The sequence below is a fragment of the Streptosporangium sp. NPDC049078 genome (genome assembly GCF_040648855.1).
GTDB lineage: Bacteria > Actinomycetota > Actinomycetes > Streptosporangiales > Streptosporangiaceae > Streptosporangium.
This window is the reverse complement of the sequence record NZ_JBEZEL010000017.1, coordinates 57,672-112,958: the sequence shown is the minus strand read 5'-3', so window position 1 is coordinate 112,958 and position 55,287 is coordinate 57,672. Positions and strand designations below refer to the sequence as shown.

56 protein-coding genes and 1 pseudogene (1 of these 57 cut by a window edge) are annotated in these 55,287 nt (G+C 71.2%); 32 read left to right on the top strand and 25 right to left on the bottom strand.

Features of this window, described 5'->3' with window-relative positions; genetic code table 11:
• A protein-coding gene (locus tag AB0B90_RS28095; protein ID WP_350947223.1) for a methyltransferase domain-containing protein crosses the window boundary here: on the top strand, positions 1-540 show its 3' portion. Its footprint begins 258 nt before the window's first position; only the last 540 of its 798 coding nucleotides appear in the window; the start codon falls outside the window, past its left edge; it ends in the stop codon at positions 538-540.
• Between the two features lie 117 nt (positions 541-657).
• Here AB0B90_RS28095 and AB0B90_RS28090 read toward each other — a convergent pair whose 3' ends face one another.
• From AB0B90_RS28090 to AB0B90_RS28080, 3 genes are all read right to left on the bottom strand, one after another.
• On the bottom strand, positions 658-1,380 hold the full coding sequence (locus AB0B90_RS28090) for an alpha/beta hydrolase (RefSeq protein ID WP_362925671.1): 723 nt from the start codon (positions 1,378-1,380) through the stop codon (positions 658-660).
• Between the two features lie 51 nt (positions 1,381-1,431).
• On the bottom strand, positions 1,432-2,532 hold the full coding sequence (locus tag AB0B90_RS28085) for an RNA polymerase subunit sigma-70 (protein ID WP_350947225.1): 1,101 nt from the start codon (positions 2,530-2,532) through the stop codon (positions 1,432-1,434).
• 142 nt (positions 2,533-2,674) lie between these two features.
• The gene (locus AB0B90_RS28080) at positions 2,675-3,985 is read right to left on the bottom strand and encodes an aspartate aminotransferase family protein (protein WP_362901351.1); all 1,311 of its coding nucleotides are present in this window, start codon (positions 3,983-3,985) and stop codon (positions 2,675-2,677) included.
• Between the two features lie 89 nt (positions 3,986-4,074).
• On the opposite strand from AB0B90_RS28080, the gene AB0B90_RS28075 reads away from it, so the two are divergent.
• The 3 genes from AB0B90_RS28075 to AB0B90_RS28065 all read left to right on the top strand — a co-directional run bounded on the left by AB0B90_RS28075 (position 4,075) and on the right by AB0B90_RS28065 (position 7,386).
• Positions 4,075-4,266, top strand: a complete 192-nt coding sequence (locus AB0B90_RS28075; protein WP_362925669.1) for a hypothetical protein — start codon at positions 4,075-4,077, stop codon at positions 4,264-4,266.
• 22 nt (positions 4,267-4,288) lie between these two features.
• The gene (locus AB0B90_RS28070) at positions 4,289-5,272 is read left to right on the top strand and encodes an acetylxylan esterase (protein ID WP_362925667.1); all 984 of its coding nucleotides are present in this window, start codon (positions 4,289-4,291) and stop codon (positions 5,270-5,272) included.
• 281 nt (positions 5,273-5,553) lie between these two features.
• Positions 5,554-7,386: a hypothetical protein gene (locus AB0B90_RS28065; protein ID WP_362925665.1), complete on the top strand. Its 1,833-nt coding sequence runs from the start codon at positions 5,554-5,556 to the stop codon at positions 7,384-7,386.
• Positions 7,387-7,549: 163 nt separating this feature from the next.
• On the opposite strand, the gene AB0B90_RS28060 is transcribed toward AB0B90_RS28065, so the two are convergent.
• Complete coding sequence (locus tag AB0B90_RS28060) at positions 7,550-8,377, bottom strand: class I SAM-dependent methyltransferase (RefSeq protein WP_362925663.1); 828 nt, start codon at positions 8,375-8,377, stop codon at positions 7,550-7,552.
• Positions 8,378-8,449: 72 nt separating this feature from the next.
• Here AB0B90_RS28060 and AB0B90_RS28055 point away from each other — a divergent pair, with 72 nt between their 5' ends.
• A complete protein-coding gene (locus tag AB0B90_RS28055) occupies positions 8,450-9,052 on the top strand; it encodes a TetR family transcriptional regulator (RefSeq protein WP_362925661.1) in 603 nt (200 codons plus the stop codon).
• A 154-nt stretch (positions 9,053-9,206) separates the two neighbouring features.
• On the opposite strand, the gene AB0B90_RS28050 is transcribed toward AB0B90_RS28055, so the two are convergent.
• Together AB0B90_RS28050 and AB0B90_RS28045 are read right to left on the bottom strand one after the other, a co-directional pair.
• A complete protein-coding gene (locus tag AB0B90_RS28050; RefSeq protein WP_362925659.1) occupies positions 9,207-10,136 on the bottom strand; it encodes an SRPBCC family protein in 930 nt (309 codons plus the stop codon).
• Between the two features lie 36 nt (positions 10,137-10,172).
• Positions 10,173-10,487 (bottom strand): metalloregulator ArsR/SmtB family transcription factor, encoded by a 315-nt coding sequence (locus AB0B90_RS28045; protein WP_350947233.1) that lies wholly within the window; start codon positions 10,485-10,487, stop codon positions 10,173-10,175.
• A 234-nt stretch (positions 10,488-10,721) separates the two neighbouring features.
• Between AB0B90_RS28045 and AB0B90_RS28040 the strand changes: the two genes are divergently transcribed.
• Positions 10,722-11,324 (top strand): histidine phosphatase family protein, encoded by a 603-nt coding sequence (locus tag AB0B90_RS28040; protein ID WP_350947234.1) that lies wholly within the window; start codon positions 10,722-10,724, stop codon positions 11,322-11,324.
• Between the two features lie 105 nt (positions 11,325-11,429).
• Here the strand turns inward: AB0B90_RS28040 and AB0B90_RS28035 are convergent, their stop codons facing one another.
• Together AB0B90_RS28035 and AB0B90_RS28030 are read right to left on the bottom strand one after the other, a co-directional pair.
• Positions 11,430-12,497, bottom strand: coding sequence for a type II CAAX endopeptidase family protein (locus AB0B90_RS28035; RefSeq protein ID WP_350947235.1), 1,068 nt, complete (start codon positions 12,495-12,497; stop codon positions 11,430-11,432).
• 233 nt (positions 12,498-12,730) lie between these two features.
• The gene (locus AB0B90_RS28030; RefSeq protein WP_362925655.1) at positions 12,731-13,618 is read right to left on the bottom strand and encodes an SMP-30/gluconolactonase/LRE family protein; all 888 of its coding nucleotides are present in this window, start codon (positions 13,616-13,618) and stop codon (positions 12,731-12,733) included.
• A gap of 34 nt (positions 13,619-13,652) precedes the next feature.
• Here AB0B90_RS28030 and AB0B90_RS28025 point away from each other — a divergent pair, with 34 nt between their 5' ends.
• Positions 13,653-14,102: an Lrp/AsnC family transcriptional regulator gene (locus tag AB0B90_RS28025; protein WP_362925653.1), complete on the top strand. Its 450-nt coding sequence runs from the start codon at positions 13,653-13,655 to the stop codon at positions 14,100-14,102.
• A gap of 22 nt (positions 14,103-14,124) precedes the next feature.
• On the opposite strand, the gene AB0B90_RS28020 is transcribed toward AB0B90_RS28025, so the two are convergent.
• Entirely contained in the window at positions 14,125-15,192 is a 1,068-nt protein-coding gene (locus tag AB0B90_RS28020; protein WP_350947238.1) for a Glu/Leu/Phe/Val dehydrogenase dimerization domain-containing protein, read from the bottom strand.
• A 109-nt stretch (positions 15,193-15,301) separates the two neighbouring features.
• On the opposite strand from AB0B90_RS28020, the gene AB0B90_RS28015 reads away from it, so the two are divergent.
• Positions 15,302-15,781: an Lrp/AsnC family transcriptional regulator gene (locus AB0B90_RS28015; RefSeq protein WP_350947239.1), complete on the top strand. Its 480-nt coding sequence runs from the start codon at positions 15,302-15,304 to the stop codon at positions 15,779-15,781.
• Positions 15,782-15,801: 20 nt separating this feature from the next.
• Here the strand turns inward: AB0B90_RS28015 and AB0B90_RS28010 are convergent, their stop codons facing one another.
• A complete protein-coding gene (locus AB0B90_RS28010; protein WP_350947240.1) occupies positions 15,802-16,458 on the bottom strand; it encodes a response regulator transcription factor in 657 nt (218 codons plus the stop codon).
• Positions 16,455-17,615 (bottom strand): histidine kinase, encoded by a 1,161-nt coding sequence (locus AB0B90_RS28005; protein WP_350947241.1) that lies wholly within the window; start codon positions 17,613-17,615, stop codon positions 16,455-16,457. The genes AB0B90_RS28010 and AB0B90_RS28005 overlap by 4 nt, the downstream gene beginning before the upstream one ends.
• A 132-nt stretch (positions 17,616-17,747) precedes the next feature.
• Here AB0B90_RS28005 and AB0B90_RS28000 point away from each other — a divergent pair, with 132 nt between their 5' ends.
• Positions 17,748-18,236, top strand: coding sequence for a hypothetical protein (locus tag AB0B90_RS28000; RefSeq protein ID WP_362515588.1), 489 nt, complete (start codon positions 17,748-17,750; stop codon positions 18,234-18,236).
• A 302-nt stretch (positions 18,237-18,538) separates the two neighbouring features.
• Positions 18,539-19,363, top strand: coding sequence for an NAD(P)H-binding protein (locus AB0B90_RS27995; protein ID WP_362925772.1), 825 nt, complete (start codon positions 18,539-18,541; stop codon positions 19,361-19,363).
• A gap of 40 nt (positions 19,364-19,403) precedes the next feature.
• Here the strand turns inward: AB0B90_RS27995 and AB0B90_RS27990 are convergent.
• Positions 19,404-20,375, bottom strand: a pseudogene (locus AB0B90_RS27990) (RNA polymerase sigma factor); the annotation flags it as partial.
• A gap of 381 nt (positions 20,376-20,756) precedes the next feature.
• The gene (locus AB0B90_RS27985) at positions 20,757-21,266 is read right to left on the bottom strand and encodes a hypothetical protein (RefSeq protein ID WP_350947243.1); all 510 of its coding nucleotides are present in this window, start codon (positions 21,264-21,266) and stop codon (positions 20,757-20,759) included.
• A gap of 424 nt (positions 21,267-21,690) precedes the next feature.
• On the opposite strand from AB0B90_RS27985, the gene AB0B90_RS27980 reads away from it, so the two are divergent.
• The gene (locus AB0B90_RS27980) at positions 21,691-23,529 is read left to right on the top strand and encodes a discoidin domain-containing protein (protein WP_362925649.1); all 1,839 of its coding nucleotides are present in this window, start codon (positions 21,691-21,693) and stop codon (positions 23,527-23,529) included.
• A 200-nt stretch (positions 23,530-23,729) separates the two neighbouring features.
• Here the strand turns inward: AB0B90_RS27980 and AB0B90_RS27975 are convergent, their stop codons facing one another.
• Positions 23,730-24,590, bottom strand: a complete 861-nt coding sequence (locus tag AB0B90_RS27975) for an aldo/keto reductase (protein WP_362925647.1) — start codon at positions 24,588-24,590, stop codon at positions 23,730-23,732.
• Between the two features lie 286 nt (positions 24,591-24,876).
• Between AB0B90_RS27975 and rox the strand changes: the two genes are divergently transcribed.
• A complete protein-coding gene (gene rox / locus AB0B90_RS27970; RefSeq protein WP_362925645.1) occupies positions 24,877-26,424 on the top strand; it encodes a rifampin monooxygenase in 1,548 nt (515 codons plus the stop codon).
• A gap of 78 nt (positions 26,425-26,502) precedes the next feature.
• On the opposite strand, the gene AB0B90_RS27965 is transcribed toward rox, so the two are convergent.
• Complete coding sequence (locus AB0B90_RS27965; protein ID WP_362925643.1) at positions 26,503-27,573, bottom strand: zinc-binding alcohol dehydrogenase family protein; 1,071 nt, start codon at positions 27,571-27,573, stop codon at positions 26,503-26,505.
• A gap of 38 nt (positions 27,574-27,611) precedes the next feature.
• A complete protein-coding gene (locus AB0B90_RS27960; protein WP_350947248.1) occupies positions 27,612-28,109 on the bottom strand; it encodes a pyridoxamine 5'-phosphate oxidase family protein in 498 nt (165 codons plus the stop codon).
• 310 nt (positions 28,110-28,419) lie between these two features.
• Between AB0B90_RS27960 and AB0B90_RS27955 the strand changes: the two genes are divergently transcribed.
• Genes AB0B90_RS27955 through AB0B90_RS27915 form a run of 9 tightly spaced genes read left to right on the top strand, consistent with a single transcriptional unit; the run spans position 28,420 to position 36,924 of the window.
• A complete protein-coding gene (locus tag AB0B90_RS27955; protein WP_362901395.1) occupies positions 28,420-28,701 on the top strand; it encodes an MSMEG_0570 family nitrogen starvation response protein in 282 nt (93 codons plus the stop codon).
• Positions 28,698-30,044 carry an MSMEG_0569 family flavin-dependent oxidoreductase gene (locus tag AB0B90_RS27950; protein WP_362925641.1) on the top strand — a complete coding sequence of 449 codons (1,347 nt, stop codon included), beginning with the start codon at positions 28,698-28,700 and terminating at the stop codon, positions 30,042-30,044. Before AB0B90_RS27955 ends, AB0B90_RS27950 begins: the two co-directional genes overlap by 4 nt.
• 1 nt (position 30,045) lies before the next feature.
• Complete coding sequence (locus tag AB0B90_RS27945; RefSeq protein WP_362925639.1) at positions 30,046-30,861, top strand: amidohydrolase family protein; 816 nt, start codon at positions 30,046-30,048, stop codon at positions 30,859-30,861.
• Between the two features lie 13 nt (positions 30,862-30,874).
• Positions 30,875-31,387, top strand: coding sequence for an MSMEG_0572/Sll0783 family nitrogen starvation response protein (locus AB0B90_RS27940; RefSeq protein ID WP_350947252.1), 513 nt, complete (start codon positions 30,875-30,877; stop codon positions 31,385-31,387).
• 9 nt (positions 31,388-31,396) lie between these two features.
• A complete protein-coding gene (locus tag AB0B90_RS27935) occupies positions 31,397-32,449 on the top strand; it encodes an MSMEG_0568 family radical SAM protein (protein WP_350947253.1) in 1,053 nt (350 codons plus the stop codon).
• Positions 32,450-32,456: 7 nt separating this feature from the next.
• Entirely contained in the window at positions 32,457-33,986 is a 1,530-nt protein-coding gene (locus tag AB0B90_RS27930; protein WP_362925637.1) for an MSMEG_0567/sll0787 family protein, read from the top strand.
• A complete protein-coding gene (locus AB0B90_RS27925; protein ID WP_350947255.1) occupies positions 33,983-34,825 on the top strand; it encodes a carbon-nitrogen hydrolase family protein in 843 nt (280 codons plus the stop codon). Before AB0B90_RS27930 ends, AB0B90_RS27925 begins: the two co-directional genes overlap by 4 nt.
• Before the next feature lie 3 nt (positions 34,826-34,828).
• A complete protein-coding gene (locus tag AB0B90_RS27920) occupies positions 34,829-35,656 on the top strand; it encodes a carbon-nitrogen hydrolase family protein (protein ID WP_350947256.1) in 828 nt (275 codons plus the stop codon).
• Positions 35,653-36,924, top strand: a complete 1,272-nt coding sequence (locus AB0B90_RS27915; protein WP_362925635.1) for an MSMEG_0565 family glycosyltransferase — start codon at positions 35,653-35,655, stop codon at positions 36,922-36,924. Before AB0B90_RS27920 ends, AB0B90_RS27915 begins: the two co-directional genes overlap by 4 nt.
• A 78-nt stretch (positions 36,925-37,002) precedes the next feature.
• Here AB0B90_RS27915 and AB0B90_RS27910 read toward each other — a convergent pair whose 3' ends face one another.
• The 5 genes from AB0B90_RS27910 to AB0B90_RS27890 all read right to left on the bottom strand — a co-directional run bounded on the left by AB0B90_RS27910 (position 37,003) and on the right by AB0B90_RS27890 (position 40,815).
• Positions 37,003-37,581, bottom strand: coding sequence for an HAD-IA family hydrolase (locus AB0B90_RS27910; RefSeq protein ID WP_350947258.1), 579 nt, complete (start codon positions 37,579-37,581; stop codon positions 37,003-37,005).
• Positions 37,582-37,831: 250 nt separating this feature from the next.
• Positions 37,832-38,425: a hypothetical protein gene (locus AB0B90_RS27905; RefSeq protein ID WP_362925633.1), complete on the bottom strand. Its 594-nt coding sequence runs from the start codon at positions 38,423-38,425 to the stop codon at positions 37,832-37,834.
• Between the two features lie 22 nt (positions 38,426-38,447).
• Positions 38,448-38,675: a hypothetical protein gene (locus tag AB0B90_RS27900; protein WP_350947260.1), complete on the bottom strand. Its 228-nt coding sequence runs from the start codon at positions 38,673-38,675 to the stop codon at positions 38,448-38,450.
• 74 nt (positions 38,676-38,749) lie between these two features.
• Positions 38,750-39,349, bottom strand: coding sequence for a hypothetical protein (locus tag AB0B90_RS27895; RefSeq protein WP_350947261.1), 600 nt, complete (start codon positions 39,347-39,349; stop codon positions 38,750-38,752).
• 260 nt (positions 39,350-39,609) lie between these two features.
• The gene (locus AB0B90_RS27890) at positions 39,610-40,815 is read right to left on the bottom strand and encodes a cation diffusion facilitator family transporter (RefSeq protein WP_362925631.1); all 1,206 of its coding nucleotides are present in this window, start codon (positions 40,813-40,815) and stop codon (positions 39,610-39,612) included.
• 48 nt (positions 40,816-40,863) lie between these two features.
• On the opposite strand from AB0B90_RS27890, the gene AB0B90_RS27885 reads away from it, so the two are divergent.
• The 3 genes from AB0B90_RS27885 (at position 40,864) to AB0B90_RS27875 (ending at position 42,890) form a co-directional block, all read left to right on the top strand.
• Positions 40,864-41,220: a metalloregulator ArsR/SmtB family transcription factor gene (locus AB0B90_RS27885; protein ID WP_350947263.1), complete on the top strand. Its 357-nt coding sequence runs from the start codon at positions 40,864-40,866 to the stop codon at positions 41,218-41,220.
• 115 nt (positions 41,221-41,335) lie between these two features.
• Positions 41,336-42,079, top strand: coding sequence for a helix-turn-helix domain-containing protein (locus tag AB0B90_RS27880; protein ID WP_350947264.1), 744 nt, complete (start codon positions 41,336-41,338; stop codon positions 42,077-42,079).
• A gap of 49 nt (positions 42,080-42,128) precedes the next feature.
• Complete coding sequence (locus AB0B90_RS27875) at positions 42,129-42,890, top strand: SRPBCC domain-containing protein (protein ID WP_350947265.1); 762 nt, start codon at positions 42,129-42,131, stop codon at positions 42,888-42,890.
• Between the two features lie 40 nt (positions 42,891-42,930).
• On the opposite strand, the gene AB0B90_RS27870 is transcribed toward AB0B90_RS27875, so the two are convergent.
• Positions 42,931-43,506 carry a dihydrofolate reductase family protein gene (locus AB0B90_RS27870; RefSeq protein ID WP_362925770.1) on the bottom strand — a complete coding sequence of 192 codons (576 nt, stop codon included), beginning with the start codon at positions 43,504-43,506 and terminating at the stop codon, positions 42,931-42,933.
• Between the two features lie 66 nt (positions 43,507-43,572).
• Complete coding sequence (locus AB0B90_RS27865; RefSeq protein WP_362925628.1) at positions 43,573-44,994, bottom strand: MFS transporter; 1,422 nt, start codon at positions 44,992-44,994, stop codon at positions 43,573-43,575.
• Positions 44,995-45,040: 46 nt separating this feature from the next.
• Here AB0B90_RS27865 and AB0B90_RS27860 point away from each other — a divergent pair, with 46 nt between their 5' ends.
• On the top strand, positions 45,041-46,495 hold the full coding sequence (locus AB0B90_RS27860) for a PLP-dependent aminotransferase family protein (RefSeq protein ID WP_362925626.1): 1,455 nt from the start codon (positions 45,041-45,043) through the stop codon (positions 46,493-46,495).
• A 93-nt stretch (positions 46,496-46,588) separates the two neighbouring features.
• Here the strand turns inward: AB0B90_RS27860 and AB0B90_RS27855 are convergent, their stop codons facing one another.
• Positions 46,589-47,446, bottom strand: coding sequence for an NAD(P)H-binding protein (locus tag AB0B90_RS27855; RefSeq protein WP_350947268.1), 858 nt, complete (start codon positions 47,444-47,446; stop codon positions 46,589-46,591).
• Positions 47,447-47,561: 115 nt separating this feature from the next.
• Here AB0B90_RS27855 and AB0B90_RS27850 point away from each other — a divergent pair, with 115 nt between their 5' ends.
• The 5 genes from AB0B90_RS27850 to AB0B90_RS27830 all read left to right on the top strand — a co-directional run bounded on the left by AB0B90_RS27850 (position 47,562) and on the right by AB0B90_RS27830 (position 52,129).
• Positions 47,562-47,978 (top strand): helix-turn-helix domain-containing protein, encoded by a 417-nt coding sequence (locus tag AB0B90_RS27850; RefSeq protein ID WP_350947269.1) that lies wholly within the window; start codon positions 47,562-47,564, stop codon positions 47,976-47,978.
• Between the two features lie 147 nt (positions 47,979-48,125).
• Positions 48,126-48,554, top strand: coding sequence for a nitroreductase family deazaflavin-dependent oxidoreductase (locus AB0B90_RS27845; RefSeq protein ID WP_350947270.1), 429 nt, complete (start codon positions 48,126-48,128; stop codon positions 48,552-48,554).
• Positions 48,555-48,824: 270 nt separating this feature from the next.
• Positions 48,825-50,228 (top strand): helix-turn-helix transcriptional regulator, encoded by a 1,404-nt coding sequence (locus tag AB0B90_RS27840; RefSeq protein WP_350947271.1) that lies wholly within the window; start codon positions 48,825-48,827, stop codon positions 50,226-50,228.
• A gap of 496 nt (positions 50,229-50,724) precedes the next feature.
• Positions 50,725-51,429 carry a hypothetical protein gene (locus AB0B90_RS27835; protein WP_362925622.1) on the top strand — a complete coding sequence of 235 codons (705 nt, stop codon included), beginning with the start codon at positions 50,725-50,727 and terminating at the stop codon, positions 51,427-51,429.
• Complete coding sequence (locus tag AB0B90_RS27830; protein ID WP_362925768.1) at positions 51,311-52,129, top strand: maleylpyruvate isomerase family mycothiol-dependent enzyme; 819 nt, start codon at positions 51,311-51,313, stop codon at positions 52,127-52,129. The genes AB0B90_RS27835 and AB0B90_RS27830 overlap by 119 nt, the downstream gene beginning before the upstream one ends.
• A gap of 150 nt (positions 52,130-52,279) precedes the next feature.
• Here the strand turns inward: AB0B90_RS27830 and AB0B90_RS27825 are convergent, their stop codons facing one another.
• Positions 52,280-52,921 (bottom strand): response regulator transcription factor, encoded by a 642-nt coding sequence (locus AB0B90_RS27825; protein ID WP_350947273.1) that lies wholly within the window; start codon positions 52,919-52,921, stop codon positions 52,280-52,282.
• A 206-nt stretch (positions 52,922-53,127) separates the two neighbouring features.
• On the opposite strand from AB0B90_RS27825, the gene AB0B90_RS27820 reads away from it, so the two are divergent.
• Positions 53,128-54,147 (top strand): iron chelate uptake ABC transporter family permease subunit, encoded by a 1,020-nt coding sequence (locus tag AB0B90_RS27820; protein WP_350947274.1) that lies wholly within the window; start codon positions 53,128-53,130, stop codon positions 54,145-54,147.
• A complete protein-coding gene (locus AB0B90_RS27815) occupies positions 54,144-55,172 on the top strand; it encodes an iron chelate uptake ABC transporter family permease subunit (RefSeq protein ID WP_350947275.1) in 1,029 nt (342 codons plus the stop codon). Before AB0B90_RS27820 ends, AB0B90_RS27815 begins: the two co-directional genes overlap by 4 nt.
• Positions 55,173-55,287 lie beyond the last annotated feature (115 nt).

The window sequence follows — 55,287 nt, the reverse complement described above, 5'->3', positions numbered from 1 at the left end:
GAGTACCAGGTGCACCTGGCCGAGGCCCGCCCCGAGGCGGGTCAGGGGCAGGGGCGGGCGGACTTCCAGCTCGCCGACGCGATGTGGCTCCCCTTCGACGACGCCTCCTTCGACGCCGCGTACGCCATCGAGTCGCTTCTCCACATGGAGAACCCGGCGGCGGCCCTCGGCGAGATCGCCCGGGTGCTGCGTCCCGGCGGGCGGTTCGTGGTAGGGGAGTGGTATCTGCTCGACTCTCTCACCGGCGACGCCGCCGAGGCCATGGAGGATCTCTCCCGCGGCTTCCACGTGCACTTCGTGCCCACCATCGAGGAGTTCTACGAGGAGATGGACCGGGCCGGGTTGAAGATCGAGATATTCCATGACATAGGGGTAAACGTCGGCAGGTCTTTCCGGCTCGTGGACGACCTCCTCCCGGCCTCCGCGATGCGGCTCGGGGGCGAGATCGCCGAGCAGCTCACCGTCTGCGGGGAGATATACCGGCGCTTCGGGCGGATCCCGCAGATCAGCTACGCCCTGTTCACCGCGGTCCGCCGCTGAGAGCCTGTCCCTTTCCGGATTCGGGGGAAGGCGACCTGCCCCGGGCGGGCGCCGGCCGCGTGATCGGACACCGTGGCCTTCGCTACCGTGCCGGTGTCACGGTGACACCGGCACGGCTCACGTCCGGCGATGGGCCGCCAGCCGGTCGGCGAGTTCCGCGGGGCGGCTGAGCGCGACGTTGTGGCCCCCGTCGATCTCGTCGGGGACCAGGCCGAGGCGCTCCTTGACGACGCGGCGCATGAAATCGGCGGGCAGATAGCGGTCGTCACGGCACAGGAGGAACACCGTCCGCACCGCCGGCCAGGCGGCGAGCGGCCACGGGGCGTCGAAGGGGGTGGCCGACTGGTCGCGCCTCCTTCTCAGGGCCTCCGCGGCCAGATCGGGCGGGACGTCGTGAAGGAACAGGGCGATCTCGTCGTCCGGTGCCCGGCCGTCCTGTTCGTCCTGCTCTCGCCTTGCCTGCTCCCAGCCGGTGTTGCCCCACCAGTCACCCGGCGGCTCGCCCGGCACCGGGATCATGGCCGAGACCAGCACCAGCAGTTCGACCGGTATCCGCTCACACACCAGCGGCGCGGTGAATCCGCCGAAGGAGTGGGCGACCACGACGAGGTCGGTACGGTCGCCGACGGCATCGACCACCGCGTCGGCGTACTCGGAGAACCCGGCCGAATCATCGTCGCAGGGGAGGTCGGGCGTGACCACGTCATGACCGCGCGCCCGCAGTTCGGCGGCCGTCAGGTGCCAGTACCACGGGTCGGCCGCGGCGCCGGGTATCAACACGTAGGTGGTCATGCCGGACGGTCCCTCCGAGAAACGCGTCACGTCTTCGTCGATCGTCATCGAGTGTGCTCCCCAACGGTGGTCGACCCCGCTCATCGAGGTCGTCCACCGTTAAGACGGGTGAGGCTCCCAAAAGGGGTCACCGTCCGAGGGCGCGCCGCCCGGAGGCGGCGTCGGGGGCAGCGTCGGCGGCAGTCCGAACGCGGCCAGCAGGTGCGGTTCGAAGACGGTGATCTCGGAGATCTCACCGTTCGCGATCCTCAGCACATTGAGCGCCTGAGCCCGGTAGACGGACTCACCCGGCAGCCGGATGTAGCCCGCCACAGCCGGCTGCCGGTTCGCCCGCGTGGGGATGCTGCGCCACCGTCCTCGATACAGCGGTGAATCCGGGCCGAAGGCGTGTGCGGCGAAGGACTCGATCGCGTCGCGGCCGGAGAACCAGAACGGGAGCGGAGGCATCGTCATCCGCGCGTCCTCGCTCAGCAGCTTCGCCAGGGCGGCGGGGTCGGCCTTGTCGTGGGCGTCCATGAAGCGTCGCAGCAGTTCTCGTTCCCGAGCGGTCGGAGCCGTCGACGGCGCCCATTCGAGACGTCGCTCCGGAAGGTGGGTCCTCAGGGTCGATCGTGCTCGTTTCAGGGCGCTCTTGACCGAGTCGACACTCATCTCAAGCTGCGCGGCGGTCTCTTTCGCGGACCAGCCGAGCACGTCGCGCAGGATCAGCGCGGCCCGCTGCCTGGGCGGCAGATGCTGGATGGCGGCGAGGAACGCCAGCTCGACGGTCTCCTTGCCGACCGCGGCCGCGTCCGGCTCCATGCCGTCGGACGCGGCCGGCTCCAGTAGCTCATCCGGGTAGGGCTGCAACCATCGGACCTCGGACGGCGGCGAGCCCGGCTGCGGCGGCCGTGCCGGTCCCGCGTCCCGAGGTCGCGGACGGCGGGGGTGCCGGTCGAGGAAGTCCAGGCACGCGTTCGTCGCGATCCGGTAGAGCCACGCGCGGACGGTGGAACGGCCGCGGAAGGTCCCGCGTCCGCGCCACGCCCGCAGAAACGTCTCCTGCACCAGATCTTCCGACTCCTCGAAGGAGCCGAGCATCCGATAGCAGTGCACCCGCAGTTCCCGCCGATGACGCTCGACAAGCTCGGTGAACGCCCGATCGTCGCCCGAGAGCACGGCATCCACCGGCGCGATCTCCTCGGCCCTCAGCTCATCCATGATGCCCCCGACTCATGGGCGTCACGTTATCCACACCCCGGGGCGGGGGACGCGCCCGTCGTGCTCGTCGGGCACGGTCGTCTCCGGTGAGCCCTGGCACATCGGCGAATCAGCGCCTATCCAGATATGTTGTGATCTGTGGTCACCCGCCGTTTCCTGAGACGACCGCTTTCAGGGCCGCCTGGAGGATGTCCAGTCCGGCGTGCAGTTCCGAGTCGCTGATCGTGAGCGGTGGTGCGAGCCGGAAGATTCCCCCCATCCCCGGCAGCTGGACGATGTTGACGTGCAGCCCGCGCTCCAGGCACGCCGTGGTCACGACTTTTCCGAGCGCCTCCGCCGGGGTTTTGCTCGGCCGGTCCGTCACCAGCTCCAGGCCCTGCAGAAGCCCGCGGCCGCGGACGTCGCCGACCACCTCGAAGCGGTCACGCAGGTCCAGCAACCGCTCGTTGAGCTGCTTGCCCAGGACCGCTGCCCGCGCCACGAGGCCGTCGCGTTCGATGACGTCGAGCACGGTCAGCGCGACGGTCGCCGCGAGCGGGTCCGAGACGTGGGTGGTGAAGAACAGGAACCCGCGTTCGTGACAGACCTCCTCGATCCGCGCCGACGTGACGACGACCGCCACCGGCAGGCCCGCCCCCAAGGTCTTGGAGAGCGTCAGGAGATCCGGGACGACGCCGTCGCGTTCGAAGGCGTACATCTCGCCGGTGCGTCCGAGTCCGGTCTGGGCCTCGTCCGCGATCAGCAGCATCCCGCGTTCTGCGCACATCTCCTTCAGCCGCCGCAGATATCCGGCAGGGAGCTCGATGATCCCGCCGGAGGACAGGATCGGCTCGACCAGGCACGCGGCCAGGCTTCCCGACGACTGCTGGTCGACGAGGGCGAACCCGTACTCGAGCTCGGCCTCCCAGTCGTACGACCCGTCCGCGTGACGGAAGGGGGATCGGTACGCGTTCGGCGTGGGGAGCGTGAGGTTGCCCGGCATGGGCGGGCCGTATCCCCGGCGACCGGCGGAGAAGGTGGCGGAGGAGGCACCCGAGGTCATGCCGTGCCACGACCGGTCGAAGGAGACGATCTCGTACCCGCCGGTGTAGAGCTTGGCCATCTTGATCGCGGCCTCGTTGGCCTCCGCGCCGGTGCTCAGCAGCAGGGTCTTGCTCAGGCCTTCGGGAAGCGTCGACGCGAGACGGCCGGCCAGGTCGACGACGGGCGGGCTCAGCATGCCGCTGTACAGGTGATCCAGCGAGGAGATCGACCGTGAGACCGCCGCGACCACGTCGGGGTGGGAGTGCCCGAGGATCGAGCTCATCTGACCCGAGGTGAAGTCGAGGATCGCCGTCCCGGCGTCGTCGTAGACGTACGATCCCGCCGCCCGTTCGATGACCTTCGGGGTGAACGTCGCGCCGTAGCGGATCAGGTGACGGTCAACATCATTCCAAAATGACGCATTTTTCATATTTGCTCATGATGGCATGGCCATCCAACGGCGGTTCGCCGCCCTGCCGACGTTCATGACCGCAGGGCTGGGGCGGGTAGCATCCGGGTATGGACTTGGTGATCATGACCTCCGTCCTCACCCTCCCCGCGCTCGCGCTCCTGCTGCTCCCGTTCCACGACGAATCCGGCGCGACCCCTGTTCGACGCCACCTGCCGGGCTTTCTCGTCCGGCCGCTATGGTGGCTGGGCCTGCGGCTCGTCGGAGGACGCGTTTCTCGACGGCCGCCCGAATCGATGTGATCCAAGCCACCCGGAGCCGACCTTGAGCAACCCCGAGATGTTCACCGAGATAGCTGTGGAGCAACTCGAAAACTACCGTCCGAAGCTCGTCCCCCCGGCGGATCTCCACGATTTCTGGACGGCCACGCTGGCCGCCGCGCAGGAGTTTCCGCTGAACGTGGAGGCGAAACTCGTGCGGGACACCCCGCTGCGCACGGTCGACGTCTACGACGTCACCTTCGCGGGATTCGGCGGGCACCCGATCAAAGCGTGGTACCTGGTTCCGCGCGACCGGGTGGAGCTCCTGCCGACCATCGTCGAGTACGTCGGCTACGGCGGTGGCCGGGGACTGCCGCACGAGTGGCTGTACTGGTCATCGGCCGGGCACCCGCACCTGATCATGGACACCCGGGGCCAGGGCAGCGCGTGGCGGACGGGTGACACCGCCGACCTGGGGGCTTCCGGGCGACCGCACGTACCGGGCTTCCTCACCGACGGGCTGCCCGACCGGGACCACTACTACTACCGGCGGCTGTTCACCGACGCGGTCCGCGCGGTGGAGGCCGCGGCCCAGTTGCCCGGCGCCGACCCGGCCCGACTGGTGACCACCGGCACGAGCCAGGGAGGCGCGCTCGCCCTCGTCGCCGCCTCGCTGCGCACGGACGTGGCGGCCACCATGCCCAACGTGCCGTTCCTGTGTCACATCAAGCGATCGACGCAGGTCGCCACGGACGGGCCGTTCCCGGAGCTGGTGACGTGGTGCCACACGCATCACCGTCTCGTCGACCAGGCCTTCGCCACGCTCGCCTACTTCGACGTCGCGATCCTCGCCAGGGACGCGCGCTGCCCGGCGCACTTCGGGGTCGCCCTGCGCGACGAGATCTGCCCGCCCTCCGGCGTCTACGCCTGCGTGAACCACTACGGCGGCACGAAGGAGGTCCTGGTGTACGAGTGGAACGGCCACGAGGGCGGCCAGGCGCACCACCTCGCCGCGCAGTCGGCGTGGCTGGCCGAGATCCTTCCCTGACATTCATGTTTCCGGCGTGACAGTGAGAGGCGGCGGAACCTCCGTTCGCTCGTCGCGGGCGTGGAACGGGGGGCCGGTGGCGACCCGCGGGGGGTTGCCGCCTTTCCCGCGGACGTGATTCACTGACGTCACCTCCGAAACTGTAAGTAAACTTTTCAATAACGGACTTTCCGGTTTGGCGGCTCCCCGTGGCACGACCGCTCTCGTCCGGGCAGGAACGGTTCAGGCTCCCGCGCCGGCCCGACCTCCCGGAGCACTCCTTCGCCGTACGTTTCTCCGGCTTGAGGGCGCGCCACGGTCCGTTGACGACGGGGCAGGCCAACATGGTCCGCTGCATGCTCACCGACCCGCCCGAGCACATGAACTACCGCGTCGTGCGGGCGCTCCAGCCGGGTACGACGCTCGCCGCGATCACCAAGGCGGTGATCGGGCTGGTGACCCGGCACGAGTCCCTGCGCACGACCTTCCATGACGGCCTCCAGCGGGTTCTGGCCGAGGGAGGCGTGACCGTCGAGGTCCACGAGACCGGCGCCCCCTCGGCCGGAGCGGACGCCGCCGGAAACCGGGCGGACGCTCCGGTGAGCGAGAAGGACGCGGAGAGCGGATGGGCCGGCGGGCCGGAGGGCGCGGAGAGCGGAGGGGCGCGGGGTACGAAGGGAGCACAGGACGGGAGAGCGCATGGTGCGGAGGGAGCCGAGGGCGGGGGACCGGCTCGGATCCGCGCCGAGACGCCCGACGCCGACCTCGCGGAGGAGGTCGCGCGCCGGCTGCACGGGACGCGCTTCGCGCCGGCCGAGGAGATCCCGCTCCGGATCGCCGTGATCACCTCCGGCGGCGTGCCCCGGCAGGTCGTCCTGGTGACCACGCACAGCGCGACGGACGCGGCCGGGCTGGCGGTACTGCTCACAGAGTGGGACGAACTCCTCCTCGGCAAACCGCTCGCGCCGGTGACCGCGCCGCAGCCGCTCGACGTCGCGGCGGCCGAGCGCACCCCGGCCGGTCTACGGCGGGCACAGGCGGCGCTGCGCTACTGGGAGGGCCACCTGCGCGAGGTGCCCCGGTCCACGCTCACGGTCGCCGTGGACGGCGAGACGGACTGGTTGCTTCCCCGGCTGCGGGTGCGCTCGGTCCCGGCGGCCGGGGCGCTGGGGCGGATCTCCGCGCGTACCGGGGCGAGCCCGTCGGCGGCGGTGCTCGCGGCCCTGGCGGCACTCGCCGGAGTGCGGGCCCGCCTGCGGACTGTCGTCGTGCTGTCCATCTCGGCGAACCGCTTCCGGCCGGAGTTGCGAGAGTACGTCGGACCGCTCGCCCAGGACGCGCTGATCCCGGTGGATATCGGCGAGGACGGCTTCGACGCCGTGTTGCGCGGCGCGCGCTCGGCGACGATGGCCGCGTACCGGAACAGCCGCTTCGACTCGGACGCCCTCATCCGGGTGATGGAGGACGTCCAGCGGGAGCGCGGTCTCTTCTTCGCCAGGGATCTCGTGTTCAACGACATGAGCGTCCCCGGCAGGGGGGCGCGGGTCGGCCGTACCGGTCAGGATGTTCACTCGGTCTGGCTTCCACCGGCCACCCTGCCCACACGCGCCTCGCTCTGGGTCCACCGGCTGCACGGCGAACTCGACGTCACCCTGTGGGCCGACCCGCGCTGTCTGCCCCGCGACGACGCGCGGGCCCTCGGCGAGGGGATCGCACGGCTGCTCATCGAGGCGGGCGATCGGGACGTGCCGCTGACCGAGCTGATCGCCCTCACCGGCGTCGTCCCGGTTTCCCGGGACGAAGGCTGGCTCTTGGCCGACGGATGCTGGATCCACCTCCCCGAGGTCGAACGCCTGGTGAGGGACGCGCTCGCGCGGACGGCCGGCGGCGACGCGGCGGCCCGCCTCGCGGAAACGGTCGTCACCGCGGAAGCCGACGAACGGTTCGGGCATCGGCTGGTGTGCTTCACGTCGGCGAAGACCACTCCGGAGGCGCTGCACTCGGCCTGCCTGAGCCTGCTGCCCGGCCGCATGTCGGCCCTGACCCCGCACCGCTACGTCGTCTGCGCGACCGCCCCGCCCCCGGGCGCCGCCTGGCGGGATCTGCCGAGGATCGCCGAGGGTTCCGGACGCTGACACCTCGCCCCGCCGGTGAATGTGCTTCGGCGAACGCGTTCACAGGCGGCTTCGGGGGGCGAGCCGGGGCGTTCCCCGTTTTCCTAATTTTTCCTGGTTTCCGTGTCAATCCCGTGCCGGCTCCGGCGGCCGGGCAGCGTCCCGGCCCGTCCTGCAAGCCGGATCAGGCAGCGCCGGTGCGCGTCACGGTGATCGCCAGCGTGGTGTAGGGCACGGAGAAGCCGCCCCCGATCGCGTCGATGGCGGCTCCGACGGCCTCCAGCACCTCGGCCAGACTGTCCGCCGGAAGCACCGTGAGGGCGCCGCTGGTGGGCGCCAGGTCCAGCCACTCGTCGCGCGTGTAGGAGTGCTCCTCCTCGAATCGCCACCGTTCCGGCTCGCCGAACCCGCCCGCCTCCCTCACCCCGTCGGCGAACCTGGGGAACAGCGCCTGGTAGGGGTCCGAGGGGCGCTTCTGCCATTGGAGGTCGAGCGGCGATTCGGGTGCCACCCGCCGGTAGGCCGTGGCGAAGGCCTTCGCGAGAGCGGGCGGGAGATCGAACACGTGGGAGAACACCGTCAGCCTGCCCCCGGGCCGCAGCACCCGCGCCGCCTTGGCCGCGCCGGCTACCGGGTCCACCCAGTGCCAGGTCTGGCCCGCGACCACCGCGTCGAACGTCCGGCCGACGTCTTCCCAGGCCTCGAACGTCGACACCTCCACCTCGACCCCGGTGCCCCGGGCGAATTCGGCCATCCGCGCGTCGGGCTCGACCCCGAGCACCCGGCAGCCCGCGGCCTGGAACTGCCGGGCCGCGATACCGGTGCCGCAGCCGACGTCGAGGACGTCGGGTCCGGGGCCGGCGGCGACGATCCGCTCCACCAGGGCGTCGGGGTAGCGGGGCCGGGTCCGGTCGTAGCGTTCGGCGTCCACTCCGAACGACTCCGCCATCCGCCTGGCCTTGTGGGACTCTTTACCGGAAGGGCGGGGCTGTTCCCGCGATAAAATGGGCATGCGCCCACTTTAGTGGGCACATGCCCACTCGTCAATCGGGTGAAGGCCGTCAAGAGAGGGAGGGGGCACGCTGTGCCGACCGGGGTGCACATCCGCGACGCGCGCAGGCACCTGTTCGACGCCGCCGAGCGCGTCCTGCTCAGGGACGGGCCGAACGCGCTGACCAGCCGCGCGGTCACCACAGAGGCGGACGTCGCCAAGGGGGTCCTGCACCGGCACTTCGCCGACTTCGACGACTTCCTCGCCGAACTCGTGCGAGAGCGCATCGCCGGAATCGGCGCCCAGGCCGCCGCTCTGCGCGACTCCGCCGGGACCGGCACCGTGGCCGGCAACCTTACCGGCGCGCTGAGGGAACTGTTCGACCCGGTCGCCGTGTCGATCGTCGGCCTCGTCGTCTTCCGCGACGAACTGCGCGCCCGGCTGCGCCAGGCCGGGCCACCCAACGGAGTCCCGGTCATGGCGGAGGCCGTGGCCATGATCGCCTCCTACCTCGCCGACGAGTGCGAGCTGGGCCGCATCGCGGCCGACGCGGACGTCGACTCGCTCGCGCTCTCACTGGTCGGGGCCGGGCACCTGATGTTCGCCGGGCGGGCGGGCGCCCCGCCCGAGGAGGGAGAGGTCGGCAAGGTCGTGACCACGGTCATCGCCGACGTCGTGCAGAGACGGCTGTTGTGAACCGCCCGGCGTCGGGCGCTCGACGCGGGACGCCGGGTGCGGGTGGGTTCCCGTGAGGGGTCCCGGGCTCGAAGACGGTCCATGAGCTTGGACGCCTCACCACGGCGCGGCGGCGGTTCCCCCCGCCTCCGGTGTCCCGTGCCACGTCCGGATGTCAGCCCAGGCGGTGCTCGTACAGTTTCCGCAGCTCCTCGACGCGGCCCTGCGGCGGGTGGGGGGTCTCGCCCTGGACGGTGGCGAAGAACGCCTCCAGATGCGCCTGCCAGGCGGCGAGCGCCGTCGCGCGGAGATCGGCCAGTCGGGCGGGAAGCGTCTGTGTCAGCTCGACCCGGGTGCCTTGCGCGGGGTCGTGCGCCAACTCCCAGCGCACCCGTCCCGCGGACTCGCCCTCATGGAGCCACTCGTACTCCAGGGCGCGCGGCGCTCCGACCTGCGTGACAGAACCCGCGGGCACATGCGGGTTCGTGAACCACGCCGGGGGCTCCGCGCCAGGGCGGGGTGTCTCCCCCGCGACGAGGATGTTCCACACCTCCTCGACGGGCTTCCAGATCAGGTCGCGCGCGAACCTGACGAGGTGGTCGTCTCCGCTCTTTCTTGTCTCCCCCTCGGCCAGGCCGAAGATCTCGACGTAGTCCGCGATCCGGCTCCTCCAGCCCGGAGGCCGCTCGAAGGGCTCGTCGTCCAGCCTGGACAGCAGCGCGGCCAGGCAGAGGTCCCAGCCCGCCGCGGTGCGGCCCGCGGTCAGCCTGCCGGTCCAGCCGCCCCCCAGCGTGTGGGTGAGGACGAGCAGGCAGCCGGGCCCGTCGGGGAGAAGCTCGAAGCGCAGCACGTCCTGGTTCCAGCGGAACGCGTACACCTTCGGAGGGTCGAACTCCAGGACCCGGCCGTGAGTGGGGTCGCCCTCGCCCTCGAAGGTGAAGCGCATCGCCGCACCGACGGACGGTTCGCTCTCCACCGCCGCCGGAAACCAGTGGGCCATCTCGGCCGGGTCGGTGACGGCTTTCCAGACCTTCCCGGGGGAGTGGGCCAGCCGTCGTTCGAAGCGCAGCACCGGCTGGTCGCCGACGGTTCGCAGGGTCGCCAATCGCTCTTCCACTATGTCGCCCTTTCTTGGGTCTCGTTAGATCTCTTCCGGCATGGCGTCGAGGCGGCGTTCGAGCGAGTCCAGGCTCTCGTTCCACATGCTCCGGTAGGGCTCAAGCCAGGCGGCCATCTCGGCGAGCGGTTCGGGCCGCAGCCGATACCACCGGCGCTGCGCGTCGTGCCTGACCTCGACCAGGCCCGCCTCGCGCAGGATCCTCAGGTGTTTCGACACCGTCGGTTGGGTCAGCGCGAGCCGCTCCACCAGGTCGCCCACGGGACGCTCGCCGGTACGGAGCAGATCGAGGATCTCCCTGCGCCGGGGCTCGGCAAGTACTTCGAATGTGGTTGCCACTTCAGCAATATAGCCAAGTTGGCATATAAGATGTCAAGAAGCGCTGGAGGGCGGCTCGGACACGTCGCTCGGATCGGTCGTACGGGCGCGGCGCCGGATATGGAAGTGTCCGGAAACGGACGCCCGGAAGGTCTCTCGCCGGTCCTTGCCCGGATGATTTCGTGGTGTGTGAAGTCGTGATCAGTTGGTCCGTCGCCGGCGGTGTGGCGGACGGGAGATCTTGGAGGTCTCGCGATGGCGGTGGAGCTCGTCTACGAGACGCACTCGATCAGCACCGACAACGAGGCGGGAATCGCCACCGGCTGGCTTCCCGGCGCGCTCTCGCCGCGCGGTCGTGAATTCGCCCGTGAACTCGGGGAACGCCGTCGTGATGACGCGATCTCGGTCGTGTTCGTCTCCGATCTGGGGCGCGCCGTCGAGACCGCCGAGATCGCCCTCGGTGGCTCCGACATCCCGATCCATCAAGACGCGCGGCTCCGCGAGTGCGATTACGGCGAACTCAACGGCATGCCGGTCATCCGGCTCGCCGACGAGCGGTCACGTCACATCGACATCCCGTGGCCGGGTGGGCAGAGCTACCGCCAGGTGGTGGAGCAGACCCGTGACTTCCTCGGTGACCTCGCGGCCGCCTGGGACGGTCATCGTGTCCTGGTGATCTCCCACTCCGCCAACAGATGGGCGCTGGACCACCTCCTCGGCGGCCGCGAGCTGGAGGAACTGGTGGACGCGCCGTTCGACTGGCGAGAGGGGTGGGAGTACGTGGTGCCGACCGCTTTCCACGCGGACGACAGGGTGTCGGCGCCCGAAGGCGGGCGATCGGGGGACGTGCCGTTCTGACACGGTGCGGGGATCGGCGGGGTCGGGGCTCAAAGGGGAAGCGGGGGAACCAGGCCCACGGGGAGTCACGGGGAGTCATGGAGGATCACGGGGAGTCACGGGGAGTCACGGGGAGACGGTCTCGATCCTCCGCCTCTTCGCCATGGCCAGGACCACGATCGCGTAGAGGCCGAGCTGCACGACCGTTCCCGCCAGGGTCTGCCAGGGCACCGACCCCTGCTTCAGCGCCTCCGGCAGGCTGCCGTCGGCTCCGCTGACCCCGAAGGCCAGCACGTTGTTGACCACGTGCAGGGCGATGGCCGCCTCCAGGCCGCCGGTCCGCACCGCGAGCCAGCCCATCAGCGCACCGAAGGCGAAGACGTCGACGATGCCCCAGTCGACGTAGGCGTGCACCGCGGTGAAGGCGGCGGTACTCAGCAGGATGCCCGGCCACGGATTGGAGAGGAAGGCGCCGAACGCCTGGATCAGCCATCCCCGGAAGACGTACTCCTCGGCGGCGGCCTGGAAGGGCACCAGGAGCAGGGTGACGACCAGAACGGGCAGGAAGCGCTCCCAGCCGACCCAGCCGAACAACTCGCCGAGGTCTTCGCCGGTGGCGACGTAGGTGACGGCGACCGCGGCCTGGCCCAGCACCACGACGCCGATCGCCACCGCCGTGCACCGGGCCATCCACCGCCACCGCAGGCGGCCGACGACCGAGGAGAGGGTGCCGGGCGGGCGCCGCTGGATCCACGCCACCACGCCGTACACGATCGGCAGGACGACCGCGATCGAGAGCAGGTTGATCCCCAGGTCGAGCACCGGATCGGTGAAGATCTGCTCATCGGATCCGCCCATCTCGGCGCCCACGATCACGCCGAGCGTCGCACCGCCGAGGATGACGACGAGTCCGGCCAGCATGAGGCCCGCGAGTCCGGCGACCGTGCCCAGCACCGGTCGCCACCAGGCGTGCAGACGGGTGCGCGCCAGCAGGTCGTAGCGGCTGCCGGGCGGCGCCGGCACCATCCAGGGCTCGTGCCTCGGCGGGGGCGGGAAGTGGTCCACGGGCGGACCGTACGCGCCCGGTGGCGGACCGTACGCGCCGGACGGGTCGGGGACACCGGGCCGGTGAGGCGGCGGGCCGGAGGGCTGGAGGGGCGTCGCCTCGGACCCGGAGTCCTGGGGGACGTGCATCGAATACCTCCGGGGTGGACACTCCGGCCTTCGGGCCGGAAGGAAACGCGGCGCAGCGCCACCGGTCTGGATGCGCGTCGATCCATTTCGATGGGTTTACGGAGTTTACGAGGTCGGAGGGCGGGACGCGCCCCGTCGAACTCGATGTTCTCCCCGTGTTCCCGGTGACTCCGCCAGGCTTCCCGGCGCATCGGTCGCATTCGCGAGCCGATCGCCGTCCCGCTTTCGGAAGATCACGCTCCGCGGACGTTGGTCATGATCGCGTAGACGGAGGTGGAGGCCGTCATGAACAGCCAGTTGCGCTTGAGGCCGCCGAAGACCAGGTTGGAGGTCTTCTCGGGAAGCCTGAGCTTGCCGATCAAGGTGCCGTCCGGGGCGAAGCAGTGCACTCCCTCGTGCGTCGCCGCCCAGATCCGGCCGGCGGTGTCGAGCCTGATCCCGTCGAGACCGCCCGCCGAGCATTCCGCGAGCACCCTGCCGTTCTCCAGGGCGGCGCCCCGCACCTCGAAGACCCGCAGATGCCCGCGCTGGGTGTCGGCGACGTAGAGGAGGGACTCGTCCGTCGAGAAGGCGAGGCCGTTGGGGCGGGCGAAGTCGTCGGCCACCGCCGTGATCTCTCCGGTGGCGGGGTCGAGACGGTAGACCTGATCGTTGCCGATCTCGCTCTCCGCCTGGTGGCCCTCGTAGTCGCTGGCGATGCCGTACCTGGGGTCGGTGAACCACACGGAGTCATCCGACCTGACCACCACGTCGTTGGGGCTGTTGAGGCGCTTGCCCTGCCAGTGGTCGGCGATGACGGTGATGGAGCCGTCGTGCTCGGTGCGGGTCACCCGCCGGGCGCCGTGCTCGCAGGAGATCAGCCGGCCCTGCCGGTCGAGGGTATGGCCGTTGGTGTAGCCCGCGGGAGCGCGGAAGGGACCCACGTTTCCCGTCATCTCGTCCCAGCGGAGAATCCTGTCGTTGGGGATGTCGCTCCACAGCAGATAGCGGCCCGCCGGGACGTAGGTGGGACCTTCGGCCCACCGGCAACCGCGGTGGATCCGCTCGACCCGCTTGTCGCCCCCGACGTCGGCGAACCGCTCGTCGAGCACCTCGAACTCCGCGGCAATGGATTCCGTCATGTAATCCTCCTTGATCGCAGAATATGATACGGCGATGGACAGGATTGACAAGATGTTGATCGGCATCCTTCAGGACGACGCCGGTCGGTCCTACGCCGCGCTCGGGGCCGCGGTGGGGTTGTCGAGCGGCGCCGCGCACGAACGGGTGCGCAAGCTGCGCGAACGAGGGCTGATCCGGCGGACGACCATCGAGGTCGATCCCGTCGCCGCGGGCAGGGGCGTGCTGTCCTTCGTGCTCGTGGAGGGGCAGGCGTGGATGGGCGCGTCGGGCGAGGCACTGCTCGCGATTCCCGAGATCGAGGAGGCGCACGTCATCGCGGGACCGGCGTCACTGCTGGTCAAGGTGCGCACGGCGAGCACCAGGGAACTGCAGGAGGTGCTGCGCAGGCTCTTCGAGATCGAGGGGGTGGCCGGGACGCGAACCATCATGGTGCTGGAGAGCTTCTTCGAGCGTGGCCTGCATCTCCCTCACCAGGATGCGTGAGGGCCTCGTGACCTGGTCCACCTCAATCGAAGCCGGGCCCGGAACGGCGCGAGGCGGCGGCCGCGCGCAGGCGGAGCCGGATCAGTTCGGAAGCGGCCCGCGCGGGGGTGGTGCCGGTGCGCTCCGAGGTGGCGAGCAGGGTGGTGACGGTGTCCTCGATGTTCTGGACGCGGGCGAGCGCCTCGTCGGCGGTTCCGCGGTCGAGTTCGACGGTGAGGGCGTGGATCACCCCGCCCGCGCTGACGACGTGGTCGGGCACCCAGATGATGTCGCGGCGGTGCAGCAGGTCGGCGACGGCCGGGGTGGTGAGCTGGTTGTTCGCGGGCCCCGCGACGGCGGCGCACCGCAGGCCGGGCACGATCTCCTCGGTGAGGACGCCGCCGAGGGCCGCGGGCACCAGGATGTCGACGTCCGCGGTGACGACCTGCGCGGGCTCGCCCCAGGTGGCGCCGACCTCGTCGGCGAGTGCCCGCTTGCCGGGATCGATGTCGCCGACGAGGAGTTCGGCTCCCTCGGCGGCGAGCAGGCGGACGATCTTCTCGCCCACGTTGCCCAGGCCGATCACGGCCAGACGACGACCGGTGAGGCTCGGGGTGCCGTGGAGCCGCCTGCCGACGGCGCGCAGCGCGGCGAGCGTCCCGGCCGCGGTGTGCGGAGAGGAGTCGCCGCTGCCGGCCTGTCGCGCGGGTCTGCAGAAGACGTGGGGGGTGCGCTCGCCGATGACCGCCATGTCGGCCGGGCCGGTCCCGACGTCCGGGCCGGTGGCGTACCTGCCGTCCAGGGAGGCGATGACGTCCGCGACGTCGTACAGCACGTGACGGCGGCGGACCGGATCGAGTTCGACCCCTTCGGGGACGGCGACGACGGTCTTGCCGCCACCGTTGGCCAGTCCGGCCACCGCGCACTTGGCGGTCATGCCGGCCGACAGGCGCAACGCGTCGGAGAGACCGTCCCGCCAGTCGGGGTAGTGCCAGATCCGGCACCCGCCGACCGCCTGGCCGAGCGCCGTCGAATGGACGGCGACGATGACGGGCAGGCCGGAGCGCGGCCCCGTGTGAACCGCGACCTGCTCATGATCGAACCCTGGCATATGACGATCCCTTCATGTGATCGGCGTCCGGGTCCAAGAATCGGATATCCGGTCGCCGCTCAGGGGTCCGATCGAACGTATGGTTGGAACGACCGGCAAAATACCGGTCATGGACGAACTTGATTCGGAGATCATCCGGCTTCTCCAAACGGATGCGCGGCAGTCCAATCGCGAGCTGGCCCGCAAACTCGGGATCGCGCCCTCGACCTGCCTGGAACGCGTGAGGGGGCTCACCCGCCGCGGGGTCATCCGCGGCTATCACGCCGACATCGACCCCGCGGCCCTGAACCGCGGCGTCCAGGCTCTCGTCTCCGTGCAGGTACGCCCGCTCAGCCGCACCGTCATCGACACCTTCAAGGACTCGGCGAGCGCCCTGCCCGAGGTGCTCAGCGTCTTCGTGCTGGCCGGTGGCGACGACTTCCTTCTCCACGTGGCGGTCCAGGACCTCGACCACCTGCACGCCTTCCTGCTGGACCGGCTCAGCAAGCGCCGCGAGATCGCGGGTTTCCGCACTTCGGTGATCTTCCAGCAGGTGCACGACACCGCCCCGGCGAGGCTCCCCGACGTGACGTCCACACCCGCGAACTGAGCGGGAGGTCTCGCCTGCCGCTACTCGCCGGTGCCGAGGCCCGAGCGGTGAGCGATGACGGCGAGTGCGGTGCGGTCCCGCGCGTCGAGTTTGGTCAGGATCCGGCTGACGTAGGTGCGTACGGTGGCCGGGCTGATGAAGAGGGCCGCGGCGATCCTGTCATTGGTCTCGGCGTACCCGATCCGGGTCAGGACGGCGAGTTCCCTTTCGGTGAGGGTGGCGAGCCGAGGGTCGCGCACGGGTGGTCTCGGGGCCCGGGCGAGGCGTTCCATGACGCGCCTGGCGATCGCGGGGGAGAGCACGTTCCCCCCTTCGGCGGCCGTGCGCACCGCCTTGCGGAGGTCCTCCGACGGAGTGTCCTTGAGGAGGTAACCGGCGGCGCCGAGCGTGACGGCCTCGACGATGTCCTCCTCGTCGTCGAAGGTGGTGAGGATCAGCACCCGTGAGCCGTCCAGGGAGTCGTCGGCGCGGATGGCCGCGGTCGCTTCGAGTCCGTTCATACCGGGCATGCGGATGTCCATGAGCACGACGTCCGGGCGGAGCTCCCGGACGAGGGAGAGCGCCGCGCGTCCGCCGGACGCCTCTCCGGCGACGGTGATGTCCGGATCGTTTTCGAGGAGTGCTCGCAGGCCCGCGCGTACGAGCTCCTGGTCGTCGGCGATGACCACCCTGATCATGATGGCTGCTCCAGTGGAAGGACGGCTCGGACCGTGAAACCTGCGGGCTCGCGTCCGGCCGTCAGGGTGCCCCCGAGCGTCTCCGCGCGCTCGCGCATCCCGGCGATGCCGTGCCCCGCTCCGCTGTCGGGGCCCTGCCCGGGGCCGTCGTCGGTCACGGACAGGCGCAGGACCGCTCCGTCGTCGAGCGCGACGACGCGGGCGCGGGTGCCGCGGGAGTGCTTGACGATGTTGGTGACCGCCTCCTGGACGATTCTGAACGCGCAGGCGTCGACCGTCGCGGGAAGTTCGGTGGTGACGCGCATCTCGAGGTCGAGGTCGATCCCCGCCGCGGCGGCCGTCTCACGCAGCGAGCCCACGCCCGACAGCGAGAGGACCGACCTCGGATTCTCGCCGGGGGTGCGGAGGAGGGCGACGGTCCGGCGCAGCTCGCTCATCGTGCGCGTGCTGGTTGACTTGATCAGATCCAGAGCCGCCCGGGTCCGCGCCTCGTCGTGGCCGAGCGACTCGCGGGCGACATCGGCGTGCAGGGAGATGACGGAGGTCGTGTGACCGATCGAGTCGTGCAGCTCTCGCGCTATGGCGAGGCGTTCGGCGTGAAGTCGGGCGTCGGCCTCCTGCCGGTAGCGCTGGGCGGTGAGTTCGGCGATCCGCCTCGCCCCCGCCTGCACGGTCCTTCTCGACCTCAGGCCGTCTCCCAGGGCGATCGCCGCGGCCATGAGCAGGACGTGCCCGGCCAGCTCGTAGCCGACGACGAACGAGAAGTCCTCACCCTCGATGAGGCGGAAGAACAGCGAGACCGCGATCACGACGGTGGCGGTGACGACGGCGTGGACGAGCCGGCCGAACTCGGCCGCCGAGAACAACGCCGCGGCGACGGGAACGGCCACTCCCACGGCCGGGTGACCGGCGGCGTAGTACGCGAACAAACCCAGGGCGGTGACGGCGAGCACGGCCGTCGGGTGGCGTCGCCGGACGAGCATCAGCGCCCCCAGGCCCACGGCCCACAGATGGGCGATCGGGTCCGGGCTCTGCCGTCCTCCCTGGCCGGCGGAGATGACGATCGACAGCACGAGGGTGACACCCACACCGATCAGGGCGTCGACCGCCCAGGGCGGGAGTCTTCTTCGTGTCCGAACACGCCGTTCTTCGACCACGCAGCCACCCTAAGGCGCCGTCGCGGCGCTCCGCAGTCCACGTGAGGCGACACGGGAAGTCGCCTTCCGACGTACGGGTGTCGAGATCGGACACGGATGTGCCACGCCCCTCGCGCTCCCTAGCTTGAGGCCATGACCTCTCACAACACCTCGCCGCGTGGGCCGCTCGCCCGAAGGCGCCCGGCGCTCGGGCTGCCCCTGATCGCCGTGATCGGCCTCGCTCTTCTCGCCGCGCCCCGGGTCGTGCTTCACGACCTGGACATCATCCACGAGGGCACCTTCGTGAACGCCCTGTTCGTCTTCGTGCCGCCGATCGTATGGATCGCGGTCGTCCTCTGGAAACGAGTACCCAACCCCTTCCTCACCCTCCTCGTCGTGGGCCTGTTCTACGGCGTCTTCCTGGCCGTGGGACATCAGGTGCTCTGGGAGGCCGCCTTCGGCGACAACCCGCCCGTGCTCGGTGGAAACCTGGGCGACGTCGACCCGGCGGTACAGTCCCTCATCCTGCGCCTCTTCGCCGCGGTGAGCAGTGTCTTCACCGGGGTGATCGTCGGAGCGATCACCGGCCTCGTCGCCTGGGGGCTCGGCAAGGTCGTTCCCTCGGGTGCCCGGGAAGCCTGAAGGACGCGCCACGGCGGGAGACGGCTGCTCCCTTCGTCGGGCGCGGGTGGTGGCCCGCTCCCGAGACGGCGTGTCCGTTCGGTCCGGCGATCCTTCGTGCCGCGGGGCTCGTCGTGGCGGGAATTAAATCCGAGGCGGCCGGTGCGCCTTCGCCGGTACGCTCCCCGGGCATCTCCCGGCCGTTGACGGGCCGTCGACGGGGCCGTCCGCGCGGAACCGGTGCGGAGTCCGGGAGGGCTCGCGGGAAACCCGTGGAAAGGCCGCGGGGAAGTCGCGGAAGAGGAGAGGAAACGCCGTTGACCATGATCGCTGTGACCGGTGTCACGGGAAATCTCGGAAGGCTCGTCATCGAGGACCTGCTCGCCAGGGTCCCCGCCCGCGACCTCGTCGCGCTCGCCCGTACCCCGAAGAAGGCGGAGGGCCTGCTCGGCGGCGGTGTCGAGGTGCGGCACTGTGATCATGACGACGCCGCGTCCGTCGACGCCGCGCTCGCCGGGATCGAGGTGCTGCTCCTGGTGTCCGGGCCGGACATGACGCCCGGAGTCCGCGTGCGGCAGCACCGCACCGTCGTCGAGGCCGCCGTCCGGGCGGGGGTGCGCCGCGTCGTCTACACCAGCGCCGTGGGCGCGGAGGACGGCCGGGGCCCCGTCGCCGACCACACGGCGACGGAGAGGGCGCTCCGCGAGGCGGGTCCGGCCTACACCGTGCTGCGCAACGCCCTCTACTCCGAGGCGTTCCTGGGCGCCGCGCTTGTCCAGGCGGGAAAAGAGGGCGAGATCACCTCCTCCACCGGTGGCCGGCCGCTCAACACCGCGAGGTTGCGTGACCTGGCGCTGGCCGCGAGTGCCGCCCTCACCGGTTCCGGGCACGAGAACGCGACCTACGAGTTGCTCGGTCCGCTGTGGACCTATCCGGAGCTCGCCGAGGTTCTCACCCGTGTTCTGGGCAGGCCGATCGAGCATCGGGAGATCACCGACGCGGAGGCCGGTTGGCTGGGGGGCGTGTTCCCCGCGGTGCGCGCCGGTGCCCTCGCCACGACCGGCTCCGACCTCGCGCGCCTGCTGGGGCGGCCGCCGTCGGGCCTGGAGGAGACGGTCACCGCCCTCGTCGCCCGTACGGCCGGCTGAGCGTCACCGGCCTGTGCGGACGCGGGCCGGCCGGGGGCGCTCAGGTCAGATAGTCGCGCAGGGCCCGCGAGCGCGAGGGGTGGCGCAGCTTCGTCATCGTCTTGGACTCGATCTGCCGGATGCGCTCGCGGGTCACCCCGTAGGCGCGTCCGATCTCCTCAAGGGTCTTGGGCCGCCCGTCACCGAGCCCGAACCGCATCGCCACCACCCCGGCCTCACGCTCCGACAGCGCGTCCAGGATGGTGTGCAACTGCTCCTGCAGCAGCGCGGAGGCCACCGCGTCCTCGGGGGTGATCGCCTCGGAGTCCTCGATGAGGTCGCCGAACTCGCTGTCGCCCTCGGTGCCCAGCGGGCTGTGCAGGGAGATCGGCTCCCGCCCGTATCCCTGGACCTCGACGACCCGCTCCGGGGTCATCTCCAGCTCCACGGCCAGCTCCTCAGGGGTGGGCTCGCGGCCCAGGTCGGTCGTCATCTGCCGGTGCACCCGCGCCAGCTTGTTGATCACTTCGACCATGTGAACGGGGATGCGGATGGTGCGGGCCTGGTCGGCGAGCGCCCGGGTGATCGCCTGCTTGATCCACCAGGTGGCGTACGTGGAGAACTTGAATCCCTTGGTGTAGTCGAACTTCTCCACGGCGCGGATCAGCCCCAGGTTGCCCTCCTGGATCAGGTCCAGGAACAGCATGCCCCGGCCGGTGTGGCGCTTGGCCAGCGACACCACCAGGCGCAGGTTGGCCTCCAGCAGGTGGTTCTTGGCCCGGTGGCCGTCTTCGGCGAGCCATTCGAGCTCCGCGCGCACGTCGGGCTGGAGCCGGGCGCCGTCGTTGAGCCGCTCGGTGGCGAACAGCCCCGCCTCGATGCGCCGGGCGAGCTCGACCTCCTGCTCGGCGTTGAGCAGGGAGATCCTGCCGATCTGCTTGAGATAGTCCTTGACGGGGTCGGTGCTGGCTCCGACGCTCGCTTCCAGGGCTGCGGGCGCCTCGTCGTCGTCGGTCAGAACGAGCTCTTCCTCGGCCTCGACAACCTCAACGGTGCCTTCCACGGTAGCGGCTTCCATGGCGTTCACACCTTCCCCAGGTCTGGTCGGATACAACAACCTGTGCAGTTCAAGGTACGTCCCGCGACGGTGTGCTGCGTCGCCTGGCTCGCCGTCGCGTCCTTCGCCTGGAGCTGATCGGCTCCGCTGCCTACAGGTGCTGGGTCCCTTTCCACCTCCGAACGGGCGCAGGGCCGCCTTTCCCCGTGGGGGAAAGGCGGCCCTGCGGTTGTGACCGGCGACGCTGCGGGTGTTGCCGTGGTGATGGACGTACGGGTGGGGGAGCGGGGAACTGAGTCCGCCGTATCCGACCGAGTCCGCGAGGAGGGGACAAGGGGCGGACAGGATCGGGTCGGATCAGGACGGGAAGTCGTTCGGGTTGACGCCGGTCGTCCTGGCGTTGCCACCCCTGACCGGGTTGAGGGTGAGGGTCCCGATGGTCGAGCTGGTCGTGGTCGTGGTGAACCTCAGCCGGTCGGTGAAGCGCTGGTAGGAGGGGGACTGGGCGAACCTGCCCCGGGAGGTGTTGAACCGGTGGCCGGAGGTGAAGAAGATGGTGTAGTTGCCGTCCCGCACACCGGTGGCGGTGGCGGTGGACCGGGCGCGGACGTAGACGCTGATCGCCTTGGACCTGCCGCGGACCAGCGTGACGACGGCGTCCCTGCCGGTGCCGTTCTTCACCTTCAGCTTGCCCCGGCCGCCGCTGATGCGGTTGTAGAGGATCTTGCCGTTACCGGGTCGTGCGGCGGCCTCGGTGGAGGAGACGGCGACGGTCTCCTGGGCCGAGGCGGTGGCGGGGGCGGCGAGGGAGCCGGTCAGCAGGACGGACGCGAGGATCGCTCCCGCGAGGGGACGTAGACGAATCATTGCGCAAATATGGCCAATCCCCGGTGGCCGGTCAACGCGAATTCGTGCTGGCGAGGCCTTTCGGGCGTTTTGTATAGGTATTGAACCCTGCGATGATCACCCGTGTGGGGCTCGGGCTCCGGACGTCTCTCGGCGATTCGGGAAGTGAAACATCGGACCGTTCCAGATCGGCGTTTCGTTCCCCGCCCTCTCATCGCACTCTGTCGGTTGTTGCATCACATAAAGCCACTCTTCAGGCATATTTTTGCGAAAATAAGTAGAAACATTGCAGTCATCTGCCTGTCATCCTATGGTGTTCGCAGCGCCGTTCGCCGATCTCCGTCGGTGACGGCGGCAGTCTCTCCGCCCCCCACCGGCCGGATCGCGGCGACCGTATGTCCCGTCGACCGTGGCGATCCGGCCTCGCGTGACGAAGGGTCAGCCGATGAAGACATCCGATCAATCCGTCAGCCGCTTACGCCATACCGGGCGACGCGCCCAGATCGTCCTCGCGCTGCTGCTGGCCACCCTGTGCTGGGCCGGAGCCCAGACACCGCTCCCGGCACGGGGCGCGGCCGTGCCCGAGCAGTCCTCCAACGTCCATCTCTTCTACTACTCCTGGTACGGCAACCCCCAGACGAGCGGGGAGTGGCGGCACTGGCAGCAGGGCGGACGCACCCCACCCGACGACGTGGGCGCCGACCTGTACCCCAGCCTGGGCGCCTACGACTCCGGCGACTACGCGGGCGCCGTCACCAGGCACATGCAGTGGATCAAGCAGGCCGGGGTCGGCGTCATCGTCTACAGCTGGTGGGGGCGTGACAGCTTCGAGGACAGGCTCACCCGAGGCGTGATGGACGCCGCCGCGCGTTACGGCGTCAAGGTCGCCTGGCACCTGGAGCCGTACGAGGGGCGCACGGCGGCCTCCACCGTCGAGGACATCCGCTACATCAACACCCGCTACGGCTCCCACCCGGCCTTCTACCGTGACGCCGAGCACGGCGATCGGGCGGCGTTCTACGTCTTCGAGAGCCTGAGGATCACCGACTGGGCCGCGCTCGACCAGGTCACCGCGGGCAACATCGTGCTCGCCCAGACCACCGACACGTCGAAGATCGCGCACTTCTCCGGCATGTACACCTACGACGGGATCGCCGGTGCCACCGCGCCCGGCTGGGCCAACGCGAGCGCGTACGCCAAGCGGAACAACCTGATCTGGGCGCCCTCGGTGGCTCCCGGCTACATCGACGACCGCGCGGTGCCGGGCAACACCACCCCGACCCTGGGCCGCGCCAACGGCGCCACCTACGACCTGGAGTGGTCCAACGCCCTCGACCCGGCCAAGGGCGGCCTGCCGACCTGGGTCTCCATCACCTCGTTCAACGAGTGGCACGAGGGCAGCTCCATCGAGCCCGCGGACTCCACCCCGCCGGGCGGGTTCGGCTACCAGACCTTCGACGGCGCGTACGGCAGGACGGGGACCGCGGCGGAGACCGCCTATCTGGACCGGACGAAGTACTGGGCGACGGAGTTCGAGACCCGCAGGACCGGCGGCACGCGAGACACCCAGCCCCCGACCGCACCGGGTGCCGCGCGCGCCGTCCCGGCCTCCGGCACGAGCATCACGGTGGGCTGGACCGCGGCCACCGACAACGTCGGAGTGACCGGCTACGACGTCTACCGCGAGGCGGGCGCCACCGACGTCAAGGTGGGCAGCACCGCCGGAACGTCGTTCACCGTCACCGGTCTCACGCCGTCGACCTCCTACAGCTTCTACGTGGTCGCCAGGGACGCCGCGCAGAACACCTCGCCGCCCTCAGGCACGGTGACCGCGACGACCGGGCCCCCACCCGGGTGCTCTCCCGGCACCGGAGACCTGGCCAGGAACAAGGCGGTCAGCGCGAGCAGCGTCACCCAGAACTACGTCGCGGCCAACGCGGTCGACGGCGACGCGAACACCTACTGGGAGAGTGCCAACCACACCTTCCCCCAGTCGATCACCGTTGACCTCTGCGCCCAGGTCTCCGTCGGGCGCCTGGTGCTGAGGTTGCCGCCGTCCGCGGCCTGGGGCACGCGCACCCAGACATTGTCGGTGCAGGCCTCGTCCGGCGGCGACTTCGAGACGGTGGTGCCGTCGCGGGGCCACGTCTTCGACCCGGCCACCGGCAACACCGTGACCATCACCTTCCCGGCGACGGCGAAGAGGTACGTGCGGCTGAACATCACGGGGAACACCGGCTGGCCCGCCGGGCAGATCTCCGCCTTCGAGGTCTATTCCTCCTAGCGGCCCGCCGTGCGCGTTCGGTGATCGAGAGCGCGTGAGGCCGGTCGGGACGACGGTTCGTCCCGACCGGCCTCACGGATACGAGCGGGTGAGCGTGCGCGACGCGCCCGGCAGGAGCGGCACAGCGGCACGGATCCATCGGACGGGCATGGGGAGCGGCACCACCGCGGGTGCCGCTCCCGATGCCCGAGCGTGTCTCGTCAGGCCGCGTCGAGGCGGGTCAGTTCCTCGGCGGACAGTTTCACGTCGGCCGCGCCGACCGAGTCGCGGATGGTCTCCGGACGAGAGGAACCCGGGATCGGGATCACCACCGGCGCCTTGGCGAGCATCCACGCCAGGCACACCCGCTGCGGGCTCACCCCGTGCGCCCGCGCGACGTCCGCGAACACGGCGAACCGCGAGCCCAGCTCGCCGGCCTGCGAGATCCCGCCCAGCGGGCTCCACGGCAGGAACGCGATGCCCAGCTCCGCGCACAGCTCCAACTCGGGCTCGCTGGAGCGAAACGACGGCGAGAACTGGTTCTGCACGCTCACCAGCCGCCCGCCGAGGATCTCGTTGGCGAGCCGGATCTGGTCCGGGTCGGCGTTCGAGACGCCCGCGAAGCGGATCTTGCCCGCGTCCAGCAGGTCGCGGATCGCCCCGACCGACTCCGCGTACGGAACCTTCGGGTCGGGGCGGTGGAACTGGTAGAGCCCGATGGCCTCGACGCCGAGACGCGCGAGCGACGCGTCGCAGGCCTTCTTCAGGTGGTCGGGCGAGCCGTTCAGGGTCCACGAGCCGTCACCGGGGCGCGCATGGCCGCCCTTGGTGGCGATCAGCACGTCGGAGGTGTCGCCCCCGTAACCGGCGACCGCGCGGGCGATCAAGGACTCGTTGTGGCCGACCTCGTCCGCGCCCAGGTGATAGGCGTCCGCGGTGTCGATCAGCGTCACACCCGCCTCCAGCGCGGCGTGGATCGTCGTGATCGAACGCTGCTCGTCGGGGCGCCCTTCGATCGACATCGGCATTCCGCCGAGACCGATCTCACTGACCTGGACATCGCCGATGCGGCGTGTCTGCATGGGAGCTCCTTCTTGGGAATCGGTTGGTACCTCTCCACCCTGCCCCGATCAAGCCATCCAATGAGAGTTACCGACGGTGAGGTGATGGCGAGGTGGTGAGAAAAAGGAATGGACGGGATGACGCTCGGGCTTGTAACTTACGGCTGACCGTGACACCACCTGAGGAGGTGAGACCCATGAACGCTGTATCGACGTGGGTGCTCCCCCTTCCCGTCATGGCCGGGCGACCGAGGTAGGTGTCGCCGGGAGCGCCGCTTGGACAAGGCACTCCCGAAAGGCAATACCTATGCATTCTCAGCAGGTCACCGCCGAGCCGCAGCCGAACGACGGTGCCGAGCGTGACTCCGCGGCGGGCGACGTTCCCGGAGTTCTCCGGTCGCCGGCCCCAGGCACCGATCGCGCCTCCCACGCCTTCGATGTGATCATTGCCGGGTGCGGGCCGACCGGTGCGATGCTCGCCGCCGAACTGCGACTGCACGATGTGCGAGTACTCGTTCTGGAGAAGGAGATCGAGCCCGCGTCGTTCGTCCGCATAGTCGGTCTGCATGTTCGCAGCCTCGAACTGATGGCGATGCGCGGACTGCTGGAGCGCATGCTCCAGCACGGAAGACGACGTCCGGCCGGCGGTTTCTTCGCCGCCATCCCCAAACCCGCGCCCAAGGGCCTGGATTCCGCGTACGCCTACCTGCTGGGCATCCCACAGCCGGTCATCGAGCGCCTGCTCGCAGAGCACGCGATCGAACTGGGCGCGCAGGTCCGGCGCGGGTGCGCGGTCGCCGGTCTCGAGCAGGACGACGAGGGGGTGACCGTCGAGCTGGCCGACGGCACGCGGCTGCGTTCGCGCTACCTCGTCGGCTGTGACGGCGGGCGCAGCACGGTGCGCAAGCTGCTCGGTGTCGGTTTCCCCGGCGAGCCCTCGCGGACCGAGACCCTGATGGGCGAGCTGGCAGTGGGCATGCCGCAGGAGGAGATCGCCGCCAGGATGGCCGAGGTCCGCGAGACCCATCGGCCGTTCTGGCTCCGGCCCTTCGGCGAAGGGATCTACAGTGTCGTGGTCCCCGCGCCGGAAGCCGGCGACCGCGCGCAACCGCCCACCCTTGAGGATTTCAAACAGGGGTTGCGTGCCATCGCCGGAACCGATTTCGGCGTGCACTCCCCGCGCTGGATGTCCCGCTTCGGAGACGCCACCCGGCTGGCCGAACGATATCGGGCCGGGCGGGTGCTGCTGGCCGGCGACGCGGCGCACATCCATCCCCCCATCGGCGGGCAGGGCCTCAACCTGGGCGTTCAGGACGCGTTCAACCTCGGCTGGAAACTGGCCGCACAGATCCGCGGGTGGGCCCCGGAGGCGCTGCTGGACAGCTACCAGGCCGAACGTCGTCCGGTCGCCGAGGACGTGCTGGACAACACCCGTGCCCAGACGGAACTGTTGTCCGCCGAACCGGGCCCGCAGGCCGTGCGCAGGCTGCTCACCGAACTGATGGACTTCGACGAGGTGAACCGCCACCTGACCGAAAAGATCACCGCGACCGGCATCCGCTACGACTTCGGCGAAGGCCCCGACCTGCTCGGCCGCCGCATGCACGACCTCGACGTGAAACAGGGCCACCTCTACGGTCTGCTGCATCGTGGCCGTGGCCTGCTGCTGGACCGTACCGAACGCCTCACCGTCGGCGGCTGGTCGGACCGGGTCGATCACCTCGCGGATCCCACCGCGGAGCTGGACGTCCCGTGCGTCCTGCTGCGTCCCGACGGCCACGTCGCCTGGATCGGCGACGACCAGCAGGACCTGGACGACCACCTCTCCCGCTGGTTCGGCAGGCCCGCCGACTGAATCCAGCCCGAGCGGCGGAAAAGACCCGCGAGGAGTGCTCGCGCCGATGCTCACCCCCGTACGGGGGTGAGCATCGCGTCAGAGGGCGGAGTGGGAGGGCATCAGGACGGCGGCGCCCTCGACGCGATCCCCGGCCAGGTCCGCCAGAGCCCGGTCGGCCTCGGCCAGCCGATAGGGCACCGTCGTCACCCGGGGTGGGTGGAGCGTCGCCAGTTCCAGATAGGCGCGGCCGTCGGCGCGGGTGTTGGCGGTGACGCTGCGCAGCGTGCGCTCCTGGAACAGGTGCCGCTGATAGGTCAGGGGCGGGATGTCGCTGAGATGGATGCCCGCGACCGCCAGGGTTCCGCCCCGCTCCAGGGCGGCCAGCGCGACCGGCACCAGCTCGCCCGCCGGGGCGAACAGGATCGCCGAGTCCAGCGGTTCCGGCGGGGCGTCCGCGGCGCCGCCCGCCGAGGCCGCGCCCAGGGCGACGGCCAACTCCCTGGCCTTGGCCGAGCGGGTCAGCACGTGCACGGTCGCCCCCTGGGCGAGGGCGAGCTGCGCGGTCAGGTGCGCCGAGGCGCCGAAGCCGTAGATGCCCAGCCGTCCGCCGGGTGGCAGGTCGCTGCGGAGCAGGGCCCGGTAGCCGATGATCCCCGCGCACAGCAGCGGCGCGAGCTTCTCCGCGGGGACGTCGCCGGGGAGCGGGTAGGCGAAGTCCTCGGGAACGGTCAGGTATTCGGCGTAGCCGCCGTCGGCGTCCCAGCCGGTGTAGGTCGAACCGGGACAGAGGTTCTCCGCACCCCGCAGGCAGTAGCGGCAGCGCCCGCAGGTCGAGCGGAGCCAGGCCACCCCCACCCGGGCGCCCGGCGCGAGCCGCACGGCGTCGGGGGCGGCGGACACCACCCGCCCCACGACCTCGTGGCCTGGCGTGGTCCTCGGGCGTCGCGGCCGGAGATCGCCCTCGGCGAGGTGCAGGTCGGTGCGGCAGACCGCGCATGCCTCGACGCGGACCAGCACCTCACCGGGTCCGGGGGAGGGGACGGGGACGCGCACCGGCCGCAGGGGACGCGAGGAGATCGGCCCCGGGTGGGTGACGACCCAGGCGTCCATCTCCGAGGGGATCACGGGCGGCCGGTGAGCCGAAGGGCCGGACCCGGCGGGGGTCACGGGCGGTTCCTGGGACGGCGGGGCCGGCTCGGCGGGGGTCACGGGTCGCGCCGCCGGATGCGACGGCCGGTGACCTCGGTGGCGGCGATCCTCACGTACGGCTCCCGCTCGCCCCCCGTCCACGGCCGGACGCCCAGCGCCGCCAGGGCGGCGCGGTCCTCCTCCGAGGAGACGTGGTGGATTCCCCCGCGCACCAGCACGCTCCAGCCCTCGCGGCCGGCGTCGTCGATCCGGTCGACCTCGAAGGCGACCTTGGACTCGACCCCCTGGGCCCCGGTGCGCAGGGCGTCGTCGAGCGGTCCGCCGAAAGCGGTGCGGAAGATCACCGAGCTGCCGTGCAGGGCGTAGTCGACCGGCAGGATCACCGGCCCGCCGATCTCCTCGAAGGCGATGCGCCCCACTCCGCCGGGGGTGATGAGCCGCAGGCACTCGTCCCTGTCCAGGGTTTCCAGCCTGTCCCGGGTGAGGCCGAGATCCTCGCGTCGCCTGGCGATCCGGCGGCCGAGGTCGCCCGGGGCCGATACGCGTCCAGTCATGGGATTCTCCCGCTGAGAAGATCGATGTCGCTGCGAGTCCGGGGCTCCTCCGGCTCCGCGCCCCCCGATCGGCATCACCTGAGGCCTCCCCTCCCCGGCGCGCCGCTAATCGGGGGTGAGGGTGCCGGTGGAGACTCATGACGCGATGCCGACCGGCGCCTCACTGTTAACCGGTGGAGAAGTTGGTGTGACCACGGTCATCGCGTTTTGTTCCGGATGAAACGGGTCGGCAATTTCCGGCGGTTGAACTGTCGTCAGCGGTAAAGGCGCACCGACTCGGATAAGGCCGCTTTCCCCTGTGGAGACTCGTATGCCTGAGATGTATTTCCAGGTCAGATGGCCCGATGGTTCACAACAACGCTGTTATTCCCCATCGCTCATCATTGAGGACTTTCTTCATCCCGAACAATCGTACCCAATCGCCGAATTCGTCTCGCTGAGCGGCAGGGCGCTGGAGGCGGCCGGTGAGCGCGTACGCGAGAGGTACGGGTTCGGGTGCGCGGCCGCGGCGAGGCAGGTCGCCGAGATCGAGAGGAAGGCGGCCGGTTTCGCCGGTGCCGGCATGGTGACGGTCGAGAGGTTCGAGCGGTGAACGGCCGTCACCACGAGGTGGTCGTCGTCGGCGCGGGCCAGGCGGGCCTGTCGATGAGCCACTGCCTGCGCAGGGACGGCGTCGACCACCTGGTGCTGGAGCGTCACCGCGTGGGCCACGAGTGGCGCGCGCGGCGCTGGGACTCCTTCTGCCTCGTCACGCCCAACTGGCAGTGCCGCCTGCCGGGGTTCCCCTACCCGGGCGACGACCACGACGGGTTCATGCTCCGCGACCAGATCGTCGGCTACCTGGAGGACTACGCGGCCTCCTTCTCCCCACCGGTGCTGGAGGGGGTGAACGTCACCAGGCTCCTTCCCGACGGGCGGGGGTTTCGGGTGGAGACCGACCGGGGCACGGTCACCGCGGGCCAGGTCGTGGTCGCCACCGGCCCCTACCAGGTCCCGGTGATCCCCCGGGTGGCCGAGCGGTTCCCCGCGCACGTGACGCAGATCCACTCCGCCGACTACCGCAATCCCGAGCTGCTGCCTCCGGGTGAGGTGCTGGTCGTCGGTACCGGCCAGTCGGGGTGCCAGATCGCCGAGGACCTGCACCTGGCCGGGCGGCGCGTGCACCTGTCGGTCGGCGGCGCGCCCCGGGTGGCCCGCTTCTACCGGGGCAGGGACGTGGTGGCCTGGCTGGATCTGATGGGCTACTACGACCGGCCCATCGACTCCTTCGACGACCACGACGCCGTCCGGGCCCGCGCCAACCACTACGTGACCGGCCGCGACGGCGGGCGCGACATCGACCTGCGGGCCTTCGCCCTGGAGGGGATGAGCCTGTACGGCAGGCTGACCACGGTCGAGAACGACACGGCGACCGGTGTGGGAACGGCCGAAGCCGCGGAGGAGAGGACCGGTGGCAGGGCGCGGTTCGCCCCCGACCTGCGGCGCAACCTCGACCACGCCGACGCGGTCTGCGAGAGCGTCAAGGACTCCATCGACGCCTTCATCGCCGCGCACGGCATCTCCGCCCCCGGCGAGAGGCGTTACACGCCGCCCTGGCAGCCCGCCTCCGAGCCCGACTCCCTGGACCTGGGGCGGATCACCTCGGTCGTCTGGTGCACCGGCTTCCGCCGCGACCACGGCTGGATCAGGGTGCCGGTCTTCGACGGCACCGGCTACCCCACCCACGAGCGCGGCGTCACCCGGGTCCCCGGTCTGTACTTCCTCGGGCTGCCCTGGCAGCACACCTGGGGCTCGGGCCGTTTCTCCGGGGTGGCGGCCGACGCCGAGCACCTGGCCGGGCACATCGCCGCCGCCGGCAGGCCGGTACCCGCCCCGCGCGCCGCGGAACCGGCGTCGCTCGGCTACTTCGTCCACCCCGAGCTGCTGGGAACCTGACATGGTCTTCGACGCCCACCGCCACCTCGGGGTGCTGCCCGCCCACCCGTTCTACGGGGGGCCGCCGGTCAACCCCGACACGACCGCCCGCGCGACCGTCGCGCAACTGCTGGCCGACCTGGACGCCGAGGGCACCGAACGCGCCCTGGTGATGCCCAACTACGGGGTGCCCGATCCGGGGATCGCGTTCGCCTTCAACGAGCTCTGCCTGGAGGCGGCGGGCCGCGACGACCGGATCCGCTGCGGCCTGTGGGTATCGCCGCGCCCCGAGGACGAGCGTCGCACGGCCGAGGCGCTGGCGCTGGCCGCCGAGAGCGGCGTGCGCGCGCTGAAGCTCAGCTTCCTGCTGGGCGGGCGCCCCACCGACCCGGCCTGCAGACCCGCGCTCGACTGCGTCTTCGCCACCGCCCGGCTGCACGGGCTGGTGGTGCACGTGCACACCTCACCGGGTGCCGCCTCCGACATCGACGAGGTGGGCCACCTGGTCGAGTGGTACGGCGACGAGGTCGCCATCCACCTGGTGCACTTCGGCGGCGGCATGAGCGGCCACATCAAGCTCGCCGGGTCGCGGTTCTTCGACTGGATCGCCGCCGGCAAGCGCGTCTACACCGACCTCTCCTGGGCGATCGGGTTCACGCCCCGATGGCTGGCCCAGGAGATCGACCGGCGCGGCATCGGCCACGACCGGGTGCTGTTCGCCAGCGACGAGCCGTGGGGCGACTACGCGGGCGAGCGCGCCCGCCTTGCCGCCGCCGCCGGCGACGGCGAATTGGCCCGCCTGGCCTTCCACGACACCTTCGAGAAACTGTACGGCTGACAAGGAGAGACCCATGACCGAACTGACCGACCTCGAGAAGCAGAGCCTCACCGAGATCCCGCACCCCTCCCTGCCGGAGGGCTCCAGCCTCTACGGCGGCACCAAGGTCTTCCCCGACTACCAGGCGGAGAACGGCGAGTCGTACTTCACGCTCGTGCACGGCATCGCCCACGAGTCGTCGGTGAGCTTCGTGGCGATCCTGCAGGCGACCAGGGCGCTGCGCAAGGGCTTCGAGTCCGCGATCTACTTCTACGGACCGGGCTCGCTGAACTGCCTGGCCACCCGGGGCTTCCCGACCACGGGCAACTCCGCCTTCCCCGGCGAGCACAACATCAACAACTCGCTCAAGACGTTCATCGAGGAGGGCGGCAAGGTCTACTGCTGCCGGTTCGGCCTGTCGCTGCACGGCGCCCGCGAGGAGGACCTCATCGAGGGCGTCATCCCCACGCACCCGCTGGACGTGCAGGACGCGCTGATCCACTACGGCCGCAAGGGCGCGATCATCAACTCGACCTACATGTTCTAGGGGGCAGCGGTGAGTGTCGGCACGAGAGTCGACGTGGCCATCATGGGCGTCCGGGTGGACGCCCCGGTGCGCCGCGCGGGCGGTGCGGGACCCAGCGACGACGGACACCTGGTCCTCGACGGGGCCAACGCCGCGATCCCGCTCAACCCGGCCAGTCCGTACGCCGTCAGGGACGGCAGGCTGTGGCTGGGCGAGACCGATCTGGGCGCCTCCGTCCGCGCGGTCGGCCGTCCTCGCTTCTACGACCTGGTGACCGCAGACGGTGTCCCGTACGAGAGGATCGCCCGGCTGCACGGCGCCGACGTGCTCGCCACCACCGTGGTGCAGACCTGCGTCCGCTACGGAGAGGCGGAGCGGTGCCGGTTCTGTGCGATCGAGGAGTCCCTGCGTTCGGGCGCCACCGTCGCCGCCAAGACCCCGGCGCAGCTCGCCGAGGTCGCCGAGGCGGCGGTGCGCCTGGACGGGGTGCGGCAGATGGTGATGACCACCGGCACCACCGGCGGCCCCGACCGGGGAGCGCGCGTCCTGGCCCGTTCGGTACGGGCCGTGCTGGAGGCCGTACCCGGCCTGCCGATCCAGGTGCAGTGCGAGCCGCCGGCCGATCTGGCCTGGATCGGCGAGCTCAGGCGGGCGGGCGCGTCCGCGATCGGCATCCACGTGGAGTCCCTCGACGAGGAGGTGCGCCGCCGCTGGATGCCCGGTAAGTCCGAGGTGCCGATGTCGGCCTACGAGGAGGCGTGGGACGAGGCCGTACGCGTCTTCGGCCGCAACCGCGTCTCCACCTATCTGCTGGTCGGTCTCGGCGAGGATCCCGACGAGCTGGTGGCAGGGGCCGCGCGGCTCGTCGAGCGCGGCGTGTACCCGTTCGTCGTGCCGTTCCGCCCGATGCGCGACACACTCGCAGGCCGTGAGGGGGTGCCTGGCCCCGACCCGGCCGTGGTCGGCAGGGTGACCGAGAGCGTCGCCGCGCTGCTGCGGGAGGCGGGCATGTCGGGCGCCGACCAGCGCGCGGGCTGCGCCGCGTGCGGCGCGTGCAGCGCGCTCCAGGCCGCGGGCGGGTGAGGCGCCCGTGAGCCTCGTCTCCGATCTCGCGGTCGCCCCCGTCCTGAGCGGCGGTCCGGGGCCGGGCGGCCGCACCGCTCCCGGCCGCGGATCGCGGCTCTCCGAGCCGGTCTGCGACGTGCTGCTCGGCAGCCGCGCGCCCTCCTTCATCGTGGAGGAGGCGGACGCGGCCGGGCTGGCCGCCTACCGGGCACTGCGGCACCGGGTGTTCGTGACCGAGCAGCGCGTGTTCAGCGGCCACGACCTGGACGACCGCGACGACGACCCGCGCACCGTCGTCCTGGTCGCCAGGGACGGGAGCGGCGCCGTGGTCGGCGGCGTCCGGCTCGGGCCGGCCGCCGGTGGCCCCGACATCGGGTGGTGGAGCGGCGGGCGGCTCGCCGTCGATCCGGCCGAGCGCAACGGCGCGGGCATCGGCCCCGCGCTGGTGCGCGCCGCGTGCGCGCGGGCCGAGGCGGCCGGGGCACTGCGCTTCGAGGCCACCGTACGTGCCGGGGCCGAGCGCATGTTCACCCGCCTCGGCTGGCGGCGGGTACGTCCCCTCGCCGTCGCGGGCCTGCCGCACGTGCTGATGCGCTGGCCCGTCGGCAGGATCGCCGCGCTGGTCGCGGCCACCAAGAGCGACCTCGGGACGCTGCTGGCCGGGCTCGCGCCCGGAGGCCCCGGCTTCGTCGGCGACGACGGCGCCCCGGTACCGGGCAGCGACCTGGTGGCGGCCTGCGACGCGATCCTGCCGTCCATGGTGGAGCGCGACCCGGAGTGGGCGGGCTGGTGTTCGGTGCTGGTCAACCTCAACGACCTGGCGGCGATGGGCGCGCAGCCGGTCGGGCTGCTGGACGCGGTCGGCGCGCGAGACGCCTCGGCGGTGGCGAGGGTCCTGGCGGGCCTGCGCCGCGCCGCCGAGGCGTACGAGGTGCCGGTGCTCGGCGGTCACACCCAGCTCGGCGTGCCGGCGGCGCTCTCGGTCACCGCGCTGGGCCGCGCCAGGGAACCGGTTCCCGGCGGCGGGGCGCGGCCGGGACACCGGGTGTGGCTCACCGCGGACCTGGGCGGCGGGTGGCGGCCCGGCTACACGGGCCGCCAGTGGGACTCCACCACGCACCGCCGCACCCCGCAGTTGCGGGCCATGCTGGGAGCCGTCGCCGCCGCCCGCCCGGCCGCCGCCAAGGACGTGTCCATGGCGGGAGTCGCCGGCACCCTCGGCATGCTCGCCGAGGCCTCGGGCTGCGGCGCCGTCCTCGACGTCGCCGCCGTGCCCAGGCCCGGCGCGGTCAGCATGGGCGACTGGCTGACCTGCTTTCCAGGCTTCGCGATGCTCACCGCCGAGCGTCCAGGACGTCCCGGCCTCGACGCCGGTCCCGCCTCCGGTGCCGCGTGCGGCGAGTTCGTCCCCGGCGGGGGAGTACGGCTGCGCTGGCCGGACGGGGAGCTGATCGAAGTGATCACCGGCCCGGTGACCGGGCTGGGTACGGCCGCAGAACCCGCGGGATCCGCAGAATCCGCAGAATCCGCAGAACTCCGTGAAGGAGAGACGTGAAGCTACGCATGGGCGCCGTCGCGGCGCCGTTCGACCGCGACCTGGAGGGCGACTTCGCCCGCATCGAGCAACTGATCACCGCCGCGCGGGCCGAGGGGATCGGGCTGCTCGCCCTGCCGGAGGCCTGCCTGGGCGGCTACCTGCTCAGCATGGACGGCGACCCTCGGGACGTGCCGCCGGCCCTGGACCCCGCAGGACCCGAGATCCGCAGGCTCGCCGCGCTCGCGGGCGACATGGTCGTCTGCGCGGGCTACTGCGAGGCCGACGGCCCTCTCAGGTACAACAGCGTGGTCTGCGTCAACGGCGACGGGGTGCTCGGCCATCACCGCAAGGTCCACCAGCCGCTCAGCGAGGACGCGCTGTTCGCGGCCGGTGACTCCTTCTCCGCCTTCGACACCCCGATCGGCCGTCTCGGCATGATGATCTGCTACGACAAGGCGTTCCCCGAGTCGGCGCGGGCGCTGGCCCTGGACGGTGCCGAGATCGTGGTGTGCGCGTCGGCCTGGCCGGCCAGCAGGACCGACCCCGCACCCGACCTCGCCGACGACCGCTGGACCCGCAGGTTCGACCTCTTCGACCAGGCCAGAGCCCTGGAGAACCAGGTGGTGTGGCTGTCGGCCAACCAGTCGGGCGTCTTCGGCGCCCTCAGGTTCGTCGGCAGCGCCAAGGTCGTCGGCCCCGGAGGGGAGATCCTGGCCCGTACCGGCGTGCCGGGCGGTGTCGCGGTCGCCGAACTGGACGTGCGGGCGGCGCTGGAGACCGCCCGACGCTCCATGGGCCACCTGCGCGACCGCCGTCCGGACGCCTACCGCCCCGCGCTCGCCGTGGGAGGATCCTGAACCGTGATCCGCATAGCCGCGGCCTCCGCGCACTTCGGCCGGGACCTGGAGTTCGATCTGCGGCGCATCGCGAAGCTCATCGACGACGCGCGCAGGGCGGGGGCGGGGCTGCTGGTGCTGCCCGACGCCGCGCTGGGCGGCTACCTCGCCGACCTGCGCCACCCCGACCCCGACGCGCTGCCCCCCGCGCTCGACCCCGACGACCCGCTGATCAAGCGGGTGGGCGAGCTGGCCGCCGAGATGGTGGTGTGCGTCGGCTACTGCGAGGCCGACGGCACCCGCAGGTACAACAGCGCCGCGTGCGTCAGCGGGGACGGCGTGCTGGGACGCCACCGCAAGGTGCACCTGCCCGCCGGGGAGATCGCGGCGTACGCGCCCGGCGAGCGTTTCGACGCCTTCGACACCCCGGTCGGCCGGGTGGGCATGCTCATCGACTACGACAAGACCTTCCCCGAGTCGGCGCGGAGCCTCGCCCTGGACGGGGCGCAGATCGTCGCCTGCCTGTCGGCCTGGCCGACCAGCATCACCAACCGGGCGCCCCGGATGGCCCAGGACCGCCAGTCGCGCCTCTTCGACCTCTACGACTGCGCCCGCGCCGCCGAGAACCAGGTCATCCTGGCCTCGTCGAACCAGACCGGCGCGATGGGCGGCATGCGCTTCCTCGGCCAGGCCAAGGTGGTCGGTCCCGGAGGTGACATCCTCGCCCGCACCTGGTCCAAGGCGGGCCTGGCGGTCGCCGAGGTGGACGTCGCCGCCGAGATCGCCACCGCGCGGCGGGTGCTGAGCCACCTCGACGAGCGCAGGCCCGGCAGCTACCGGGGAGCCTCGTGAGCGGCACGCGCACGCCGGGCACCGACATCACCGCCATCACCGACATCACCGACATCACCGCGACCACCGGGAGCAGCGCGGACCCGGCCGAGACAGTGGGGTCGGCGGGGTCGGCGGGGTCGGCGGGGTCGGCGAACGCCGTGGCGTCGCCTTCCGCGCTGAGGATCGCGTTGCTGACCTACTCCACCAAGCCGCGCGGCGGGGTCGTGCACACCCTCAACCTCGCCGAGGCGCTCGCGGAGGCGGGTCAGGACGTGACGGTGTGGACGCTCGGCCGCGGCGGCGACGCGGGGTTCTTCCGGCCTGTGGCGCCCGCGGTGCGGTCGGTGGTGGTGCCCTTCCCCGAGGTGGCGGACGAGACGGTGGGGGAGCGGGTGCTGCGCTCGATCTCCGCGCTGCGCGAGGCGTTCACCCCCGGCGGCTACGACATCGTGCACGCGCAGGACTGCATCAGCGCCAACGCGGTCGAACGATGCGTGCGGACCGTTCACCACCTGGACCATTTCACCACCCCCGAGCTGGCCGCCTGCCACGAGCGCGCCATCGTCGAACCCCGCGCGCACGTCTGCGTCTCGCGCGCCGTCGCCGCCGAGCTCGCCGCCGGATGGGGCATCACCGCGACGGTCATCCCCAACGGCGTCGAGGCGGACCGGTTCGCCGAGGCCGCCGCGCGCGGCGACGGACACTGGCGGGACCGGCTGGGACGCTACGTGCTCACGGTCGGCGGCATCGAACCGCGCAAGGGCTCGCTGGACCTGCTGGAGGCGTACGCGTCGCTGGCCGCGGGAGACCCCGGCCTGAAACTGGTGATCGCCGGGGGCGAGACCCTGTTCGACTATCGCGACTACCGGGTCCGGTGGGCCGAGCGCGCCGCGGCCCTCGGCGTGGAGCCGGTCGTCCTGGGGCCCGTCGGTCACGAGGAGCTGCCGTCGCTGGTCGCCTCCGCGGCCGTCTTCGCCTTCCCCTCGCTCAAGGAGGGCTTCGGCCTGGCGGCGATGGAGGCGCTGGCGGCGGGCGTGCCACTCGTCACCCGGGACCTGCCGGTCCTGCGCGAGGTGTTCGGGAGTGCCGCGCGCTTCGCCGCCGACCCCGCGGGCTTCGCCGGCCAGATCGGCGCGGCGCTGGCCGGAGACGACCCCGCGCGTCTGGCCGCGGGCCGCCTGCTCGCCGCCCGGCACACCTGGCGCTCGGCCGCCGAGCGGCACATCGCCCTGTACAAGGCCCTGCGCGAACCCGCCGGTCCGCGCGGCGGCGACGGACCGGGGTGAGATCGAGGCCGAAGGTGTGGCCGACATCGGCTCGCGAGGGAAGCATGGACGGCGAAGTCGGACGGGAGCGGTCGGACGTCAGCTCGCGCGAGGGGTGGGCGGCCAGTCCGGGTAGAGGACGGCGTTGATGCCGAGCGCCGCCGCGGCGTTGACGTTGACGGCCCGGTCGTCGACGAAGGTGACGTCGCCGGGGGCGGCGCCGAGGTGGCGCAGGACCTCACCGAAGATGGCGGGGTCCGGTTTGGACAGCGACAGGCGGCAGCTGTAGAAGCGATGGGTGAACGCCGCGGCCCAGGGGGCGTCGTCGATCGCGGCCGCCAGCGGCTCGGGGGCGTTGGACAGCAGGGCGAGTCCGTGGTGTCCCGCGAGCTCCTCGATGGCGCGCAGGCTCTCCGGGTTGAGGTGCAGCCAGCTCTCGACGTCGGCCGCGTCGAGCTTGGCGACGAGCGGATCGTCCTCGGTGAGCGTCCTGCCGGCGACCCCGCTCCAGTACGAGTGGGAGGCCTGACCGCGGTCGAAGGCGTCGCGGTGGCGCCAGTAGCGGTCGCGGAAGGTCACCTCGTCCTGGCCGATGAGCTCGGCCATCGCGGCCGTCGCGCCGGGCGGCTGCGAGGTGGAGATGACCTCGCCGTAGTCGAGCAGCATCCACGTGGTCACCAGGTTCTCCTCGCAACGGTCCTGCGCCGGTGGTCTCGGTGTCGGCCTCGATGCGGCGGACGAGCTCCCGCATGTCTCGCGCTCGGCGGGACCGGGGTGATCGAATGATCGCACGGGGCCGTTCCGGAACCCTTTCGTGTTCATTCGATCGTACTTCGTGTGCGATTGCAAGGTGTGGATCTCGGCCCGCACCGGCCGACGAACATCGGCGGGGGCGGCGGAGAGCGTCACCGTCCGGCTTCCCCGCGCCTCAGGTGGTGGCGATCGTCAGGTTCGCGCGGGCACGGACGTCGTCGCGGGCGTGGAAAAGCTCCTCCTGGGCCGCCCAGCGGTCCCAGTGCGGAGCGTAGAGATCGCCGTCGCGCTCCAGCGCGCGGGCCTTGCGTATCTCGTCGGACGCCTCCAGCCACAGCAGGCCGCTCAGGTACGGCGCGGCGGCGAGAGCGCCGGAGCCGGTGCCGTCGAGAACCAGGATCTCGGTGACCGGGACCTCGTGCCACTCGGCGTAGCCGCCGTCCGCCCAGTCGTAGCGCCGCCATCGCGCGGGCCGCTCCAGGCTCAGCGGCCGCAGCACCCACTCGACCAGCGCGCCGACCCCTCCCCGCAGGCCGTCCCATCCGGGATAGAGGTCGTCCATCCGTACGACGGGCGCGGCCAGCTCCGAGGCCACGGCGGTGGCGAGGGTGGACTTGCCCGATCCCGAACGCCCCTCGACCGCCAGGACGCGGGTACGGCCCGCTCGGGCGGGGCGGGTGCGCAACCAGCGCGAGATCCGCGGCACGTGGCCGTTCACATCGGAGTCACGGGAGGCGCCGCAGGCCGGTTCGCGCACGGTTTCGCGCACAGGGGGCGAGCGATGGGTGGGATCACGCGCTCCGGCGGGTGCGCCAGCGGGTCAGGATCTCACGGTCGGAGTCGCGCTCCTCGACGTCGCGGCGGCGCTGCTCGTCCTCGTCCTGAGCGAGGGGCAGCCAGTCGGGGTATTCGGGGTCGTCGCGGCCGATGTCACGGGTGCCGTCGACCTTGGTGCCGTTGTCCAGCGTGGTCGTCGCGGGGACGCGGAGGGTGCCCCCCGGCAGCATGGTCACGTTCATCGCGTGGCCTTCCCTTCGTCTCTCCTGACCGCTGTTCGCTCAGCATAGCTCCGGGGGTCGTGGCACGCCCACGGTCAGCCGATGCCGTACTGCCCGGACAGCCGGTGGTACACCTGCTCGGCCTCCTTCTCCTCGCCGATCAGGTGGAGCAGCCGGGTGGCCCTGCGGGTGAGCACGCAGGCGAAGGCCTCGGCGAACAGTTCGGTGACGTCGTCGCGGTAGGGCGGCCGAAGACGGTCACGGGTGCGGGCGTGCAGGCCGGTCCAGAAGGGCGAGTGCGAGGGAAGCCGGTCCATGTGGTCGGTGGCGTGGCCGATCTCGTGCCCGCACACCGACACCGAGGGCGAAGGCGCGCTCCCCACCCCGATCCGCCGCTGCCGGGGATCGTACACACCCGCGCTGCGCTCCCAGTGGCCCGCCTGCAGGGGCAGCGCGACACCGCGCAGCCACTCGAAGCCGGGAAGGTCGGGCACCGACCCGGGACCCACCACGATGCCGCCGCTCAGGTGGGTGGTCAGGCGGGTGGCGAGAGCCTGCGGCACGGCCGCCAGTGTGAGTATCGCGAGGAGCGTTTCCGCCGGTGGGAACGTGCCAGGCTCCCAGGTGCGCGTCAACCGCGCCTCCAGCGGGCCGACGTGCAACCAGCCGGGGCGTCCTCTGCTGTGATCGGCCAACGCAGCCGCTTCTCCTGGATCGGGGGGTGAGCCGCCACGGCTTGCGGCCGGGCCGATCCGGTCCACGGGCCGCGACGGTGATCATGTGAGACTACATCTCCCGCGCCGGGCTCGCATGGGTACGTCCGCCTTCGCGATGCCGAAGCCGGTGAGGACCACTCCCGCGCCGGGCTCGCGCGGGCAAGGCTCCATCGGGCCCGCCCGCACCTTCGCGGGGAGGGAGCTTGGCTCGGGAACCGCGGGCCGATCGTACGGAGCGCCTACCGGTGTCGGTGTCCGACCAGGACGGCGTGGTGATCGGCGCCTTCCCCGTCGTCCGGGTCGGCGTGCACGGTGGCGGCACCCAGGTGGGGCAGGTGATGGATGAGCCGGTGCTCGGCTTCCACCGCCACGGTGTGCGCCTGGAGCAGCGACAGGTCCTCACCGACCACGATGTCGACCTCGGCGCGCAGCGTGTGGCCCACCCAGCGCAGCCGCACCGACCCCACTCGCCGCACGCCGCGGGTGGCGGCCAGGATCCGCTCCGCGTGATCGACCAGGGCCGGATCGACCGCGTCCATCAGCCGGTGGTAGATCGCGCGGGCCGCGTCCCTGAGGACGAAGCAGATGGCCACCGTGATCAGCAGGCCGACGATCGGGTCGACGATCGGGTAGCCCAGCGCGGAACCGCCCGCGCCGAGCAGCACGGCCAGCGAGGTGAGGGCGTCGCTGCGGGCGTGCAGTCCGTCGGCGACGAGCGCGGCCGATCCGATCTGGCGCCCGACCCTGATCCGGTAGCGGGCCACCCACTCGTTGCCCGCGAAGCCGATCACCGCCGCCGCGGCGACCCAGCCGAGCGCCCGCACCTCCTGGGGATCCGCCAGGCGCCGCGCTGCCTCGTACCCGGCGAGCGCGGCGGAGGCGGCGATGATCAGAACGATGACGATCCCGGCCAGGTCCTCGGCTCTGCCGTAGCCGTAGGTGAACCTGCGGCTGGCGGCCCGGCGCCCGAGGAAGAAGGCGATCGCGAGGGGGATCGCGGTGAGCGCGTCGGTGACGTTGTGCAGTGTGTCACCGAGGAGGGCGACCGAACCGGAGAAGGCCACGACCACCGCCTGGAGGACGGCGGTCACCATGAGCACGGCGAAGGAGACGGCCAGCACGCGCAACCCGCGACTGCTGGACTCCAGGGCGGAGTCGGTCCTGCCCGCGCTGTCGTGGCTGTGCGGGGTGAGGGCGTGGCCGGCGCGTGAGAGCAGCCTTGCGAACCGGCGACCGGCGGGGCCCTGTCGTTCGTGTCCGTGTTCATGAACGGATCCGTGTCCGTGTCCGTGTCCGTGTCCGTGCTCGTGCGCGGGCTCGTGGCGCTGATCGTGTCCGTGTCCGTGTCCGTGTCCGTGCGCGGGCTCGTGGCGCTGATCGTGCGGAGAGCCGGAGTCGGTGGACTCGCGGGGGGACGGAGAACCGGCGTCCTGCTGGTCGGACATGGCTACCTCGTTTGCGGCCGATGCGCTTTTCCCGGAGTATATGTAGTCATGTATGCACGCGACAATGAATCAGGTGACAAGTCGTCGCAGGAGCAACCCACCGGCGCTCAGGTGGAGACCGCCGTCGAGGCGTTCCGGATGCTCAGTGACGCCACCAGGCTGCGCCTGATGTGGCTGCTGTCGTCAGGGGAGTACGACGTCGGCTCGCTCGCGGAGGCGATCGGGGTCGCGCGCCCCTCGGTCTCCCAGCACCTGGCGAAACTCCGCCTCGCGGGACTGGTGCGCACCCGCAGGGACGGCCGCCGCGTGCTCTATCGGGCCCGCGACGCCCATGTCCGCGCGCTCATCGGTGAGGCTCTTTTCCACGCCGATCACGAGGTCTCCGGCATCCCGCGCCACGACTGACGCGCACCGGGCGGCGACGACCGGGCCGGCCGCCGATGTGATCGCGACTCCTCGTGGTGGCGGCCGGCCGATCCGCCAATTGACAGATTAATTTGTCTAATGGTTCCATGGGGGCGTGACGCCGACCGAGATGACACTCATGGACGAGCCCGACCGGCTGCGCGTGGCGCTCACCCCGATCCGCCGGCGGCTTCTCGCCCGCCTGCGCGAGCCCGCCTCCGCGGTCCAGCTCGCGACCGAGCTTGAGCTGCCGCGCCAGCGGGTCGGATACCACCTCAGGGTGCTGGAGGAGGCCGGGCTGATCGAGTTGGTGGAAGAGCGCCCACGGCGCGGTTTCGTCGAGCGCGTCATGAGGGTCACCGCGAACGCCTTCCTCGTCGATCCCGGCGTGCTCACCTCACCAAACGGAGCCGACGGAGCCGACGAAGCCGGTAAGGCGGACGGAACCGGCGGCGGTGAGGGGGGTGACGACGGGGGCGCCGAGGTGGCCGAGGGGTTCTGCCGGGTCGCCGACCAGTACGCCGCCGAGCATCTCGTCGAGGTGGCCGCCGACACCGTGCGCGACGTCACCCGTATGGCCGCCGCCGCCGACCGGAAGGGCGTCCGGCTGCTGACGTTCACCCTTGAGGCGCGGGTGCGCTTCGCCGAGCCCGGCGACGTGCACGACTTCACCGACGCGCTCGCCGACGCTCTCTCACAGGTGGCGGCACGCTTCGACACTCCCGGCGGGCGACCCTACCGTCTCGTCGCCGGTGGACATCCGGCGCCCGGCCCGCGGGAAACCGGCGGGCACGACACCTCGGACACGCCGGAAAGAGACGGGCCTTCGGTCCCCGAGGCGCCGGAAACCGGCAGCTGACATCCCCTCCCCGGCCCATGGCCCGGGGTTCCCACGTTGGAGACATCCCATGACAGACGAGCCGTTCTCCCTTGAGGTCACCATCGCCGCACCCGTCGACGACGTGTGGAACGCGCTGCGCGACCCCAAGCTGATCCGACGCTGGCACGGCTGGCACTTCGAGGGTCTCGACGAGGAGATCGAGGTCATCTACCACCAGAACGTCGTGGAGTCGGCCGCCGAGCGCCGCATGGAGGTCCAGGGCGGCGACCTGTTCGAACTGGCCGACCTCGGCGGCCGTACGCACCTGCGGATGACCCGCGCTCCGCGAGGTGACAACCCCGAATGGGACGACTACTACGACGACATCAGTGAGGGCTGGATCACCTTCGTCCACCAGCTCGCGTTCGCCCTGGAACGGCACCCGGACGCCGACCGGCGCACGGTCTTCCTCTCCGGTGCGGCGACCACACCGGTGCTGGAGGCCACCGGCCTCGCCGCGGTCGCCGGGCTGCCTCCGGCGAGCCCGTACGAGTTGCGGGCCCCCGCCGGGGAGACGTTGCGCGGTCAGGTCCGGTTCCGTTCGGCCAACCAGCTCGGTCTCACCGTCGACGGCTGGGGCGACGGCCTGCTGGTCGCCGCGCAGAACCCGCCCTCGCCCGCCAATCCGGGCGGCGCCGCCATGATGGTGCTCACCACGTACGGCCTCGACGACGGCGCGTTCGCCGATCTCGAATCCCGCTGGAACGCGTGGTGGGGACGGAACTTCCCCGAGGTGCCCGCGAACGACGGTGAGGCTCCCGCCGACGCGAAGCAGGAGCCTGACGTGTAACGGAGTCCTGATGGACGGAAGGTTCCAGCGGCGCCCTCCTTCATCTCAGCACGCGGAACCGCAGATGCGTGACGCGTGCCGACCCGGCCACGAAGGTCCTCTCCAGTTCGACGTGGTCACCGGCCGGACGGTCGAAGAGCCGGACGCCCGTCCCGAGCAGCACCGGTGCGAGCTGGAGCTGGATCTCGTCCACGAGTCCGGCTCTCACGAGCTGTCCGGCGATGTCCGCCCCGCCCATCACGAGGACGTTCTTCTCCCTCGCCGCCTCTCGAGCCCGCCGGATCGCGCTCTCGAGGCCGTCGGAGACGAAGGTGAAGGTCCCGCTCGTCATGGGCAGCTCCTCCCGATCCTCGTGGGTGAGCACGAAGGACGGCGCGGGGAACGGTGTGTCCTTCCACAGGCCCACGCCCACGTCGAAGGTCCGCCTGCCCAACACCACCGCACCCGTCGAGGCGGACAGGTCCCGATGCACCCCGGCGTCCACCTCCCGGTCGGCGTCGTCGTTGAACAGCCATTCGTGGAGCCGTTCGCCGCCCTCACCCATGGGGCGCTCGACGCTGACGTCGGGGCCGGCGACGAAGCCGTCGATCGACATCGTGATGTTCAGCAGAACCATTCCCACGAGATTTCCCCTTTGTCGCCGGAACCCGTGTCGCCGGGCCCCGTTGTCACGCCTTGGTCGTCAGGGCTCGGGTGTTGAAACCCTCGCCGATGGACGCGTGTCTCCCGTGGCGGGCGGGAGGTCATCGCTCTCCTGACGCGGGTCATGCCGTCGTGTCTCGTGTTTTCTCACCGGGATGTGCCTCGCCCGGTCGTACAGGGCGGGTGCGAGTGCGGTGAGCAGCACGGCGGCGGTGACGGCGAATCCCGCAGGGTAGCCCACCGGTCCTGCCAAAAACCCGAACCCGACCGCGCCGACGCCGAGCCCGGCGTCGTAGGCGAGGTTCCAGGTCGCGCTCACCTGGCCGTAGGCGGATTCGGGGGCACGCTCGAACATCAGCGCCAGGGTCGCGTTCTGGGCCATGCCGTATCCCGCCCCGAAGAGCCCCATGCCGACGATCATCGCGACAGGGTTGTCCACCCAGAAGAGTCCGGCCGTGCCGAGAGCGGCGGCCAGGACGGCGGGGGCCAGCAGGCGGGCGGAACCGTGGCGGTCGCCGTACCGGCCCGCCGCCCAGCGCGCGAACGGCGTGGCACAGGACTGCACGAGCAGGGCCACCGCGACCAGATCGCGTGACCGCCCCGGTGCGGCCAGCGGGAGGAAGGTGAGCAGGACACCGGCCGCCGGTGTCACCAGGGCGAAGACGAGCGCGGGCCTGGCGATCCCGCCGTCGCGGAGGACGGCGGGCCCGCGCCGAGTTCGGCCGTTGCCCTCGTGCCCCTCCTCGTGCCGCTGGGGCCGCGCTCGCCGGGAGGGCAGACCGGGAACGGCGGCCAGCGCGAGCAGTGACAGCGCCGCCCCTGCGGCGAAGACGGGCCCGTAGCCGACGTGCTCGCTCAGCCAGAGTCCCAGCGGCAGGCAGGCGATGGAGGGGACCCCGACGGCCACCCCGTACAGTCCCAGTCCCTCGCCGCGCCGATCGGCGGGAACCAGTTCGGCGATCAGGGCCGCACCGGCCACCACCACGAGCCCGAGCCCGGCACCCCGTGCCAGGCAGATCCCCAGCAGCGAGGGCATCGACGCCGACGCGGGCAACAGGAGGGCGGGTGCTCCGAGCAGGAACAGGCCCAGTCCCGTGACCGTCCGGTAGCCGTGCGCACGCAGCAGCGCGGGCACCGCGAACTCCGTCAGCACGGTCCCCAGCATCATGGCACCGGTCGACAGGCCCGCTCCCACACCGCCCGCGCCGGATGTGGCCGCGTACAGGGGGACGACGGGCGCCAGCAGGTAGAAGCCGCCGAGGGCACCGAGCGAGGCGGTCAGCAACAGGACCATCGGGCGGTTCAGGATGCCGGTGCCGTCCCGCGGCCTCTTTCCCGCGTCCTTCGATGTCTCCTCGCAGACCCTCTGGAGATCCCTGCCGCTCCTCCGGGTCTCCGCGTCGCTCCCCGCGGGCCCCATGCCGCCGGGAGTCTCCGCGGAGGCGCCCTTCTGGTGATCCATGGGCCGACCCTAGAGCGGAACCGGCTCAGCGGTAAGGTCCGCTTTCATGTCGATCGAGTGGACCGGTTCGGGACCCGAACTCCTGTTGCGTGTCGACAGGAACCGGCCGGAACCACTGCGTGTGCAGCTCGAACGCGCGCTGCGCGAGAGCATCCGCGCCGGCCGGCTGGCAGCGGGGGAGCGGCTCCCCTCCTCACGCGTCCTGGCCCGCGACCTCGGCGTCTCCCGAGGCCTGGTGACCGAGTGCTACGCGCAGCTACAGGCCGAGGGCTACCTCGTCACGCGTGGCGGCTCGGCCACCCGCGTGGCGGCCGAGGCCCGCCCGCCGGTGGCCGAGCCACAGCCCGTGCCCGCCGCGCCGTCCTCCCTCTCCTTGCCGCCCGAGTCCACCGCGTTCACCGGGCCCGTTCGGATCGACTTCCGGCCCGGTGTGCCCGACCTGTCGAGCTTCCCCCGCGAGCGGTGGAGCCGGGCCCTGCGGCGCGCCTGCCGCGATGCGCCCGGTGACCTGCTCGGTTACGGCGATCCCTACGGTGACCCGGTGCTGCGCGATGTGCTCGCCGCCTACCTGCGGCGGGTCCGCGCCGCGGCCGCCGACCCGTCCCACACCGTCGTGTGCGCGGGGTACGCGCAGGGACTGCAACTCGTTCTGCGGGTGTTGGCGGGGGAGGGGGTGCGCGTCGTGGCCGTGGAGGATCCCGGTGACCCCGACTGCCGCGCCGTCGCCACGGCGCTGGGTTTCGACCTCGTCGCGGTGCCCGTCGACGAGCGCGGTATCGACGTCGGCGCGCTCGCGACCTCCGGTGCGCGCGCCGTGCTCCTCACCCCCGCACATCAGTCGCCCACCGGTGTCGTACTGGCTCCCGACCGGAGGCAGGCGCTGATCGCCTGGGCCGTCGCCCGCGGCGCGACGATCGTCGAGGACGACTACGACGCCGAGTTCCGCTATGACCGCGAACCGGTCGGTGCCCTGCAGGGGCTCGCCCCCGACCGGGTGGCGCTCATCGGTTCGGTGAGCAAGTCGCTCGCCCCGGCTCTGCGTCTCGGATGGATCCTCTGCCCGCCTCGCCTGTCCGCCGACGTCGCGGACCAGAAGCGGTTCGCCGACCGGGGCTCGCCGGCCTTCGACCAGCTCGCGCTCGCCGATCTGTTGAGCTCAGGTCAATACGACCGCCACCTGCGCCATATGCGGCCACGTTACGCCGCCCGGCGCGCGGCCCTCGTCGAGGCGCTGGGTCGGCACGCGCCCGAGGTCGAGCTGCGCGGGCTGGCCGCCGGTTTCCACGCGGTCGCCCAGTTGCCGCCGGGCGCGGACGAGCGTGCCGTGGTCGAGGCCGCCCGCCGCCGGTCCGTTGGGTTGTACGGGATGAGTGGTTATCTCCTCGGCCCCCCGGAAGGGCGGCCGTCTCCCGCGCGGCTCGTCCTCGGATTCGGCAACCTGACCTCGGACGCCGTCTCCGACGGCATCGCCACCGTCGCGGACCTGCTGCGGGGCTGTTGAGCCTCCGGAAGGCCCCGATGGCTCAACGGTGCCGGTGCCGTCTTCTCGCAGGACCCACCGCCCACGTCGGAACGGCGGCTTCGTCGCGAGGGCTCACGCCTCCTTGAGGATCGCGGCCACCGACTCGCGCAGCGGTGTGGTGGGGCGGCCGATGAGGGCGCTGAGCTCGCCCGGGGTGGGGGAGAGGGCTCCGCGGACGATGTCGAGGTCGATGTCGGCGTACATGGTCGCCGCCGGCTCGGGCAGGCCCGCGTCGATCAGCGCCTGGCGGTAGTCGGCGTGCGGCAGGTCCTGGTAGACGACCGGCCTGCCGGTGGCCGCCGACACCTCGGCGGCCAGTTCGGGCAGGCTCCACGCGGTGTCGCCGGAGAGTTCGTAGATCTTGTCGCCGTCCTCCTCGCGGGTGAGCACGGCGACGGCCGCGGCCGCGAAGTCGGCTCGGGCCGCGCCGGCGACGCGGCCCTCACCGGCGGCGCCGAAGATCACACCGTGCTCGACGCCCTGAAGGACGGACGCCGCGTAGACCTCGGTGTAGAAGCCGTTGCGCAGGAAGGTGAACGGGATCCCGGAGGCGCGGATGTGTTCCTCGGTGCCTCGGTGGTCGGCGGCCAGTGCGAGGGGCGTGGTGTCGGCGTGCAGCACGCTGGTGTAGACGATGCGGGCGACCTCGGCCGCTCTGGCGGCGTCCACCACGGCGCGGTGTTGTCCGAGTCGCCGTCCGACGGCGTCGCCGGAGATGAACAGGACCGTGTCGCCGGGCGCGAAGACTCCCTTGAGCGTCTCCGGCCGCTCGTAGTCGGCCTCCTTGATCTTGACGCCGCGCGCGGCCAGATCGGCCGCCTTGCCGGGATTCCGCACGGCGGCCACGACATGGTCGGCGGGCACGCTCTCCAGCAGTCCGTCCACCACCAGGCGGCCGAGCCGACCGGTGGCACCGGTGACAACGATCATTTCACTTCTCCTCGCTCGAAGGGTTCGCCGTCAGGTTAGTACTAACTAATAGGTAGCGCCAACTAAAAGTTAGTACTCTCTTTGGGGTGGTGTGGCGAGAAAGTAGGGTGGAAGGATGGACGACCGGGTCGCGATCCCGCAGGACGAGTTCAGTCAGCTCACCTTCGACGTCTTCATGCGCGGATGCGTCTCGCGCGAGACGATGGAGCACATCACCGGCCGCTGGGGCGTCCTGGTCATGGTCGCGCTCCACGAGGGGACCTATCGCTTCAACGCCCTGCGCCGCCGGGTCGACGGAGTGAGCGAGAAGATGCTCGCCCAGACCCTGCAGGCACTGGAGCGCGACGGCCTGGTCCACCGCGAGGCCGAGCCGACCATCCCCCCGAAGGTCGAGTACAGTCTCACGCCGCTCGGTGCCCAGGCGGCCACGCGCCTGCTCGACCTCATCGAATGGCTGGAGGGTGAGATGCCCGCGGTGATGGAGGCCCGTGCGCGTCACGACCAGGCCAGAGGCGATCACCGGACGACGTAGGCGGGCGATCCGTCGCGTCGTACGCGTCGGTCCGGCGACCGGCGACCCTCATCGCGGAACGAGGCGGCGAGGAGGGCGAGGCCGGATCGGTGCGCGGCCGGAAGCGTGGATCAAGAAATGTCGCCGAGGGCCGATAGCGTGTCCGGCATGAGCGACAAGATCATTGATTCCCCCACCGACTGGGTCTCCGCGCACCTTCGCACCTATGTCGAGTCGAACGGCGCGGAGGGGCACCTCTACTACGGCAGGCCCACCCTGCTGCTCACCACCGTCGGGCGCAGGTCTGGGCTGAAGCGGCGCACCCCGCTCATCTACGGTCGCGACGGCGACGCCTACGTGGTCGTCGCCTCCAACGGCGGGGCCGACGAGCACCCGCTGTGGTACCACAACGTGGTGGCTCTGCCGCAGGTCGAGGTGCAGGTGCAGGCCGAGGTGTTCACCGCCGTCGCGCGGACCGCGACCGCGCGGGAGAAGGCCGCCCTGTGGGAGCAGATGGTGGGAATCCACGGCGAGTACGCCGACTACCGGCGCAAGACGGCTCGCGACATCCCGGTGGTGATTCTCACCCGTGCCTGAGGCTTGATCCGGTGTGCGCACCGCCGGGCGGCCTCGTCGGGGTGTTTGTCACGTGGAGTGCGCGGTGTGCGATCTCGACCGAGCCGGCAACGGGGCGAGCGGGCGTGCCGCTCGCCCCGGTGACACTCGCTGCGAAACCTGTGTGAAACGGTCAGTTGCTACGGCTCCGCTAGCCAGGAAGAGCAGTACGATCTACTGTAATTGAGAGTAAACCGTGCGTAAGGAGTGGGGCGTGGATCTTATCGTGCCGCCGACGGAACGGCTCTGGTGATGGCCGGTCAAGCAACCATCGGTGACCGCATCCGCGGATTGCGGTTGAGCAGGCACATGTCCCAGGCGCAGTTGGCCGGGCCAGACCTGTCTGACAGTTATGTTTCGCTCATCGAGTCAGGAAAACGGACCCCCACACCGGTCGTCACGCGCCTGCTCGCCGACCGGCTCGGCTGCGGCATGGAGTTCCTCCTCCACGGGATCGAGCCGCACCAGCGCGTCGACACCGGGCTCGCCCTGCGTCAGGCCGAACTCGAACTGTGTCACGGGGACCCGGCCGCCGCGGCCGAGCTCTTCGCCGACACGGCCAAGGCGGCGAGTGACGACAGCGCCGTGCTCGCGGCGCAGGCGCGTTTCGGTCATGCTCGCGCGCTGGAGGCCCAGGGGGACACGGCGGGGGCGGTCGAGGTCTACGAGCGGCTTCGCCACGAGGCCGTGACGCACCCCGAGCGTCTCGCCGTCCTTCCCGTCGCCGTGGCGCTCTGCCGCTGCTACCACCGTGCCGGTGACACGATGCGTGCCCGGGATCTCGGGCTGGAGGCCCTGGCCCAGGCCGAGCGGTTCGGGCTCGACCGGGGCGAGCTCGCCCTCGACCTCGCCGCGGTGCTCGCCGAGACCGAGATCGACTTCGCGTACGTCGAGCGCGTGCTGGCGATCTCCCCGCTGCCCGACGCCGTTGACCGCGACTCGGAGGTTCTCAGCCTGTGGCGGGCCAGTACGGCCGCGGCGGAGGAGGAGGACTCGTCGCTCGCCGCGCGGCTCGCGGCGGAGGCCGTCGCCGCGGGCCGGCCCGCGCGGATGGCCATCCGCCACGTCCAGAGCGCGATGCGCTGGGCATGGATCGCCACCGTGCGTCCCGAGGACGCCGACCTCGACCGGGCGGGTGAGTTCGCCGCCTCGGCGGTCGAGATTCTCTCGCGCCTGTCGCCCGGGACGATCGAGCACGCCCGTGGCCTGGTCGTGCTCTCCCGCGTGCGGCTGCGCTCCGGGGACGTGGAGGCCGCCACCGGTCTGGCCGAGCAGGCTCTCGGCCTGCTCGCCGACGTGCGGGGGACGGTGCCGGCGATGGCACACGTGGTTTTGGCCGAACTGGCTCTGGCACGCTCCAAAAACGGGGGCCCGGCACTGGTGAAGGCGCAGGAGCTGCTCACCGATCCGGGCACCTCCGGGGCTCCCGTCGTCGACCGGGAGTCGGCCAGGCTCTGGCGTGAGATCGGTGACCTCTGGGGCCGGGCCGGGGCGGCCGAGGAGCAGATGAACGCCTATCGCAGGGCGCTCGAAACGGTGGGGATCGGTCCACGCACGGAAGCACCGTCCGGTTCGAAGTGGCGTGAGGTGGCGATCCCGGCGAGTCCGGCGATCCCCGCGCACCTCGGGGTGTCGCACGAGTCGAGAGCCGGGTGACGTTTTCGCCCTGACGCATTGACGCCGTGCCCCTCCGGCCTCTTTGGGGTGGGCGCGCGTCGATGACGCATGGGCGGGTGCGCCTCGTTCGCCGGGATTTCCGGCGCGTTCGCGAAATGGGGTGTGAGGGCTTTGTCATGCCCTGGGCGGCGGGGTCGAAGGTGAACCGCGGGGCGATGCGTAACGCCGTGCGGAAAAAGTGGCAATAAAGGCTGAGTCGGCCTTTCGTTCCTTTTGTAGTGGATGAATGAGTAGAGGGCGGATCGGCGAATGGCGGATCCGTAGAAATCGGTGACACTGAATTATCAATGCAGCTCAAGGGGGGCGGCGAGACGTGTCGCGGGCTCAGGTCCTCAGGGTTGGATAGGTGAATGAGGCTTCTCGGTAATTGCGGATAAATTCCCTCCGTGTTGCAGCCCCGAAATTCGGCCTTCCCGGAATGTCGCACATATCGTTATTGTGTGCGGTCGGTCTGATGGTGGGGCGAGAGGGGCTAATGGCTGATGTGCTCGTGGTTCCGGTGCGTCTGGCGGCGCTCTATTCGAAGGACGAGGTCGGAGTCGTCGAGCCGGTGGATTTCACCCGGTTGCCGTATGTCGATCCCATGACGAAACGGGACGTCCGGCCGGGAACCCCGTACATCAGCGAGGAGATCCTCCCGGACCCCTTCGAGGGGCGGGACTTCGTGCTCGGGCCGGGAGTGCACCTGCACTGGCCGCTTCCGGACGCGCTGACCCGGCTCGTCCAGGAGGACGGGAAGACGCGGGTGCCCGCCGTGCCGAACCGGTGGCTGGTGACGTGCCGCAGGGACGAGGTGTTGGAACGTTCCTGGATGGTCGAGAGCGACTACCTGGCCGCACCGGGTGACGCGAACGCGGCCGGGATCGCGTTCCCCATGACCGACGGCGGCGTGTTCGTCGGCGCGAGCGCGACCGAGGCGCTCGCCGCCCACCTCGGTACGGTGCTCGACGGGGTCGCCCCTGACGAGGCCGAGAACCTGCTCGAAGCCCTCGGCACGAAAACCTGTGGCCAGGTGTCGTGCCGAGGCGGTCTACTGTCACGGCATGATGATCTTCGGCCCCGTGGTCGACACCCGGCCTCTCTTCCCACGCGAACGTCGCGCGCTGCTCGACCTGCTCGGATCACTGGATCCGCAGGACTGGGAGCGGCCGACGGTCTGCCCGGGGTGGAATGTTCATGATGTCGTCGGACACGTCCTCAACGACTACCTGCGTCGGCTCTCGGGCGGTCGGGACGGGTACCGCGGCGCCGTTTTCGCCGACGACGAGACGTTGCCCGTCTACCTGGCACGTGTCAACGAGGAGTTCGTCCGGGCGTTTCGTCAATGCAGCCCGCAGGTGATGATCGAACTGCTGGCCCACCTGGGCCCCGAACTCGACGCCCTGTGGTCGGTCCGCGACCTGGACGCCCCCGCCGATCTGGACGTGTCCTGGGCCGCCACCGATCTGACCAGTCCCGCCTGGCTCGACATCGCCCGCGAATACACGGAGTTCTGGGTCCACCAGCAGCAGATACGCGATGCCGTCTCCCGGCAGGGCGCCGACGACCCGGATCTGCTGGGTCCCGTCATCGACACGTTCCTGCGCGCGCTGCCCCACACCCTGCGGGCCGAGACCCGCCCCGAGGGCACGGTCATGCGATTCGACGTCACCGGCTTGGCGGGCGGTGTCTGGTTTGTCGCACGACAGGCCGGTCGATGGCAGATGGCCGCCGACGACACGGTGGACGAACCCGTCGCGCACGTCACGATGGATCAGGATGTGCTCTGGCGTCTCGCCAGCCGGGGAATCACCGTCGAAGAGGCGCGACGACGTTCGGACACGCGCGGCGACCTCGGCCTCACCTCGGCCGCCACCACTCTCCTCGCGGTCGTCCGATAACCCGCACGGCGGGTCCTTCGTCACCGAGACACCCGAACGGCGTGGCACCCGGCCGGGGTGGAGCGTCCCGCGCGACCGGAGTGGTGGCGACGACCGAAGCGGTGACGATCCGCCCGATGCCGGTGACCTCGGCGTCGGGCGGAGATCCTGTCAATCCTGCCGGCGGGACTTCAGCCGCGCTGACAGGGCCGCAGCCTGGGTGCGGCGCTCCATGCTGAGCTTGGACAGCATGTTGGAGACGTAGTTCTTGACGGTCTTCTCGGCGAGGTGCATCCGCTCGCCGATCTGCCGGTTGGTCAGGCCCTCGCCGATGAGTTCCAGGATGTGCCGCTCCTGGTCCGTCAGCGCCTCCAGTGGGTCCTTGCGGGCGGCCTGCTCGCGCAGCCGCGCCAGCATGGCCGAGGTCGTCTGCGGGTCGAGCAGCGACTGGCCGCCCGCCACCGTACGCACGGCGCCCACCAGGTCCGAGCCGTGGATCTGCTTGAGCACGTAGCCGGACGCGCCCGCCATCACCGCGTTGAACAGGGCGTCGTCGTCGGCGAATGAGGTGAGCATCAGACAGGCCAGATCCGGGACCCTGGAGCGGACCTCCCGGCACACGTCCACCCCGTTGCCGTCGGGCAGGCGTACGTCCAGGACGGCGACGTCGGGCCGCAGCGCCGGAATGCGGGCCACCGCCGACTCGGCGGTCCCCGCCTCGCCGATCACCTCGATGTCGCCCTCGGACTCCAGCAGCGCGGCCACGCCCCGCCGTACCACTTCGTGATCGTCGACCAGGAACACGCGAATCATGCCTCGGATGGTAGTCGTCCGACGACCTCGCCTGTAGGGACCAAGGTCCTCAACGGGTCCTCAACGGGTCCTCAACGGGTCCTCAACGGGTCCTCAACGGGTCCTCAGCGCCGCCGCCGTACGATCTCGCGGGTCACCGGCCGGGCTCCCCGGGGAGCGGGATCTTTTCCTCGCCACCTGAGTTAGGTTAGGCTAACTTTAATCGCGTGTCTCCTTCCGTGAAGAGCGCGTACCTCGCCAAACGGCTCACCGGTCTGTTCCTGCTGGGTGGCCTGCTGCTGCTCGCCGTGCTGGCCGGAATCGTGATCGGCGCCAAGCACATCCCGCCGGGCCAGGCATTGGCCGGAGTGTTCTCCCCGGACGGCTCGGAGAACGCGCTGATCATCCAGGAGCTGCGGCTGCCGCGCACCCTGCTCGGGGTCGCCGTGGGGGCGGCGCTCGGACTGGCGGGCGCGCTCATGCAGGCGCTGACCCGCAACCCGCTGGCCGAGCCGGGCCTGCTCGGCGTCAACGGCGGCGCGGCGGTGGCGGTCGTGACGGTGATCGGTCTCTTCCGGGTGGACGACGTCCTCGTCTACGTGTGGGCGGCGTTCCTCGGGGCCGCCGGAGCCGCGCTGCTCGTCTACCTGATCGGGGCGCGCGGCCGTTCCGGCGCCACACCCGCGCGGCTCGTCCTCGCGGGCGCCGGGATCAACGCGGTGTTCAGCTCGCTGACGGCGGGGATGATGCTGCTCAGCCCGCGCAGTTTCAACGGCTTCCGCTTCTGGCAGGTGGGCTCGCTGTCCGGGCGTGACCTCGCCCTCTTCGTGCGGATCGGCCCGTTCCTGCTGGCGGGAACGGTGCTGGCGCTTCTCCTGGCGCGCCCGCTCAACGCCCTCGCCCTGGGGGAGGACACCGGGCGCGCACTGGGTGCCAGGCCGGGCAGGACCCGCGCGCTGGGGGCGCTCGCGATCGTGGTGCTGTGCGGTGCCGCCACGGCGGCGGTGGGCCCGATCGCGTTCGTCGGGCTGGCGGTGCCCTTCATGGTCAGGGCGCTGGTCGGCCCCGACCAGCGCTGGGTGCTGCCGTACTCGCTGCTGCTGGCGCCGGTGCTGATGCTCGCCGCCGACGTCCTCGGGCGCGTGGTCGCGGCGCCCGGCGAACTGGAGACGGGCATCGTCACCGCGTTCCTCGGCGCCCCCCTCCTGGCCCTGATGGTCCGTCGCGGAAGGGTTCCCCAGCTGTGAGCACGAGTCGTGTCCTGCGCGTCGGGGCGATGTCCCTGCGATGGGAGCCGCGCGTCGTCGTGGTGTGTGCCGCGCTGGTGGCCCTCGCGCTGGGGACGGCGATGGCGGTGGTCGGCAGCGGTGACTTCCCCGTCTCCGCCGCCGAGGTGGTGGGGGCGCTGACCGGTCGGGGGGAGCGGGCCACGGAGTTCATCGTGCTCACGTTGCGCCTGCCCAGGGCGCTCACCGGCCTGCTCGCCGGCGCGGCGCTCGGCCTGAGCGGGGCCGTCTTCCAGAGCATCACGCGCAACCCGCTGGGCAGCCCGGACATCATCGGGTTCACCACGGGGTCGGCGACCGGCGCGCTGCTGCAGATCCTGGTCATCGGCGGCGGCGCCTTCGCCGTCGCGGTCGGCTCCGTCCTCGGCGCGGTGCTGACCGCGCTCGCCGTCTACCTGGTCGCCTACCGGGGTGGGGTGCACGGTTACCGGCTGGTCCTGGTCGGGGTCGCCGCGGCCGCGATGCTCGAGGCGTTCAACGCCTACCTCGTCACCCGAGCCGAGCTGCGCGAGGCGTACGAGGCGGCGTTCTGGCTCACCGGCAGCCTGAACGGCAGGGGCTGGCCGCACGCGTGGCCACTCGCCCTGGCGATGGCCGTCCTCGTACCGGCCGCGCTGGCCTTCGGGGGCCGGTTGCGCATGGGCGAGCTCGGGGACGACGCGGCCCAGGCGCTCGGTGTGCCCGTCCAGCGGACGCGGGCCGCGCTCGTGGTGATCGGGGTGGGGCTGGTGGCGGTGGCGACCGCGGCGGTGGGCCCGGTCCCGTTCGTCGCGCTCGCCGCGCCTCAGCTGGCGCGCGGACTCACCCGCAAGCCCGGTACGCAGCTCGTACCGGCCGCGCTGATGGGCGCGACGCTGCTCGTGCTCAGCGACCTGGTGACGTTGCACCTGCCGGTCGCGGTGCCGGTCGGCGTGGTCACCGGGATCCTCGGCGGCGTCTATCTGGTCTGGCTGCTCTCGACCGAGGGAGTGCGAGGGCGGGCGTGAGCAGCCGGGTGTTTTCGAGGCGACGGCATGCTGAGGGTTCCGGTCGGCCGTGGCGACGAGAGAGGCCGCGCCTCCTGGATCGTGCGAGCCGTCATGAGACGCGCGTTGACGACCC

What these genes read in the sequence shown, in the direction of transcription:
- AB0B90_RS28090 (WP_362925671.1), bottom strand. Translation starts at nt 1,380, where the DNA reads ATGACGATCGACGAAGACGTGACGCGTTTCTCGGAGGGACCGTCCGGC.
- AB0B90_RS28085 (WP_350947225.1), bottom strand. Translation starts at nt 2,532, where the DNA reads ATGGATGAGCTGAGGGCCGAGGAGATCGCGCCGGTGGATGCCGTGCTC.
- AB0B90_RS28080 (WP_362901351.1), bottom strand. Translation starts at nt 3,985, where the DNA reads ATGAAAAATGCGTCATTTTGGAATGATGTTGACCGTCACCTGATCCGC.
- AB0B90_RS28075 (WP_362925669.1), top strand. Translation starts at nt 4,075, where the DNA reads ATGGACTTGGTGATCATGACCTCCGTCCTCACCCTCCCCGCGCTCGCG.
- AB0B90_RS28060 (WP_362925663.1), bottom strand. Translation starts at nt 8,377, where the DNA reads ATGCCCATTTTATCGCGGGAACAGCCCCGCCCTTCCGGTAAAGAGTCC.
- AB0B90_RS28040 (WP_350947234.1), top strand. Translation starts at nt 10,722, where the DNA reads ATGGCGGTGGAGCTCGTCTACGAGACGCACTCGATCAGCACCGACAAC.
- AB0B90_RS28035 (WP_350947235.1), bottom strand. Translation starts at nt 12,497, where the DNA reads ATGCACGTCCCCCAGGACTCCGGGTCCGAGGCGACGCCCCTCCAGCCC.
- AB0B90_RS28030 (WP_362925655.1), bottom strand. Translation starts at nt 13,618, where the DNA reads ATGACGGAATCCATTGCCGCGGAGTTCGAGGTGCTCGACGAGCGGTTC.
- AB0B90_RS28025 (WP_362925653.1), top strand. Translation starts at nt 13,653, where the DNA reads ATGGACAGGATTGACAAGATGTTGATCGGCATCCTTCAGGACGACGCC.
- AB0B90_RS28020 (WP_350947238.1), bottom strand. Translation starts at nt 15,192, where the DNA reads ATGCCAGGGTTCGATCATGAGCAGGTCGCGGTTCACACGGGGCCGCGC.
- AB0B90_RS28015 (WP_350947239.1), top strand. Translation starts at nt 15,302, where the DNA reads ATGGACGAACTTGATTCGGAGATCATCCGGCTTCTCCAAACGGATGCG.
- AB0B90_RS28010 (WP_350947240.1), bottom strand. Translation starts at nt 16,458, where the DNA reads ATGATCAGGGTGGTCATCGCCGACGACCAGGAGCTCGTACGCGCGGGC.
- AB0B90_RS28000 (WP_362515588.1), top strand. Translation starts at nt 17,748, where the DNA reads ATGACCTCTCACAACACCTCGCCGCGTGGGCCGCTCGCCCGAAGGCGC.
- AB0B90_RS27995 (WP_362925772.1), top strand. Translation starts at nt 18,539, where the DNA reads ATGATCGCTGTGACCGGTGTCACGGGAAATCTCGGAAGGCTCGTCATC.
- AB0B90_RS27985 (WP_350947243.1), bottom strand. Translation starts at nt 21,266, where the DNA reads ATGATTCGTCTACGTCCCCTCGCGGGAGCGATCCTCGCGTCCGTCCTG.
- AB0B90_RS27980 (WP_362925649.1), top strand. Translation starts at nt 21,691, where the DNA reads ATGAAGACATCCGATCAATCCGTCAGCCGCTTACGCCATACCGGGCGA.
- AB0B90_RS27975 (WP_362925647.1), bottom strand. Translation starts at nt 24,590, where the DNA reads ATGCAGACACGCCGCATCGGCGATGTCCAGGTCAGTGAGATCGGTCTC.
- rox (WP_362925645.1), top strand. Translation starts at nt 24,877, where the DNA reads ATGCATTCTCAGCAGGTCACCGCCGAGCCGCAGCCGAACGACGGTGCC.
- AB0B90_RS27960 (WP_350947248.1), bottom strand. Translation starts at nt 28,109, where the DNA reads ATGACTGGACGCGTATCGGCCCCGGGCGACCTCGGCCGCCGGATCGCC.
- AB0B90_RS27955 (WP_362901395.1), top strand. Translation starts at nt 28,420, where the DNA reads ATGCCTGAGATGTATTTCCAGGTCAGATGGCCCGATGGTTCACAACAA.
- AB0B90_RS27945 (WP_362925639.1), top strand. Translation starts at nt 30,046, where the DNA reads ATGGTCTTCGACGCCCACCGCCACCTCGGGGTGCTGCCCGCCCACCCG.
- AB0B90_RS27940 (WP_350947252.1), top strand. Translation starts at nt 30,875, where the DNA reads ATGACCGAACTGACCGACCTCGAGAAGCAGAGCCTCACCGAGATCCCG.
- AB0B90_RS27900 (WP_350947260.1), bottom strand. Translation starts at nt 38,675, where the DNA reads ATGAACGTGACCATGCTGCCGGGGGGCACCCTCCGCGTCCCCGCGACG.
- AB0B90_RS27890 (WP_362925631.1), bottom strand. Translation starts at nt 40,815, where the DNA reads ATGTCCGACCAGCAGGACGCCGGTTCTCCGTCCCCCCGCGAGTCCACC.
- AB0B90_RS27885 (WP_350947263.1), top strand. Translation starts at nt 40,864, where the DNA reads ATGTATGCACGCGACAATGAATCAGGTGACAAGTCGTCGCAGGAGCAA.
- AB0B90_RS27875 (WP_350947265.1), top strand. Translation starts at nt 42,129, where the DNA reads ATGACAGACGAGCCGTTCTCCCTTGAGGTCACCATCGCCGCACCCGTC.
- AB0B90_RS27870 (WP_362925770.1), bottom strand. Translation starts at nt 43,506, where the DNA reads ATGGTTCTGCTGAACATCACGATGTCGATCGACGGCTTCGTCGCCGGC.
- AB0B90_RS27865 (WP_362925628.1), bottom strand. Translation starts at nt 44,994, where the DNA reads ATGGATCACCAGAAGGGCGCCTCCGCGGAGACTCCCGGCGGCATGGGG.
- AB0B90_RS27860 (WP_362925626.1), top strand. Translation starts at nt 45,041, where the DNA reads ATGTCGATCGAGTGGACCGGTTCGGGACCCGAACTCCTGTTGCGTGTC.
- AB0B90_RS27855 (WP_350947268.1), bottom strand. Translation starts at nt 47,446, where the DNA reads ATGATCGTTGTCACCGGTGCCACCGGTCGGCTCGGCCGCCTGGTGGTG.
- AB0B90_RS27850 (WP_350947269.1), top strand. Translation starts at nt 47,562, where the DNA reads ATGGACGACCGGGTCGCGATCCCGCAGGACGAGTTCAGTCAGCTCACC.
- AB0B90_RS27845 (WP_350947270.1), top strand. Translation starts at nt 48,126, where the DNA reads ATGAGCGACAAGATCATTGATTCCCCCACCGACTGGGTCTCCGCGCAC.
- AB0B90_RS27840 (WP_350947271.1), top strand. Translation starts at nt 48,825, where the DNA reads ATGGCCGGTCAAGCAACCATCGGTGACCGCATCCGCGGATTGCGGTTG.
- AB0B90_RS27835 (WP_362925622.1), top strand. Translation starts at nt 50,725, where the DNA reads ATGGCTGATGTGCTCGTGGTTCCGGTGCGTCTGGCGGCGCTCTATTCG.
- AB0B90_RS27825 (WP_350947273.1), bottom strand. Translation starts at nt 52,921, where the DNA reads ATGATTCGCGTGTTCCTGGTCGACGATCACGAAGTGGTACGGCGGGGC.